At 43.8% G+C, this 57108-nt stretch carries 61 protein-coding genes, 1 riboswitch and 1 other annotated feature (1 of these 63 only partly in view); of the genes, 14 read left to right on the forward strand and 47 right to left on the reverse strand.

Annotated elements, in window-relative coordinates; all coding sequences use genetic code 11:
* Positions 1-537 precede the first annotated feature (537 nt).
* The 11 genes from ACGTNI_RS14680 to ACGTNI_RS14730 form a co-directional block, all read right to left on the reverse strand.
* Positions 538-1611: an NAD(P)/FAD-dependent oxidoreductase gene (locus tag ACGTNI_RS14680; protein ID WP_394463554.1), complete on the reverse strand. Its 1074-nt coding sequence runs from the start codon at positions 1609-1611 to the stop codon at positions 538-540.
* A gap of 93 nt (positions 1612-1704) precedes the next feature.
* Complete coding sequence (locus ACGTNI_RS14685) at positions 1705-2022, reverse strand: thioredoxin family protein (RefSeq protein WP_394463555.1); 318 nt, start codon at positions 2020-2022, stop codon at positions 1705-1707.
* 25 nt (positions 2023-2047) lie between these two features.
* A complete protein-coding gene (locus tag ACGTNI_RS14690) occupies positions 2048-2872 on the reverse strand; it encodes a DUF368 domain-containing protein (protein WP_394463556.1) in 825 nt (274 codons plus the stop codon).
* Positions 2873-3021: 149 nt separating this feature from the next.
* Positions 3022-4353 carry a DUF2254 domain-containing protein gene (locus ACGTNI_RS14695; protein ID WP_394463557.1) on the reverse strand — a complete coding sequence of 444 codons (1332 nt, stop codon included), beginning with the start codon at positions 4351-4353 and terminating at the stop codon, positions 3022-3024.
* An 87-nt stretch (positions 4354-4440) separates the two neighbouring features.
* Positions 4441-5007: a nucleotidyltransferase domain-containing protein gene (locus ACGTNI_RS14700; RefSeq protein ID WP_394463558.1), complete on the reverse strand. Its 567-nt coding sequence runs from the start codon at positions 5005-5007 to the stop codon at positions 4441-4443.
* A gap of 149 nt (positions 5008-5156) precedes the next feature.
* Positions 5157-5843, reverse strand: coding sequence for a TraR/DksA C4-type zinc finger protein (locus ACGTNI_RS14705; protein ID WP_394463559.1), 687 nt, complete (start codon positions 5841-5843; stop codon positions 5157-5159).
* Between the two features lie 2 nt (positions 5844-5845).
* Entirely contained in the window at positions 5846-6919 is a 1074-nt protein-coding gene (locus ACGTNI_RS14710) for a tryptophan--tRNA ligase (protein ID WP_394463560.1), read from the reverse strand.
* Between the two features lie 98 nt (positions 6920-7017).
* Positions 7018-7251, reverse strand: a binding site (T-box leader).
* A gap of 63 nt (positions 7252-7314) precedes the next feature.
* Positions 7315-7926 (reverse strand): metal-dependent hydrolase, encoded by a 612-nt coding sequence (locus ACGTNI_RS14715; RefSeq protein ID WP_394463561.1) that lies wholly within the window; start codon positions 7924-7926, stop codon positions 7315-7317.
* Between the two features lie 59 nt (positions 7927-7985).
* Positions 7986-8516 (reverse strand): chromate transporter, encoded by a 531-nt coding sequence (locus tag ACGTNI_RS14720; protein ID WP_394463562.1) that lies wholly within the window; start codon positions 8514-8516, stop codon positions 7986-7988.
* A complete protein-coding gene (locus ACGTNI_RS14725) occupies positions 8513-9085 on the reverse strand; it encodes a chromate transporter (RefSeq protein WP_394463563.1) in 573 nt (190 codons plus the stop codon). The genes ACGTNI_RS14720 and ACGTNI_RS14725 overlap by 4 nt, the downstream gene beginning before the upstream one ends.
* Before the next feature lie 22 nt (positions 9086-9107).
* Complete coding sequence (locus tag ACGTNI_RS14730; RefSeq protein WP_394463564.1) at positions 9108-10718, reverse strand: gamma-glutamyltransferase family protein; 1611 nt, start codon at positions 10716-10718, stop codon at positions 9108-9110.
* A gap of 210 nt (positions 10719-10928) precedes the next feature.
* On the opposite strand from ACGTNI_RS14730, the gene ACGTNI_RS14735 reads away from it, so the two are divergent.
* From ACGTNI_RS14735 to ACGTNI_RS14745, 3 genes are all read left to right on the forward strand, one after another.
* A complete protein-coding gene (locus ACGTNI_RS14735) occupies positions 10929-12191 on the forward strand; it encodes a tetratricopeptide repeat protein (RefSeq protein ID WP_394463565.1) in 1263 nt (420 codons plus the stop codon).
* Positions 12188-12310, forward strand: coding sequence for a hypothetical protein (locus tag ACGTNI_RS14740; protein WP_254901662.1), 123 nt, complete (start codon positions 12188-12190; stop codon positions 12308-12310). The genes ACGTNI_RS14735 and ACGTNI_RS14740 overlap by 4 nt, the downstream gene beginning before the upstream one ends.
* Before the next feature lie 204 nt (positions 12311-12514).
* Positions 12515-13165: a hypothetical protein gene (locus ACGTNI_RS14745; protein WP_394463567.1), complete on the forward strand. Its 651-nt coding sequence runs from the start codon at positions 12515-12517 to the stop codon at positions 13163-13165.
* Between the two features lie 46 nt (positions 13166-13211).
* On the opposite strand, the gene ACGTNI_RS14750 is transcribed toward ACGTNI_RS14745, so the two are convergent.
* The 4 genes from ACGTNI_RS14750 to ACGTNI_RS14765 all read right to left on the reverse strand — a co-directional run bounded on the left by ACGTNI_RS14750 (position 13212) and on the right by ACGTNI_RS14765 (position 15133).
* On the reverse strand, positions 13212-13367 hold the full coding sequence (locus ACGTNI_RS14750) for a hypothetical protein (protein WP_394463568.1): 156 nt from the start codon (positions 13365-13367) through the stop codon (positions 13212-13214).
* 15 nt (positions 13368-13382) lie between these two features.
* On the reverse strand, positions 13383-14027 hold the full coding sequence (locus tag ACGTNI_RS14755; RefSeq protein WP_394463569.1) for a Type 1 glutamine amidotransferase-like domain-containing protein: 645 nt from the start codon (positions 14025-14027) through the stop codon (positions 13383-13385).
* A gap of 72 nt (positions 14028-14099) precedes the next feature.
* Positions 14100-14519: an organic hydroperoxide resistance protein gene (locus ACGTNI_RS14760; RefSeq protein ID WP_394463570.1), complete on the reverse strand. Its 420-nt coding sequence runs from the start codon at positions 14517-14519 to the stop codon at positions 14100-14102.
* Positions 14520-14860: 341 nt separating this feature from the next.
* The gene (locus ACGTNI_RS14765; RefSeq protein ID WP_394463603.1) at positions 14861-15133 is read right to left on the reverse strand and encodes a YkvA family protein; all 273 of its coding nucleotides are present in this window, start codon (positions 15131-15133) and stop codon (positions 14861-14863) included.
* A 179-nt stretch (positions 15134-15312) separates the two neighbouring features.
* Between ACGTNI_RS14765 and ACGTNI_RS14770 the strand changes: the two genes are divergently transcribed.
* Positions 15313-15864, forward strand: a complete 552-nt coding sequence (locus ACGTNI_RS14770; RefSeq protein WP_062438937.1) for an NADPH-dependent FMN reductase — start codon at positions 15313-15315, stop codon at positions 15862-15864.
* Positions 15865-15917: 53 nt separating this feature from the next.
* On the opposite strand, the gene ACGTNI_RS14775 is transcribed toward ACGTNI_RS14770, so the two are convergent.
* Both ACGTNI_RS14775 and ACGTNI_RS14780 read right to left on the reverse strand, forming a co-directional pair.
* Positions 15918-16538, reverse strand: a complete 621-nt coding sequence (locus tag ACGTNI_RS14775) for a lytic transglycosylase domain-containing protein (RefSeq protein ID WP_394463571.1) — start codon at positions 16536-16538, stop codon at positions 15918-15920.
* 151 nt (positions 16539-16689) lie between these two features.
* Entirely contained in the window at positions 16690-18099 is a 1410-nt protein-coding gene (locus ACGTNI_RS14780) for a sodium/glutamate symporter (RefSeq protein WP_394463572.1), read from the reverse strand.
* 224 nt (positions 18100-18323) lie between these two features.
* Here ACGTNI_RS14780 and ACGTNI_RS14785 point away from each other — a divergent pair, with 224 nt between their 5' ends.
* Positions 18324-18860 carry a DUF2179 domain-containing protein gene (locus ACGTNI_RS14785; protein WP_062438926.1) on the forward strand — a complete coding sequence of 179 codons (537 nt, stop codon included), beginning with the start codon at positions 18324-18326 and terminating at the stop codon, positions 18858-18860.
* Positions 18861-18906: 46 nt separating this feature from the next.
* On the opposite strand, the gene ACGTNI_RS14790 is transcribed toward ACGTNI_RS14785, so the two are convergent.
* Positions 18907-19350 carry a YueI family protein gene (locus ACGTNI_RS14790; RefSeq protein ID WP_394463573.1) on the reverse strand — a complete coding sequence of 148 codons (444 nt, stop codon included), beginning with the start codon at positions 19348-19350 and terminating at the stop codon, positions 18907-18909.
* A 60-nt stretch (positions 19351-19410) separates the two neighbouring features.
* Positions 19411-20286: a diacylglycerol/lipid kinase family protein gene (locus ACGTNI_RS14795; protein WP_394463604.1), complete on the reverse strand. Its 876-nt coding sequence runs from the start codon at positions 20284-20286 to the stop codon at positions 19411-19413.
* A 244-nt stretch (positions 20287-20530) separates the two neighbouring features.
* On the opposite strand from ACGTNI_RS14795, the gene ACGTNI_RS14800 reads away from it, so the two are divergent.
* Complete coding sequence (locus ACGTNI_RS14800) at positions 20531-21742, forward strand: NAD(P)/FAD-dependent oxidoreductase (RefSeq protein ID WP_394463574.1); 1212 nt, start codon at positions 20531-20533, stop codon at positions 21740-21742.
* A gap of 189 nt (positions 21743-21931) precedes the next feature.
* On the opposite strand, the gene ACGTNI_RS14805 is transcribed toward ACGTNI_RS14800, so the two are convergent.
* The 9 genes from ACGTNI_RS14805 to ACGTNI_RS14845 form a co-directional block, all read right to left on the reverse strand.
* Positions 21932-22432, reverse strand: coding sequence for a hypothetical protein (locus ACGTNI_RS14805; protein ID WP_085505037.1), 501 nt, complete (start codon positions 22430-22432; stop codon positions 21932-21934).
* Between the two features lie 135 nt (positions 22433-22567).
* On the reverse strand, positions 22568-22846 hold the full coding sequence (locus tag ACGTNI_RS14810) for a GNAT family N-acetyltransferase (protein WP_394463575.1): 279 nt from the start codon (positions 22844-22846) through the stop codon (positions 22568-22570).
* A gap of 84 nt (positions 22847-22930) precedes the next feature.
* Entirely contained in the window at positions 22931-23080 is a 150-nt protein-coding gene (locus ACGTNI_RS14815; RefSeq protein WP_394463576.1) for a hypothetical protein, read from the reverse strand.
* Entirely contained in the window at positions 23080-24519 is a 1440-nt protein-coding gene (locus ACGTNI_RS14820) for a carbon starvation CstA family protein (protein ID WP_085505035.1), read from the reverse strand. The genes ACGTNI_RS14815 and ACGTNI_RS14820 overlap by 1 nt, the downstream gene beginning before the upstream one ends.
* Positions 24520-24658: 139 nt before the next feature.
* Positions 24659-25393, reverse strand: coding sequence for a LytR/AlgR family response regulator transcription factor (locus tag ACGTNI_RS14825; RefSeq protein WP_394463577.1), 735 nt, complete (start codon positions 25391-25393; stop codon positions 24659-24661).
* Positions 25390-27135 (reverse strand): sensor histidine kinase, encoded by a 1746-nt coding sequence (locus ACGTNI_RS14830; RefSeq protein WP_085505033.1) that lies wholly within the window; start codon positions 27133-27135, stop codon positions 25390-25392. The genes ACGTNI_RS14825 and ACGTNI_RS14830 overlap by 4 nt, the downstream gene beginning before the upstream one ends.
* Positions 27136-27254: 119 nt before the next feature.
* A complete protein-coding gene (locus ACGTNI_RS14835; protein ID WP_085505032.1) occupies positions 27255-27464 on the reverse strand; it encodes a zinc ribbon domain-containing protein in 210 nt (69 codons plus the stop codon).
* A gap of 380 nt (positions 27465-27844) precedes the next feature.
* Positions 27845-29299, reverse strand: coding sequence for an aldehyde dehydrogenase family protein (locus ACGTNI_RS14840; protein WP_394463578.1), 1455 nt, complete (start codon positions 29297-29299; stop codon positions 27845-27847).
* Between the two features lie 95 nt (positions 29300-29394).
* Positions 29395-29841, reverse strand: coding sequence for a GNAT family N-acetyltransferase (locus ACGTNI_RS14845; RefSeq protein WP_394463579.1), 447 nt, complete (start codon positions 29839-29841; stop codon positions 29395-29397).
* A 145-nt stretch (positions 29842-29986) separates the two neighbouring features.
* On the opposite strand from ACGTNI_RS14845, the gene ACGTNI_RS14850 reads away from it, so the two are divergent.
* Positions 29987-31372, forward strand: a complete 1386-nt coding sequence (locus tag ACGTNI_RS14850; RefSeq protein ID WP_394463580.1) for a DUF2254 domain-containing protein — start codon at positions 29987-29989, stop codon at positions 31370-31372.
* Here ACGTNI_RS14850 and ACGTNI_RS14855 read toward each other — a convergent pair.
* Entirely contained in the window at positions 31369-31638 is a 270-nt protein-coding gene (locus tag ACGTNI_RS14855; RefSeq protein WP_254901669.1) for a hypothetical protein, read from the reverse strand. The two genes, ACGTNI_RS14850 and ACGTNI_RS14855, sit on opposite strands and share 4 nt — an antisense overlap.
* Before the next feature lie 196 nt (positions 31639-31834).
* Here ACGTNI_RS14855 and ACGTNI_RS14860 point away from each other — a divergent pair, with 196 nt between their 5' ends.
* Both ACGTNI_RS14860 and ACGTNI_RS14865 read left to right on the forward strand, forming a co-directional pair.
* Positions 31835-32749, forward strand: coding sequence for a cation diffusion facilitator family transporter (locus tag ACGTNI_RS14860; RefSeq protein WP_394463581.1), 915 nt, complete (start codon positions 31835-31837; stop codon positions 32747-32749).
* Entirely contained in the window at positions 32742-33050 is a 309-nt protein-coding gene (locus ACGTNI_RS14865; protein ID WP_139823694.1) for an ArsR/SmtB family transcription factor, read from the forward strand. Before ACGTNI_RS14860 ends, ACGTNI_RS14865 begins: the two co-directional genes overlap by 8 nt.
* A 57-nt stretch (positions 33051-33107) precedes the next feature.
* On the opposite strand, the gene ACGTNI_RS14870 is transcribed toward ACGTNI_RS14865, so the two are convergent.
* Together ACGTNI_RS14870 and ACGTNI_RS14875 are read right to left on the reverse strand one after the other, a co-directional pair.
* The gene (locus tag ACGTNI_RS14870; RefSeq protein WP_394463582.1) at positions 33108-33530 is read right to left on the reverse strand and encodes a pyridoxamine 5'-phosphate oxidase family protein; all 423 of its coding nucleotides are present in this window, start codon (positions 33528-33530) and stop codon (positions 33108-33110) included.
* A gap of 53 nt (positions 33531-33583) precedes the next feature.
* Complete coding sequence (locus ACGTNI_RS14875; protein ID WP_394463583.1) at positions 33584-34279, reverse strand: class I SAM-dependent methyltransferase; 696 nt, start codon at positions 34277-34279, stop codon at positions 33584-33586.
* A gap of 149 nt (positions 34280-34428) precedes the next feature.
* A riboswitch (cobalamin riboswitch) is annotated at positions 34429-34607 on the forward strand.
* A 133-nt stretch (positions 34608-34740) separates the two neighbouring features.
* On the opposite strand from ACGTNI_RS14875, the gene ACGTNI_RS14880 reads away from it, so the two are divergent.
* The 3 genes from ACGTNI_RS14880 (at position 34741) to ACGTNI_RS14890 (ending at position 38529) form a co-directional block, all read left to right on the forward strand.
* Positions 34741-36960, forward strand: coding sequence for a ribonucleoside-diphosphate reductase subunit alpha (locus ACGTNI_RS14880; protein ID WP_394463584.1), 2220 nt, complete (start codon positions 34741-34743; stop codon positions 36958-36960).
* Between the two features lie 12 nt (positions 36961-36972).
* The gene (locus ACGTNI_RS14885; protein WP_394463585.1) at positions 36973-38007 is read left to right on the forward strand and encodes a ribonucleotide-diphosphate reductase subunit beta; all 1035 of its coding nucleotides are present in this window, start codon (positions 36973-36975) and stop codon (positions 38005-38007) included.
* Positions 38008-38430: 423 nt separating this feature from the next.
* A complete protein-coding gene (locus ACGTNI_RS14890) occupies positions 38431-38529 on the forward strand; it encodes a putative holin-like toxin (RefSeq protein WP_143030722.1) in 99 nt (32 codons plus the stop codon).
* A gap of 330 nt (positions 38530-38859) precedes the next feature.
* Here the strand turns inward: ACGTNI_RS14890 and ACGTNI_RS14895 are convergent, their stop codons facing one another.
* The 13 genes from ACGTNI_RS14895 to ACGTNI_RS14955 form a co-directional block, all read right to left on the reverse strand.
* Complete coding sequence (locus ACGTNI_RS14895; protein ID WP_176223888.1) at positions 38860-39963, reverse strand: homogentisate 1,2-dioxygenase; 1104 nt, start codon at positions 39961-39963, stop codon at positions 38860-38862.
* A 66-nt stretch (positions 39964-40029) separates the two neighbouring features.
* Positions 40030-40947 (reverse strand): fumarylacetoacetate hydrolase family protein, encoded by a 918-nt coding sequence (locus tag ACGTNI_RS14900; protein WP_394463586.1) that lies wholly within the window; start codon positions 40945-40947, stop codon positions 40030-40032.
* Positions 40944-41573, reverse strand: a complete 630-nt coding sequence (locus ACGTNI_RS14905) for a flavin reductase family protein (protein ID WP_394463587.1) — start codon at positions 41571-41573, stop codon at positions 40944-40946. The genes ACGTNI_RS14900 and ACGTNI_RS14905 overlap by 4 nt, the downstream gene beginning before the upstream one ends.
* Positions 41574-41653: 80 nt before the next feature.
* Positions 41654-42775, reverse strand: coding sequence for a 4-hydroxyphenylpyruvate dioxygenase (hppD, locus tag ACGTNI_RS14910; protein ID WP_394463588.1), 1122 nt, complete (start codon positions 42773-42775; stop codon positions 41654-41656).
* 30 nt (positions 42776-42805) lie between these two features.
* Complete coding sequence (locus ACGTNI_RS14915; RefSeq protein WP_394463589.1) at positions 42806-44020, reverse strand: dihydrolipoamide acetyltransferase family protein; 1215 nt, start codon at positions 44018-44020, stop codon at positions 42806-42808.
* Positions 44021-44035: 15 nt separating this feature from the next.
* On the reverse strand, positions 44036-45037 hold the full coding sequence (locus ACGTNI_RS14920; protein WP_394463590.1) for an alpha-ketoacid dehydrogenase subunit beta: 1002 nt from the start codon (positions 45035-45037) through the stop codon (positions 44036-44038).
* Positions 45016-46104 carry a pyruvate dehydrogenase (acetyl-transferring) E1 component subunit alpha gene (gene pdhA, locus ACGTNI_RS14925; protein ID WP_394463591.1) on the reverse strand — a complete coding sequence of 363 codons (1089 nt, stop codon included), beginning with the start codon at positions 46102-46104 and terminating at the stop codon, positions 45016-45018. The genes ACGTNI_RS14920 and pdhA overlap by 22 nt, the downstream gene beginning before the upstream one ends.
* 30 nt (positions 46105-46134) lie before the next feature.
* Complete coding sequence (locus ACGTNI_RS14930; RefSeq protein ID WP_394463605.1) at positions 46135-47241, reverse strand: Leu/Phe/Val dehydrogenase; 1107 nt, start codon at positions 47239-47241, stop codon at positions 46135-46137.
* Between the two features lie 70 nt (positions 47242-47311).
* The gene (locus ACGTNI_RS14935; RefSeq protein WP_394463592.1) at positions 47312-47710 is read right to left on the reverse strand and encodes a thioesterase family protein; all 399 of its coding nucleotides are present in this window, start codon (positions 47708-47710) and stop codon (positions 47312-47314) included.
* Between the two features lie 98 nt (positions 47711-47808).
* On the reverse strand, positions 47809-48603 hold the full coding sequence (locus ACGTNI_RS14940) for an ABC transporter ATP-binding protein (RefSeq protein ID WP_085505015.1): 795 nt from the start codon (positions 48601-48603) through the stop codon (positions 47809-47811).
* The gene (locus ACGTNI_RS14945) at positions 48587-49603 is read right to left on the reverse strand and encodes an ABC transporter permease (protein ID WP_085505014.1); all 1017 of its coding nucleotides are present in this window, start codon (positions 49601-49603) and stop codon (positions 48587-48589) included. The genes ACGTNI_RS14940 and ACGTNI_RS14945 overlap by 17 nt, the downstream gene beginning before the upstream one ends.
* A 19-nt stretch (positions 49604-49622) precedes the next feature.
* Positions 49623-50612, reverse strand: coding sequence for an ABC transporter substrate-binding protein (locus ACGTNI_RS14950; RefSeq protein WP_394463593.1), 990 nt, complete (start codon positions 50610-50612; stop codon positions 49623-49625).
* Positions 50613-51477: 865 nt separating this feature from the next.
* A complete protein-coding gene (locus ACGTNI_RS14955) occupies positions 51478-52443 on the reverse strand; it encodes an NAD(P)H-dependent flavin oxidoreductase (protein ID WP_394463594.1) in 966 nt (321 codons plus the stop codon).
* Between the two features lie 69 nt (positions 52444-52512).
* Here ACGTNI_RS14955 and ACGTNI_RS14960 point away from each other — a divergent pair, with 69 nt between their 5' ends.
* Positions 52513-53025, forward strand: coding sequence for a gamma carbonic anhydrase family protein (locus ACGTNI_RS14960; protein ID WP_394463595.1), 513 nt, complete (start codon positions 52513-52515; stop codon positions 53023-53025).
* 10 nt (positions 53026-53035) lie between these two features.
* Here ACGTNI_RS14960 and ACGTNI_RS14965 read toward each other — a convergent pair whose 3' ends face one another.
* The 3 genes from ACGTNI_RS14965 to ACGTNI_RS14975 all read right to left on the reverse strand — a co-directional run bounded on the left by ACGTNI_RS14965 (position 53036) and on the right by ACGTNI_RS14975 (position 56640).
* The gene (locus ACGTNI_RS14965) at positions 53036-54793 is read right to left on the reverse strand and encodes an IS1182 family transposase (protein WP_444875588.1); all 1758 of its coding nucleotides are present in this window, start codon (positions 54791-54793) and stop codon (positions 53036-53038) included.
* Between the two features lie 302 nt (positions 54794-55095).
* Positions 55096-55974, reverse strand: a complete 879-nt coding sequence (gene paaX, locus ACGTNI_RS14970; protein ID WP_394463606.1) for a phenylacetic acid degradation operon negative regulatory protein PaaX — start codon at positions 55972-55974, stop codon at positions 55096-55098.
* Between the two features lie 150 nt (positions 55975-56124).
* Entirely contained in the window at positions 56125-56640 is a 516-nt protein-coding gene (locus tag ACGTNI_RS14975) for a M15 family metallopeptidase (protein ID WP_394463607.1), read from the reverse strand.
* 235 nt (positions 56641-56875) lie between these two features.
* Between ACGTNI_RS14975 and ACGTNI_RS14980 the strand changes: the two genes are divergently transcribed.
* Positions 56876-57108: the start of a hypothetical protein gene (locus ACGTNI_RS14980; RefSeq protein WP_394463596.1), read on the forward strand. The gene runs 1225 nt beyond the window's last position; the window shows 233 of its 1458 coding nt (coding positions 1-233); it begins with the start codon at positions 56876-56878; its stop codon lies beyond the right edge, outside the window.

The raw sequence follows: 57108 nt of genomic DNA on the forward strand, positions 1-57108 counted from the left end.
CCCTTTGTTTTCCTTAATATTGAAGAAAAGGAATAACTTGTTTAACAAATGGAGTATAAAAAATTTTTAAAAGTGTTAAAACGATCTTTAACCCTTGGTGTATCAACATTTCCGGAGGGAGTCTCGCAGTTTCCCAACCACCCCATCCAAAAGATGGAAAAGAACCCCTGTTATAGATGAAGATGTCTTCCACTAAACTGTATATTGCAAGCTACAATCATGCTTTTAAAAGTAGCTCTCCCTTTGGTTGAAGGACTGTATATCGATGTTTCCGTTTCTCTTATACACGTAAGGAGATCCGGGAAATTGCGAGACTCCGATGGGAGGATAGTACATGGTGAGATCCCGCAGGGCTTTAGCCCGAGGAAGCTCACTGTACGCCCATGGAAAGCGAGTAATTTCCCGGACCTCCCTACCGTTACTACCGTAACGGAAACAACATATCTTGAAACTGAGTCTTCAGCAATTGGGAGCTTTAACAGAGCCTAAATGAAAAATGAGGCTGCTCACGATTAAATACGGAACAGCCTCATCTTATTAAGATAGCAAGTGATCCATATAACTTTGGTCTTGCTTGTCCCTTACTTTCCAGGCTTTTTTATTATGAACACTAACGGCACCATAAATGAGCAGGCCCTCGCCATTTCCTGTCGACAAAACAGAATACGAGCGTTTTTGAGGATGAAAGCTCTGGAGCTCTGTACCATGAAGGTAATGGCAAATGTTTTCCCATAATAACTCACCTTGCCGGGCAGCATTCGCTTCACTTTCCGAACGTTTGACCTCTTTCCCCATTACCGTGCTGTCTCCCACGGCAAATAAGTATGGGTGTTCTTTCACTTGAAGCGTAGCAATTGTTTCTGCAAAACCATTGTCATCAATGGGAAGATTAGATGCCTGGAAAAGTTTACTTGGAACAGTGTGGCCCTGCCAAAATAAATCAGTGAATCTTACCTTATTTTTCTTGTTGGTCCTGATATAATCCTCCTGGATCTCCTGGATCCTTTCGTTCTCCCATACCTGCACGCCCCGGCTGTTCAAAATACGAACCACCTTCTGATAGGTCCAGTTGGATTCAGCTGGGAGTAAACGCGATTCCCCCAATAAGCGTACGTGCCCTTTTTTAGAGTTATGCTGTTTATACGATTGAATTGCCAGCGCTAATTCTACTTCTATAGGGCCATCCCCAACAATCAATGGATAATAGCTGTCTCTTAAGCTTTCAATTGTGTCCAGCATACCTGCTTTTTCATTTCGTTTCTCTTTTGTGCCGGAGGAGCTGTTATCAACGCCCATATCCAGACTGAGTATATCAAAGGGATACACAGCTCCATCTTTACATACCAGCTTTCGCTGGCTGGTATTAATGTAGGCAGCCTCCCGCTGTATGAAAGGAACTCCTGCTTTAGCACACAGTGTTCTCAAGTTAATCAGAACCTGGTCTCTTGTATAAATACCCTCAGCAAAACCAGGGAGCATCGGCGAATAAACCTGCTGGGAGGAGCGAGAAATCAAGAGAACTTCAACGTGATCGTCATGTTCATCCACAAGTGATCGGATGAGGTGCAAATGAGCATGACCGCCCCCGACTAAAATAACTTTGGTTGCCACTAGAAATCTCCCTCCTCTTTTATAAACATTTTATTCTATGTAGAAAAAGGACCGTCTCAACACACCGGAGTGAGACCGCCCTTGCATTATCTTTTACAAATTAGCATGTAGAAATTCCTGTACTTCTTCAGGTGTTTTTGCATCAGCACTATGTAAATGTGCCTGTTTTTCCCCATTTTGAAATAAAAGAATGCTGGGAATTCCCATAACTTCATAGCGGTTTCCAATCTCAGGTAGTTCATCACGATTGATCACATACCACTGGTATTGATCATATTCCTCTACAATGTCTCCGATAAACATATCCATCCGCTTACAATCCGGACACCAGTCTGCTTCAAATTTAATAATCACAGGTTCCTCGCTATCAATGATTTGATGGAAGACTTCTGTTGTTTGAATGGTTTCCATGCTGTCGCCTCCTCTATGAATCTTCTTATTGTGTATATTCTATCCGGCCTAAGAGATATGCAGCCAGCAAGCCTCCAATAAATGCTATGATGCTCGTTGCTATCAATCCCCCACTCTCCGGTATTCCTGGAAAAATAACTACGACCGATCCCACTACCAGTCCTATTATGACGGCAAACGTTCCTGCCGTATAGTTTTCCAGAAAAAACTTAACTATTTTACTCATGGCTACTACTCCAATCACAATCCCCAGTCCAACTACAGCTATGATATCCAGGCGAAAATCTGAGATCCCACTAATAACAGTCGTATAAACGCCGATGATCAATAGCAGGAAAGAACCGCTGATTCCGGGAAGCACCATAGCACTGCTGGCAATCCAGCCTGAGAAAAACAATAAGATGTAGTTTTCCATCGTTAAATTCTGCATTGCTTCTGTTTCTCCTGCCTGGAAAAAAACCATAGAGGCGACAATTACTGCTCCTATTAATAACAATAGGTAGTGTTTTAATTGGAATGTATGTTTCATGTCAGCCTTATGGTATAAATAAGGCAATACACCAATGATTAATCCAAGAAAGAAAAATTGTGTCGGCTCCGGGTAATGTTCAAACAACCATTCTATCACTCGACTTAGCAGTAGGAATGCTGTGCCGACCCCTAGCAGCAAAGGAATCAAGAAACCGAGATGTTCTTTCCATCGTTTGCTGAAAATCCCATTAATCGCTTCTATCCAACGATCATATATACCTAAGACTACCGCAATTGTTCCGCCACTTACCCCAGGAACCACATCACTTGCTCCCATAAGCATGCCACGGTAGATATTCTTCCATTCAAAGTTCTTCATGGCTTTCCCCTCTTCTCTGCCCAAAAACTACAATCATGCTTTCTATTCTACCAAAAAATTGCAATCGCAGCGTACATTTTTCTTTCTACGATAATATTCGGATAGAATCGTAAATATCTGTACGCTTCCCTTTGAAGAAACGCCCTTGTTCAAGGGCGTTCCGACTCCATATATTGATTGCAGGCTGCCGCCAGTTTGTCCATTAACTGGTTATAGTATTTATAATCAAGCTCCGCCATTCCTTCTTCATCAATGGCAGATCTCATATATTCACTGAAGTGCCAGACATCTCTCTTTACAGGCTCTTTATTGACGACAGCTATTCTATATAATGCATCAAGAACAGCATTCATGACGGAAATATCATGCTTGCCATAAATCCTTATCTGGTAAAAGCTTGCATAGAGATAATCCCGGAAATGGTTCGGCTCCATAATCAGCCTCAGGTGCTCATCATCATCCGCATAATAGCGGATATCATCATATTTATCTCCTAATTCAGCTAAAATCGACCCTATCCGGTTGATACAATTGACGGCTGTATGAGGATCATTGATCCCAGGTGATATTGCTTTGACTGCTATTTCGACTAACTTTTGTATTGAAAATTCAATATCCTGTAAATCTGTCCGTTCATTTCCGATCAGCAAAAATTCCTGACACTCATTTTCATCACATTCTATATCATCTTCCTGAGTCCAGTAAGTGAACATCGGCATCCCTTTTTGTACATAATCCCCGATATAAAAATGTGCTTCTAACAATAGGTTATTTCGCTTGGCCCAGTTTACCAGTTCTTTCACTTGTATGTGCTGAATATAACCTGACTTCGTCGCGAACATATAGCTGGGTTTAGCTTTTTTCATATGTTCCATTTCTGCCTCATCCCAGTTACCGGCGTCCAGATGGCTTTTCTTAGTGAAAGTTTTATCAATAATCGTTGAGGTGCTTTTTCTGATCTCCCCTATCAAGTTATTTACTTGCACAAACCTGGCAGAGTGATGGATAAACAGAATGAAAAAAGCTAAAACAACGATAGAAACTACGACTGTAAAAAACGGGCTTGCCAATGCCTGTTTTTTATCTTCTGTCAGTAAGATCAAGTTGAGCAGTGTAAAGAAAAATCCGAATGAATAGACACCTAACACATGCTGGGTCACTCTGCTCTTCATGAAATTTTGTAACGTCCGTGGAGAAAATTGCGTCGTGTAAGTAGTCAATACAACCATAATTGTCGAAAAACTGATGGTGGTCATCGTAAGGATGGCAGTTATTAAGGCACTATACAACGACTTGGCAATATCCTGGTTGGTAAGAAATATATTCGGTATCGTTTTAGAAATTAAAGGCAGTAGCGCATTGTCCGCCCATGTAACTAACGCGACAGCCACTAATGAAACCAGGCCATATATTGTTGGAAGAAACCAGAAGCTGTCCCGGAGATTCACCTGTGCTCTTTTGGAATGGGTAGTTGTATTCACATGTTTTCAGCTCGATTCTTTGAGTTAGATTACAAGCTTACCATAACCTTTACGAACTCAAAGTAAACTGGAGAAAAATAACAGCCATCAACGAAGCAGCTTTTCCAGCCAATGATGGTCCGGCTGGCATTGGATCAGTCCCTGTTTCAACCATTCCTTCTGTCTCTCATTCAACCTTGGGAACACAGCTTCGAAATCTTGCTCATCCTTCTCCTTCGTGTGCTTCGCTTTATATAGCAGCACGATTTCCGGATTCAAATAAGGAAATCCCTGCTCGGAATGCAGGTGCATATGAGAAATTGGGAAGGTGATGTCAGGGTCCCGACGATAGGTCCACTGGTCATCATTTCTTTCATTCAATAATATTTCCAACTCTTGGACATCTCTTTTCGCATGTATCTCATGGATAGGAAGCTCCAGCCGCTCCATTTGGTTCCACTCTCTCATTTGCTCATTCTCAACAATTTGCACTTCCCATCCTGTCATTGCTTCTTGCAGCAGGGATTGATCGTCACGAAAAACAGCTACTTCGATATCCTCGTGCTGCCGTGTTTCTTCTCCGATATGTAAATCAATCGCCCACCCTCCAGCAATAAACCACTTCCCTTCGAAGGCTGCCATCCATTTCGTTACTTCCTGACATTTCTCAAACATGCTTATCCCTCCCCTTTATTTTTTACCCTTTATCAAAATAAAAAACCTTGGATTTTTTAATAGCGAACCTAAAAATAAAACAAAGAAAGAAGCCGCTGTGCTTCTTCCCTTGCTGTAGTGAGCGAAAAATCATTCATTGCAACAAAAAGTCATTCCTGCGAATTTTCTTCTTCCGCGATATTTTCCTGTTCGTGCACATATTGATCATATTGGATGTTACGCTGGAAGTCCACTTTTTCGTCCCCCGTATATCCCTCTATTCCTGTGGAGGCAAAGTTCTCATAAGTCTCGACGTAACCAGATCCATCTTCATTGTCTATTAATGAGGAGCCTTCATAGGTCATACTCGTCTCATTAAATGAAGCTACCTGCTCATAAGCATTCTGCTCGTTGTATTCCGTCTCCTCACTCCCTGTATAATATTCTTCCTCCATGTTCTCCAGGACATCTTCTTCTGCAGGACGGTCGTCTGATGCGCTTTGATTCGGTGAAGCTTCCACTACCGTACGTGCTGTCGGAAGTGCTTTCAGCCTCTCCATCGGGATTTCTTTCCCCGTCTCTTCACATATACCATACGTACCCTCGTTCATCTGCTTTAAGGAATACTCAATATCAGCGAGTTCTTCTTTCATATGCGCACTTAGTGCAATATCTTTTTCCCGTTCATAAAGCTCAGTCCCAGAATCCGCCGGATGGTTATCATATTGGGAAAGCTCGCCTGAAGATGTGTCGCTTGCAAAACCGCGATTGAAACCGAAATGATCATTCTGCTCCAGTTCCTGTTCAATTTCCCGTTTGCGCTCTTCCAATTGTTTTCTTAAATGATCATATTTCATCATCATGCTTCCTTCCATGTTTGTGTTGTGCTTAGTTTTACCATTGGCTTTACTTTTACCACAAGAATGGAAGGAAAATTTAAAATCAAACCTATCCTTTGATTAACTTCGCTTAACTTTTCCTTGGCAATCGGGCGTACCTTTTCCGCTCCTTGCGCAAGTAGACGATCTATTATGTTTTTATTGTAGAGCAGTTCCTGATACTTCAACCTCGGCTCTGTCAGTTCCCGGTTCATCACTGCAAACAGTTCACGCTTTACCTCTCCATAGCTGATTCCTTTTGCAAAAGCATCTTTCATCTGCCGGGTCTCCATAGTTGTCGCGAACGCCCTGTAGAGAGAAAATAACGTAGAACCCTCCACCTCCTTTGGAGCATCCGGTGGTAAGGAATCAGTTGTTATTCGATTGACCAGCTTCTTTAATTTAGCTTCCTCTACAAATAAAGGAATCGTGTTATCATAACTCTTACTCATTTTTCGGCCATCTAATCCAGGAATGATAGCTGTTTCTTCTGTTATGAAAAAGTCAGGAAGCTTAAACGTTGTGCCATAATAGTTATTGTAAGACCCTGCTATATCCCTGGCCATTTCAATATGCTGAATATTGTCTTTCCCCACTGGTACATCATCTGCCTGGAAAAGGAGGATATCGGCTGCCATCAAAACAGGATAATTGAAAAGCCCCATATTGACACGATCGTCATCCGTCTTCCCTTCTGAACGATTAGCATCCACTCTTGCTTTATAAGCATGGGCACGGTTCATCAAACCTTTACTGGTGACAGAGCTTAAAACCCATTGCAATTGCACCACTTCCGTTATATCGGACTGCCTGTAAAACATGGATGTCTCTGGATCAAGCCCTAAAGCAAGCCATGTCGCTGCCACCTCATAGGTCAACTGTTTCAATTGAGTTCCGTTCTGGATAGAATTCAACGCATGAAGATCAGCAATAAAGTAAAATGCTTCCCGGTTTTCATCTTTAGCCAAATCTAACGCTGGTTTGATGGCACCAATATAGTTCCCGACATGGGGAGTTCCTGTTGGTTTTACACCCGTGATCGTTCGTTCTTTCATCCTGCACCCCTCCGTTTCTGTCATTCAACAATTCCTTACAGCAAAAGCATTGCTCCACTTCCATTACATTAAAAAAGAGCTCTCATCCTTGAATTTAATCAAAGGACGAGAACTCTCTCGCGGTGCCACCTTCATTCGCAATTGATATGCGCACTTATTCCTTAGCTGACACTAAGGACTTCTTTTTAACGGCAGAAGCTCCGTCATACCTACTATTATTTCGGTACGAACGCTCAGAAGCCCATTCACTATTCTCCCCTTACTGATTCCCACCAGCCATCAGCTCTCTTAAAAGGAACAGAATACCTACTCTTCTTCCTCACAGCGTATTGATATAATTGTTAAAATCTTACTTAATTCCGTCAGTAAAGTCAATAGGCTACTGCTGATTTTATTCAGGTGGCGTTCATGATCAAAACCCATACATTATAAATAACCAACGCAGTAACCAGTGTCTTTTCTGTTACGGATCCTGTACGGAATGTGAAAATGAACCGGAAGTACCTGCGCGATAAAGGATAAAAAAGAGGGATCCCTTTTTTCGTCACATAATCTCCAAGCAGATGAGATAAAACTCCCGCAAGCAAGCCATATAAATAAAACCACGGAACATGCATCCATTCAACAATCACCTGGCAATAGACCCACAACACGAACAAAAACAAAAGCGAGTGGGTCATTTTTCGATGCCCGCGCAACATAACTAACACCGGGATCATCATCATGACGAATATTTTCAAATCTTCCCGGTAAGTATTAAGCGTTTGAGGGAAAAATAAATAGACCAATAATGTCACAAGGAAAAGCAGCATCAACAGCCGCCAGAACTTACTGCCGAGCCGGGATGCTGGTGTGTCGATATCAGGCAGCAGTGCCCCGAAAAGGACAAATACAAAAAACAGTACGACATCCATCGTATGGACTGGTGCGATACCGAACTGCTGCAAAATGGTAATGGCCATCACTCCGAAAGTGAAGCCAAGTACTTGGTGTCCAGTTGCTAACATGATGTCTAACCTCTTTATTATGTAATGAGAAAAGCCCCAAAAAAGGGGCTTTTTCAATATTATCCTAAAAATACAGCGCCGTAAACAAGCGATATCAAGATGACAAAAGCCGGATGGACTTTCTTGCGCTCAATTAAAAGAAAGCTGGAGACCGAAATCAATATCAGCTGCAGCCATCCAATTTGAATCTGCGCCTCAGCAAAAAATTTCCAGGCCATGATACCGAGTAAAATGGCTATCACTGGCCGCACGTATAATGTCATCCGCTTCACATTTGGAGAATCTTTATATTTATAAAGTAAGCCGAGCAGGAAAATCATAACGATTAAAGAAGGAGCAACTGCTCCGAAGACACCGATAAAGGCCCCAAGCAGACCGCCCTGCTCATACCCAATATATCCCGCCATCTTGGTGGCAATCGGTCCAGGAAGCGCATTGCCGAGAGCAAGCACTTCACTGAATTCCTGGACGGTCATCCAGTCATAACGTTTAACGACTTCATTTTCAACAAGGGGTATGGAAGCAGGACCCCCGCCATAACCAAGTATGCCAGGGATGAAGAAAGCTAAAAATATCTGCCAGTAAATCATGCTTCATCCCCCTTTTTTACCGCTTCTCCTGCCCTGGAATTCTCTTTTCCCAGGAGTGCAGCTGCCAGTAAGAATGCGATAATTATGCCGGGATGAACATTGATGTAGGAGAGCAAAACAAAAATGACAGCAGACATTCCAACTACCATCCCCCATCCCATTCCTTGTTTCGCCTTGTGGAAGAATTGCCATGTCAGTACCGCCAGCATCACAGCTACTACCGGCATGACTGCACTTGTCATCCCCTGGACCCAGTCGGCATCCTGCACGGAGGATAACGAAGTCAATAACACGATCATCAAAAATATCGTAGGGATGATGGTCGCAAGGACAGCATTGACCAGTCCAACCCATCCGCTCACTCGGTAGCCGATATACCCGGCCATTTTGGTAGCAATCGGACCAGGAAGTGTATTGGCCAGTGCCAGCAAGTCCCCGAATTCATCGTCGTTCATCCACTTGTATTTCTCTACTACTTCTTTATGTACTAAGGGAATGGAGGCTGGACCTCCTCCATACCCCAGCATGCCTACCCTGAAAAATGCCAAGAATAAATGCCATTGCGTCATGTCGTATCACCCTTCTCCTGCACTACCAGACGGCGATTGCTCCATCTGTCCGTGACTCCGTTCCACCAGCCAGTGTGCCATTCTCCTGATCCCTAATGATGACCTGGCCTCTGCCAAAGCTGCCAGAGTCAAGAGCTACTTTGATGTGATGTCCTTTTCTCGCTAATGCTTGTGCCACGTCTTTTGGAAAAGTCGGCTCGACGATTACTTGTTTTTCTCTTACCCACTGCCAACGAGGTGCATCCAGTGCTGCCTGGGGGTTCAACTGGTAATCCACTAAATTATGGACCACCTGCATATGCCCCTGTGGCTGCATGAACCCTCCCATAACCCCGAAGGGACCGACTGCTTTACCGCCTTTTGTCAGAAATCCCGGAATAATGGTGTGGTATGTTCTCTTCCCGCCTTCCAGCGCGTTGACATGATTCGGATCAAAGGAAAAGTTATGCCCCCTATTCTGCAGGGCAATTCCTGTTCCCGGTACAACCAGCCCGGAGCCGAACCCCATATAGTTGCTCTGAATGAATGATACCATGTTCCCTTCTTTATCAGCGGCAGCTAAGTAAACCGTTCCGCCTTTCGGTGGTTCACCAGGAGCAGGGGAAACCGCTTCCTCTCCGATCCGTGCGCTTCTTGCTTTTCCATACGATTCGGAAAGCAGGCTGTCCACTGAATGCTTCATACTGCCGTACTCTGTAATATGCTCCAACCCATCAACAAACGCCAGTTTCAAGGCTTCCATTTGTTTATGGTAGTCGGCAACTGAATGCTGTTCCGAGAATTTAAACTCTTTCGCAATGTTCAAGGCCATTAGTGCTACCAGCCCCTGACCATTTGGAGGTATTTCCCATACGTCATAACCACGATAATTAATCGAAACAGGGTCTACCCACTCCGGCTGGAATTTTTCCAGATCTTCTTTACGCAAAAAGCCCCCATAGTTACTGGAAAATTCATCAATCTTCTCTGCTATGTCTCCATGATAGAATGTTTCTCCATTGGTTTCTGCAAGCGCACGCAATGTGTTTGCATGATCCGGAGAAGACCATACTTCGCCGATTTCTGGGGCTCTCCCTTTTGGAGCAAAGGTTTGGAACCAATTCTCAAACATTTCATCTGTCAGTTTTTGTTTGAAAGCCTTATATCCCTCCTGCCAAAACTTCCCGAGAATCGGAGTTAAAGCATAGCCTTCTTCTGCATGGGCAATGGCGGGTGCAAGTGTTTCTTTCAAGGTCAGGTTACCAAACCGTTTAGAAAGTTCCACCCAGGCAGCAGGCGCACCTGGAACAGTGACCGGCATCCATCCGTAGGTGGGAATTTCCTTATACCCCAACTCTTTCAACTTATCGATCGAAATATCCTTTGGTGATGGACCGCTCGCATTCAACCCAAATAATTCATCTTTCATCCACACAAGTGCAAAAGCATCTCCACCGATTCCGTTAGAGGTGGGCTCGACCACTGTCAGACATGCTGCGGTAGCAATCGCAGCATCCACTGCATTCCCTCCTTTTTTCATAATATCTAGTCCTGCTTGAGCTGCTAATGGCTGGGAAGTCGCCACCATTCCATTTTTCCCATATGTAGTCATCCGTTGTGAGGGATGCGGGTTATATAATGTATCAAACTCCATCCTGTTCTCCTCCTATCCTAACTAATCTGCGCCATGTCCTTATTATTCCAGAAATAATTAATTTTTCAAAATTTTTTATCAGAATAAAGCATATTTTATATGTTACTTTCTATTTTTGTCGAAAAAAACACTGGGTGCAGAACATTTGGTATAATATTGAAAATCATAAAAACCTGGCCTGTAGCCAATATAAGAAAAGAGGGGGTTATCATGAAGGGGCTGTTAATCAAGCAGCAAAGAATGAAACAACAGATGACTCAGGAAGAACTAGCCTTGGGGATATGTTCTGTCTCGTATTTAAGCAAAATTGAACATGAATTAATCAAGCCCAGCGAAGAAATTTATGAGCTGTTGGGTGACCGTCTCGGCCTTGATCTTCGTTCGCTTAACGACTCGTTTGACAGCGTTATCTATGACAGGCTTCATAGCTGGCATGAAGCGATCAAACATAATGATTATACGACGATGATTGATATACACCAATCATTGCGCGAATCACTCCAGCATAACTACCACATTGAGCTCAACAACCTGTTTATGATTTTTGAATTCAGATACGCCTTCACCCTCAACCAACTAGACGACCCCTCCGAAAAAATCGCCCTTCTAAAAAGTATTGCAGAAACATCGAACCTGGAATTCCAATACTATTTCCATAAAATACTTGGTTATTATTATCTGATGGAGAATGAGTGGCATTGTTCCTTAAAGGAGTTGAAGCAAGCCAAAGCTACTATTGCCGAACTTCCGATAGATGACAGCGAACTGTATTATCATATGGGTTATTTATATAGCAGATTGGGGAACTTCGCAGAATCCATATTGTATGCGGAGAAAGCTTTGGAGATGTACCAGAAGACACTCCATTATACGAAAGTGATCGAATGCTGCATGCTGATAGCGATCAACTATAACTTATTGAGTGTCTATGATGTTGCGGAAGAATACTTTCAAAAAATCCTCCGGTCAGCCAATAGCTACTTAACTCATGAAGTAAGAGCGAAAGTGTATCATAACCTTGGCTATATTTGCATAAATAATAACCAATACGATGAAGCCCTGGACTATTTAGAGGCGGCACTTGCGTTAAAAGAAAGTGAACAGATGAACCCCGCCAACACACTCTATTTGCTTGCTTTGACACACTATTCGATAAAGGATTTTCCAAAAGCTAAATTATATGTGGAGAAAGGCCATAAGATTGCTGCTGAATTTGAAGATCTGAAGTATCTCTACAAACATTTCATTTTGCTTCACCGAATAGAAGGTACCATGCTGCAGAACATATTTGTTGATACATTGAAAGAGGAAATCATCCCTTACTTTAAGAAAGCCAATGAATTAGAAGAGTATAAAGATGCTTTGAAGTTATTGGGGGAGATCTATTATGAAGGTAAGAGATATAAACTTTCCGCCCAATACTTTAAAATAGCAACACAATCTGATTTTCAGGGGAAGGAGGTTTTAGTATGAAGAAACTATTGCTTGTGGTCGGTATTTTGTTTATCGCCACCGGAGCTGGATATGCCTCCCAGGATATCGCAGGAAACGATTCAGACTACCCTCGTTTAGGATCAGTGGAGAAAGTTTAAACGGATTTATTATCACCGTCTTTCATAAGACGGTTTTCTCTTGTCTATTCTTCCTCTCTTTCTTCCTCTCTTTCTCTAGTTATTTTCCCAACCCTGTCCAGAATTCACCTATTTTTCAACACTATCAGCTACTCTCTTTCCCAATAATATTGTCAGAATTTTGTGATATATTTATAGTATAACAACTTTAAGGGAGGTCTAGAAATGACAATGAAAACATTTCTTGTTGTTGTCGCTTTAGGTACAGGCCTTTTTGTCAGCGGTATGGTCAGCCATGCAGACCAGACGTCGCAATACGTGAACGCCGATGTCCAAGCGTCCGACCAGTCTCCCGTCCCCCTTTCCAATGGCGAAGACCCGCCAGCAAATCCAGAGGATGAAACAGCTCACAGTTTGGCAGCAAAGACAACCAGCACACCATATAAAAAAGATTCAGAGAGAGAAAACGAAAGCACAACAGATAGGGTCAATTATCCCACCTACACTTCACCTAACCAATCTGCTTATTCCGTGCAAGCTCCCTCCTCTCCCCCTTACTTCCAAAATGTCCCTGCTGCCAATCCAGGTACTTATTATCCAGTGGTGAAAGATCCCATCTACCTGTTATACGATAAGGCGCTTAATCAATTATTTAAAGATGGACAACTCAATTCCTTGACGATTGTCTTAGTGATCATCATCGGCTATATGATACGGTATAACCACCAGCCACAAATGACTGAGTCAGGGGAACAGACGGATCATACGGCCAGATTTCTTAAAAAATATATCCACCACTTCCTGATGATTCTTACCATCATCTGTTTACTCATCGCCCTTTTTATCGCAAAGCAGATACTGGTTTTGCTGATCTGAAGGCAGCGAAAGAGACCGGCGCTCCAGCTGGTCTCTTTCCGTGTGGCTAAGGCATTGGCGGACGTTGGTGATTGCGATCCTTCTCCATATTTTTTTCTGCCTCAGCTTCGTGTGCCATGTTTTTTCTTTTTGTCTTAACCATCCAACTGATACTCGCTACCAGTAATACCGCTACAACAATCACAATGATGATACTACCCATCTGTCATTCCCTCCTCTAATATTCAATGAGATGGTCAAAATACTCTCGCTTAACGCCATCAATGACGATAGCTCCTCCGTCCGGACAGGCAAATATGGTTGTATTATTATCGCTTCTTTTCAACTCTTTGATCGCTCTTTGTTGGGAAGGTTCCCCCGTCCAGTGTGGGTAAAAATAAAAGTCTACCAGCCCCAAGGCTCCATATTGAGAAGAAGATAACTGCGAACTTGCTAGATATTTGGCATCGACATATTCAGCAACATTGATATTATCGGTCATTATCATGGCGCCTGCACTGACGCCGATGACTAACCCTCCTCTATTCACATAGCCTCGCAGCCAGTCTAACATTCCTCGCTCTCTTAATCTGGCTAAAAAGTGAAAGGTATTTCCTCCCGATAAAAATATAGCATCACAATTACCTAAATCCTCCAAGACCCTAGCTTCAAACTCCTCATCGATATCACAATAGACATAACCAGAAAAACCAAGCCGGTCCAGTCGATTTTTCATCGGATAATAATAGGTACCATCAGGGTCTGTCTGAGAAGGGATATAACCTAGTTTCGATCGCTCCTTCCCTATCAAACTCACAATCCTTTTCTCAAATTCACTCGATATGTCATCTTTCCACTCGCTTAATAATACGAGCCTTTTCATAGTGATCACCTCGAATTAAGTATAACGAAAGGCCTTGAACCTGTAAGGGCCCAAGACCTTCCTGTACATTTATTATACCGCTTTCGGGTTTAGCTGCACATCGACATTTCCACGGGTCGCTTTAGAATAAGGGCATACCTGATGAGCAGACTGAGCTAATGATTCAGCCTCTTCTTGAGTTACTCCTTTAATATCGATGTTTAAAACGACACCAATTTTAAAGCCGCCATCTTCCGGGTCTTTCATGAGACTAACATCAGCTTTTAACGTCGATTCGATATCCTTTTTCTCTTTACTTGCTACAAGATTCAATGCTCCATCATAACAAGCGGCATAAGCAGCAGCAAAAAGCTGTTCAGGATTTGTACCTGTTTCATCTTTCTTTTCGTTAGGCATTACGACATTTAAGTCAATAACCCCATCATCTGATTTAACATGTCCATCACGACCGCCTTCAGCTGTTGCGTGTGCGGTGAAAAGTACTTCACTCATTCAGAACACTCCTTCCAATATCTGCATTCATTACCTTCTATTCCTTTAACGGCAATATCTTAAACTTTATAAGGTTCTGTAAAAGTTGTTGATTTAACAAAAGAGGCTTTTTCCATAAAAGAGCCGAAAAGTCGAAGACTTGATTTCGAGATGATTGTGAGAGTTTAGGGGCGTTGGGGAAGGGACTAGGCAAGACCCCACAGGGAGTGTAATGACCGAGGAGGCTTGCCAGTTCCCCCGCAGGAAAGCGAGTCGTTTCCCAGACCATCCTATTCCTTTCATGGCAACGGACCCTCTATCTTGAAGCTGAACTTGAGTAAAAGGGAAATTAACTGAGTTTTTTAAAGACCATGCTTTTCTTTCAAGGAATCTGGCGCCATTTTTACTATCTTCTGCAGAATGAATGCAAGGACAGCCAGGTCATCAACAAGCCCGATTACCGCCAGCCAATCAGGAATTACATCAAATGGAAAGATCAGATATGCCAGAAATAAAATCACCGACAACCCTTTATGTGAACCTTTTACTTCCTTCGACGTAAAAAAGTCTTTTAAAAATGGAATCGATCGACGCACCTGAAATATAAATTTGATTCTTCGCCAAATTCGAATCATCACATCTCAACCTCCCAACCATATGATTAGGTATACTCCTATTTTCTCACACAATTTATTCATATAATGTAACCTTAAAAGCCGATAATTGCTAATTTATAGCGAATGATTTAACATTATCAATGGACTAAGAAACACAAAACCACGTATTCACTTTCTGATAAAGGAGATGAAAAGGGATGAAAATCGCCTTAATCAACGGCACCATTGTTGGGAATAAAACCAAAACCCTACTGCAAGAAACAGAAAAATTCATCAATGATGTATCTGATAAATATGATACGGAAATCATCAACTTGGAAGACTATGACATGCAATTTATTGATGGTCGGCCGAATGACCAATATAATGACGATATGCAAAAGCTGATTAAACAAGTCGAAGAAGCTGATGCCTATATCATTGCCACACCGATCTTCCAGGGTTCGATCCCAGGCACGCTTAAAAACCTTTTTGATGGTCTATCTCCGCGTGCCATGCGATATAAACCTGTATCCATCGTGGCAAATGGAGGTACACAACAGCATCACCTTGTCATTGAGAACCAGCTGAAGCCAATACTGAACTATTTCCGCTGCCTTGTTACACCAAACTATGTCTACAGCCATACGAACCATTTCTCCACGCAAGGAGAATTAATTGATGAAGATGTCATCAATCGCTTGAAAGTGCTTGCCAACGTATTTGTCGAATATATAGAAATGAGCAAAAACCTGCCGACAGAAGATTAATCTAACGAACAAGACCGCATGAGGGAGAATAACTCCTGCCATGCGGTCTTGTTTTATACTTTAGCCATTACATTTCGTACATAATTCTCTGTTTCTTTGAATGGAGGTATCCCGCCAAACTTATCTACATTTCCAGGACCCGCATTATAGGCGGCCAATGCTAAAGCATCATTTCCATCATAGCGATCCAGCATTTGCTTTAAATATTTTGTCCCTGCCATGACATTTTGTTCAGGGTCAAAAGCATTAGTGACGCCAAGTCCTTTTGCGGTAGCGGGCATCAGTTGCATCAGTCCCTGCGCCCCAGCCTGGCTGACTGCTTCCGAATTAAAGTTCGATTCATGTTGGATAACAGAGCGAATCAAGCTTTTTTTCACGCCAAATGTTTTGGATGCTTTATCAATCAGCTGTTGGATTGGATCGTTTCCTTTTTGCACAGGATCGCTGGATGAACGCAAAGAAAATGTGGCTGGGTTAGGTTGGGGCTGAAAAGCAGGCAGCGTATTCACAGGTTGGGAAGCGGGTGATCGCTGTTGCGTTTCTGTACCGATAGCAGCCTTTAACAGGCTTTGGAAAGCCATATCCATCAAGCTGTCCGCCATTGTGTTTTTTCCTCCATGGATGGCTGACATCGCCTGCACCTGTATCATTTGCTGCATATTTTTTATATCCATTTCTCCATCCACTCTTTTCCGCTGTTAGATACTACCATTTTACATTTATTTTCACCATTCAACAATATTCCCCAGGAAATAATTATTACTGACTTAAACTGAAAAAGAGCAGGAAACAATTTTTGTTTCCTGCTCTTTTCGATGTCAGGCTCTATTTTTTCCCGAAATAGAATAATCCGGTGAGAATTCCGATAACAGACATAATCGCGGAAACTATGAGCATAGGTATTGCTCCAAATTGGGCAACGATTGGAACGGACAATGCTGTAACGAGACCCCCGCCTAATAAAGGTTCATAGACAAGCTGCTTATACCCGAACGCTTCAAACGCAGGGGATTCATTATCCGGATCTGTAATCCTCATAAGCAAGAGGCCGGTTGCTGTAACACCCATCGATTGCCCAAAGTCACCGATCCCTCGTTCAAACCAGTAGTTCGGGATAATTCGTGGTGCTAAAATCAGGAAACCGACAATATTCCATGTCACCCCAGCCACCGCCAATACAAGGAAAGGAACAAAGTATTCACCAATAACGTCAATTGAGACAGAGGCTATGGCAGTTAGAATAAGTACATCCAGTGCAAAGCCTTGAATACGCGCGATCATTCTTCGGTCGAGCACTTCATGGTGATCCGTTTTATCAAAAATCAATTGCAACAGAATTCCGCCAATCATAGCGATTGGGAACAATGGTACATAAGTGAGTACTTCACTGCCTGTCCAAGCTCCCCAAGTTACACTTTCAAGCCAAATTAATCCTTGTAATAAAACATAACCGATTAAAACAGCCAAAGAAACAATGCCGAAATGGAACGATAATGGTTCGATTGATTCCGGTCGAAGCGTCATGCTCGCTGCCGGCTCACGGTTTTGGAATTCCATAATACCCTGCTTTTTCAAGCGCGAAAAATCTTTTACATCTTTAACCAGTTTGGTTTTCCCACTGCGAATTCCCCAGTTGATTAAGATGATACCAAAAATGACACCGGATAATATACCAACCGTCGCTAGTCCGATAGCGAGATCAAAGGCTTCCGGGAATCCAAGTTCTTCGAAAGTACCGGCCATACCAGCTGCTGTACCATGGCCGCCCTCGAAAGCTACTTCAATAAGAGCACCGGCCATTGGAGGTATATCGTAAAATGGCACCAGTATCAATAATACGACCAGCAGACCAATAACATACTGCCCCCAGCCGATAGCCCACCCAAAGGCCAGCTGCGGCCCGCCATAATTCCAGATTTTCTTTAATGTTGGTGTAGTAGCACCGAGGAATAACGCTGCGAATACAATATTGATCATTAATCCTGGCAGTGCTTCCCATACCTGGGTGATCCCTTCTGTCATTACCCCATTAGTCAAAAAATGGTTTTCAGAAACAAAGGAAGAGGCAATCTTTCCAAGGACCTGCGGGCCCAAAATCAATGCTAAAAACCCACCGATAATGGAAGAAGGTAAAAATAAATTCTGAAAAAGTGGGACCTTAATACGAATCAGCTTGCCCAATAATAGAAAGATGGATATATATATTAACGCAAAACCAATCTGGTCGGGGGACATAATAATTTCTCCTTTACTTTAAAAATCTTCTAGAAATATACCCATTCAACCAGACTGCCAAAACATCAAACACACAGAAAAAACTACCATTATTTATCAACAACAAAGGTTTTCTCATAATTTCACTTTCTTAAAGTATAAATTTAAAGTTTCCTTAATAGTTTTAGAGGTAATGAAGTATTATAATTGGAATTAAAACGACTTAGCTTGGAGTGTTGTATGGAATGGAAGCATTAATTATCTTTGTGGCCCAATTAGTCTTGGTGCCGATCGTTACAATCAGGACAATTCTTGTTGTAAAAGGGATTCGTAATGTAGCTGCCTTCATTGGCATTTTTGAAGGTTTTATTTATGTCATTTCCTTAGGACTGGTTTTCAGTGACCTCTCAAATATATGGAATATGGTCGCCTATGCATTCGGTTTCGGGCTCGGGCTCTTTTTAGGAAGCCTGCTGGAAGCAAAACTCCAAATCGGATATGTCACCTTCCAGGTCAACTTAATGCAGCGGAACGAGGACTTAGTAAAAACCCTCCGTTCCTCTGGCTTCGGCGTGACCACTTATGTAGGGGAAGGAATTGAAGATCACCGTTACAGACTGGATGTATTAGCAAAAAGGAACCGGGAAAGAGAGTTTATGGAGATCATTGACCATATGGATCCCAAAGCTTTCGTCGTCTCCTACGAACCACGCACATTCAAAGGCGGCTTCTTGACTAAACGTATGAAAAAAAGACAAGAACAAGCAGAATCAAACGCTTGATTACAGAACAATCCCCAAGTCGCGTTATCATGACTTGGGGATTTCTTTATTTGCCAGTAAAGATTTTTTTCAAAAAATGAGTGATGCTAGCTGCTTCCGATTTATTCCCTTCCTTTGTTTCTTCTTTTTCTGCTAAAAATATCTGTTCTTTGTCGATGGCATGATCATACGTTAACACCGCACCAATATCCGTTTCCGCCTCACGGTTGGAAATCGAGGTGGAATGAACGCCGTATTTATCAGCTAACAATCGATATTCCTTTAAAAATCGGTAGCTGATGTTTCCGTTTAAAAGCAGCTTTGCATCCGGATGTTTTTTTAACTCTGCCTCTAATTCAGCCAAGCCCTTTTTTCTCATTACTTGCCCCTTCGTAAGAGCAAATACAATTCTTTCCCGGAGCGAACCTAAAAAACGTTTTCTCTCTGCCGGCTTTGTCTCTTTCGCTCCATAGATTCCTTCTTGTAAATAATCGTCTACATCTTTTTTCATCGCTGACTCTCCTAATGAAAACTTTTCACAACATTATTTTCTCAGCAATCGGCCACTGTTTCAATTCTCCGGTACAATCACTTGGATATGGCTCGGTTTTACTTCCATTTCCACCGGCAGCTGATCACCCTGTTCTCCATCCACATTTGTAACAAGCGGATCCTGTGAAGAGACTTTTAATCGCTTAGCTGTGAAGTACTCTACGTCTTCCTCTTCTTTTAACTCTCCACGTAATATGGCCGTTGCAATCGAAGCAAGCCGGATCATGTTAACCTGTTTGATAACGTAGCAATGAAGCATGCCATCATCCACCTTAGCTTCCGGGGTCAACTTTTCAAAACCGCCAGTCGAACGGGTCAATGCCGCTAAAAACAGCAAGGAATCTCCTTCCCACTTTTTTTCATCGTACTCAATAGTAAGCGGATACGTACGGTTAGAGGTTAATTCCTTTAACCCTTCTAACACGTAGGCCAGAGGCCCCAGCTTCGTCTTTTGTTCCGGTGTTACGTCATAAGTGGCTTCCGCGATCGCTCCAACCGCTACAATATTAACAAAATAACGATCATTGAATTTCCCGATGTCTACGTCTTTCGTGTTGTCAGATGCCAAAAGGCTGATCGCTTCGTCGGGGTCAAGCGGAATGTTCAAGGCCCGAGCAAAGTCATTTACCGTTCCTAATGGAATAATACCGAGCTTCGGCCGATGGACTTGATCCACTAGCCCATTGATTGTTTCATGCAACGTTCCATCTCCACCTAAAGAAACTACCAGCTCATAGTCACTTGTACAGGCATCCTGACAAAAATTTGTCGCATCCAATTCTTTTTCTGTCTTTTTGACAGTAGAATCGTATCCTTTTCCTTTTAATATTGCTTCAATCTGTTCAATATATTCCAAGGCGTTTTCCTTCCCGGAAGAAGGATTAGCGATAATCATTGCTTTCACGGGTGTGTCTCACTCCTGCCCTTAAGCTTTTCAGCTTGGTATTTGTTGTTCTCCTATCCATAACCTGATACCACAAGACTTTGATCATCAAACAACAATAGGCGTTGGGTATGTACTTGCAGTGAATCGGTTATTGCTACAATTTATATTAAAACTTTGCTACGATGAAAAAGTGGGTAACATAGAACTAATGGAAACTGACTTTGAAATTCCCAATATGGAAGGGGTATGTTAAATGAGTACGAACAAACCAAGAATTGTTGTTCTTGGTGCTGGCTATGCTGGTATGATGACAACAAAGCAACTGACGAAAAAACTCAGCCCAGATGAAGCAGAAATCGTTCTCGTCAACAAGCATAACTATCACTACCAGACAACCTGGCTTCATGAAGTAGCCGCTGGTACCATCAACACCAATCAGGCACGTGTCATGATCAGCGATGTCATCGACCCAAATCGGGTACGTTTAGTCTATGATTCCGTCGTCAAAGTAAACAAGGATGAACAGAAAGTTAAATTAGAAAATAGTGAACTTACGTACGACTACCTTGTTATTGCACTTGGATTTGAAACCAACACATTCGGTATCAAAGGGATGAAAGAAAATGCCTTTTTCATCCAGGATATTGATAGTTCACGGCAAATATTTGAACATATCGAGTATCAATTCGCTAAATATAATAATGAAGAGAGCCCAAACGAGGACAGCCTCTCCATTCTTGTGGGTGGAGGCGGGTTTACCGGAATCGAATTTGCCGGCGAACTTGCTGAAAAGGTTCCGAAACTTTGCAGAAAATATGACATCGACCCGAACCTTCCAAAGATCATCAATGTAGAAGCCGCTCCTTCTATCCTGCCTGGCTTCGATGAAGAATTGGTCGCTTATGCGAAAAAATCGCTGGAAGACCGTGGTGTTGAATTCCGGGAAGGTGCTAAAATTGCAGAATGTAAAGAAGGCGCCTTTGTGGTTAATGAAGGGGAAGAGATCAAGGCTGGTACAATCGTCTGGACAGGCGGCGTCACCGGAAACTCCATTTTGAAAAAATCAGGGTTCGAACTGACGAAAGGGAAAGTAACCGTGGAAGATACCCTTCTCGCTCCAGGCGAAGACAACATTTTCATTCTCGGAGATTGTGCTTGGGTGATGGATAAAGAAGCAGGCCGTCCTTATCCTCCTACCGCCCAATCTGCCATGCAGCATGCCGGCACTTGTTCCAGCAATATTAAAGCCCTGCTCCGAAATGAGCCATTAGAGGAATTCGTCTTTGATAATAAAGGTACAGTCGCTTCCCTCGGTAAGTCAGATGCGATGGGAACTGTTTTTGAAGATAAAAAATTGTATGGAAAAACGGCCGCTTCCATGAAAAAAGTGATCGACAATCGCTGGCTTTTATTGCTTGGCGGTCCAAAGCTGATTCTTAAAAAAGGTAAATTCCGTCCTTTCTAAATGGAAACGATGAATAGGAGGTAGTTTCATGAATAAAGCATTCTATTTTTTCCTGGTTTTCTTAGTCACACTCATTGGGTATGCTGTTACCAGCCGTACATTGGAGGAAACGAGAGAATTCCGTTAATTATTGTCAATTACTCAAAAAGCCTCACGCAATTTGCGTGAGGCTTTTATTCATCCATGGTATTAGCTTTGTGTTGAATTATTAGCAGTTGAAGTCTGCGTGTTATCGGAGGTGGAGGAAGCCGTATCATCAGTGAATTCGCCTTTTGCTTCTTTTACCTTTTCCCCTGCTTCTTGCAGTTCTTCACCAGCTTCTTTAGTAGCTGCGACTGCCTCTTTGGCATCTTGCTGAACATCGGTTACTTTTGGCAGGATGTCCTCATTTGCTTTTTCATAGATGCTACGAAGGCTTGCAACCGCTTCTCTTAATACTGCGGAAGTATCCTGAATACGTTCCATCAGGTCATTTTTTTTGCCAGAAGGGTCTTCTTTTACATCACTTGCAAATTGTGAGATCGTATCTTTAGCCTGATTAGTATTATCCATTACTTTCTTGCGGGTAGTTGAGTCGATCATAGCAATAGCTCCTCCAGCTAATGCACCGATCGTGATTGCCATTAGTAACTTACTATTCTTCTGGTCTTCTTTGTTCGGTTGTACCTGAGATTGCGTTTGCTGTTCCATCTAATCACTCCTTAAATGTATAAATATAAAGCCCGGCTTCGCCATAACTATATGGAAAACCTTTGATTTTTTCAAGCTCCTATCTATCCATACACTACCTCTCTTGAAGACAAGTTAAACCGCAAATTTATTCCATTATTTCACTTTCCAAACATCGTGGTAGGAAGGGTTTTCTTCAAACTTTCTTCGTGCGAAACTGCAGACCGGGTCTATTTGCTTATCATTCTGCCGGGCATGATCGACCACCCGCTTTACTAACTGGGACCCTACTCCCTGGTTTTTGAGCTTATCCGATACGCCTGTATGTGTGATGGTATATGTATCGTTCCCCGACTCTTCATAAATGATTTCTGCATCTGGATTTGCTTCTTCCCCGATAAAAAATAGACCTTTCCCCTGTTTAATCTCTTCCATGACTTATCACACTCCTTTATCTATACATTCGACAGAAAACCAAAAAAACCTGTCCCGGCAACGGAGCCAGGACAGATTTTTCTATCATACTAGAACATAAATCAGAATAGCTGCGACTAAGATCGTTACGCTTGCCAGTTTCACCCACAAAGGTACCGGCTTGGTGTTATTTTCATTGATTCTCTTCTCTTCTTCCTCCACCATTTTCTGATAATCAGGACTACAGCAGCCCATCAGGCACTCTTCAGTTCTTCTTCTAATGGGATATTCTGCGTCAAACGCTTACGGGCAGAAAGGAAGAAGGCAGTAACTATAGCGACCGTAATGATACCAGCTATTACATAGGAAATTTCAAGCGGCAAACCGAACCCGATCGGTGCATTGACGATATAGGTGAAGGTAGCCATCGTAATGAATGTTGCCGGCACGGCAGCAATCCAGTAATTCCGTTTGGATAAGAACAAATACATGGCAGCGACCCATAAGGCAATCATAGCTGTCGATTGGTTTGCCCAGGAGAAGTATCTCCATAACAGGGTGAAGTCAATACGAGTCAGCACGAAGGAAATCGCAAACATTGGGACAGCAATCCACAAACGACTGACGACCTTTTTCTGAGATACATTCAAGTAATCAGCGATGATCATCCGGGCACTACGAAATGCTGTGTCGCCAGATGTAATCGGCAATACGATGACACCTAATACAGCCAATGTTCCACCGACGGCACCAAGCATAGCGATCGATACTTCACTGACAACCGCAGCAGGCCCGCCGGCAGCCAAAACTTCACTTAAACCAGTCGAACCGTTGAATAGGCTCATGGCAGCAGCCGCCCAAATCATAGCGATAACACCTTCCGCAATCATCATACCGTAAAAAATGCGGCGTCCCTGTTTCTCTTTCTGAGTTGTCCGGGAGATGATTGGCGTTTGTGTCGCATGGAATCCTGAAAGCGCCCCACAGGAAATCGTCAAGAATAACAGCGGGAAAATCGGCGCGCTTTCCGGATGCATGTTTTTCAATGTCAGCTCAGGAATAGGGGCTCCTGTGACAATTAGAGAAATCCCTACCCCAACAGCACTGATTACCAGTAATGCTCCGAAATATGGATAAAAGCGTCCAATGATTTTATCGATCGGCAGCAATGTTGCTAAGAGATAGTAAGCAAAGATAGCTGCGATAATAACCGGCAGTGCCAGCCAGCTGCTTGTCATATTATGCAGCAGGTCCGCAGGCGCAGAAACGAATACGGTTCCAACCAAAACTAAAAGCAGGATGGCAAAAGCATTGACGACATGCTTCATCGCTTTGCCAAGGAACTTGCCTGCCAGTTCCGGAAGGTGAGCCCCGCGGTTACGAATAGAAATCATACCTGTTAAGTAATCATGTACGGCACCTGCAAAAATAGCACCGAATACGATCCAAAGAAATGCTACAGGACCATATAATGCCCCCATAATCGGACCGAAAATCGGTCCTACACCAGCAATGTTCAAGAGCTGGATCAAAGAATTACGTTTTTCGCCCATCGGCAAATAGTCGACACCATCGCCGTGAGAATAAGCAGGTGTCATACGTTTTTCATTGACCCCGAATACTTTCTCGACATACTTGCCATATGTGAAATAACCAATGATTAGAAGTGCGATACTAGCTATGAAAGTAATCACGTCTATTTCCTCCCTCAGTCATGTTTGTAATCGTTTACATATAGAATACCAAGGGAATGTCGAAATGTGACGATTTTGTGTCTAAGATGTCGTATCTATCGGTTAACATGCATGTAAGCGGTGTCAACATGCACCAGTTTTACAGCTCCAGCAGCTCCCGCAACCCTTTTACATAGTTGCGGCTGACAGATAATTGCTCCTCCCTGCCCTGAAGCACTAATTGATAAGCCCCGTTGAACCATGGCACGAGACGCTCCACAAACTGTAGATTGACTAAGTAGCTCTTATGAATCCGGTAAAAAGAATACAGCTTCAACCGCTGTTCGATTTCTTTTAATGGAAGTTTTGTTTCATACACTTTTTCTTTTTCAACGATTTTGGTGGTACGATCATCCCGGTAAACATAGCATATCCTGGCAGGATCTAAATAAAAGATCTCATCCTCTCCTTCTACTGCCAGCTTTGATGGAGACTTAGAAGGAGCAGCCAAAGAAGGTTCCCTGCCTAAGGATTTCACCAGGCGTTTGACCGATTCAGCCACTTGCTCTTCCTCAAACGGTTTTAACAGGTAATCTAATGCTTCATAACGAAATGCCTCGACCGCAAAATCCGGATAAGCGGTAGCAAAAACGATGCGAGGCGGATGCTTCAATTCTTTTAGGGATGCAGCCACCTCCATCCCGTTCGTACGGGGCATCTCTACATCTAAAAATACGACATCCGGCTGGAGCTGGACAGCTTTCATTACAGCACTTTCCCCCGATTCCGCTTCTCCGGCCACTTCTACATTTTCCTGCTTTTTCAATAAATATTTCAGCTCTTCACGGCTGAAACGTTCATCATCTACCACTAATGCTGTGATTTTTTTGCTCATGATGTTTCTTCCTTTCCTGTCTCTGGAAGCCAAAATGAAATCCTGGTCCCACTTCCCGGTTCGCTCGAAATGTTCAATCGTGATGAATCTCCATACATTTGAATCAAGCGACGGTTCACATTATAAAGTCCGATTCCTGTACCTTTATCGGAATCAATTTTTTGCACTCCTAAAGTTCCAATCAGTGCAGGAGCGATTCCTTTGCCATTATCCTGGATGGTAATTTGTGTTCCTTTCCCTGACTTCGAGATGGTCATCATAATTTCACAATCATTATCCTTATCACTTAGTCCATGCTTCACACAATTTTCCACTAAAGGCTGTAGCGTCAATGGTGCAATTGAAACGGTTAAAGCATTTGGATCCACATTATAAGTTACATGGAGTTTATCGACGAACCTGGTTTCTTCTATTAATAAATAAGCTTTTACATGTTTTAATTCCTCTTCGAGGGTCGTCCAGCTTTTTGTCGTAGCTCCAAGGTTTTGGCGAAAAAATTTAGACAACGCAATCAATAAGGATCTGGCCCGATCAGGTTCTGAACGAATTAAGGATACGATCACGTTTAATGAGTTGAACAGAAAGTGAGGATTGATTTGTGCTTGGAGCGCCTTTACTTCAGCTTCCTTAGCCAGTTGACGTGCTTTTTCAGCATCGGCAATTTCCAGCTGTTGACTAAGTAAAGCGCTTAATCCCTGAACGAGTTCAAGCATAACGTTGGTCACTTGTTTTTCGGATTGCACATAAAATTTCAGCGTACCAACCACTTCCTTGCGTTTTTTCAACGGGGCAATCACTGCCGTTCGAAGCGGACAACCTTTAACATTACAATGGATCGCCTCCTGTTCAGCCACAATCATTTCTCCTCGTTCAATCACTTTCCTTGTCGCTTCTGTCTGGATACTGTGATAAGCCTGATGATGGTCATCCGCCAGACCAACATGAGCTAAAATCTTTTCCTTATTCGTGATGGCGATCGCGCTGACATCGACTTCCCTGTATATAATACGGCACACTTGCTCTGCGGAATGCTGATTCAATCCTTTTCTTAAATAGGAGATCGTGGATTCCGCCAACTGCAAAGCTTTTTGTGCCTGGACAGCTCCGGCGCGCTGCTCTTCATTCAAAACATTTCGGATGATCAGTAAAAATAGAGCAGACCCTACACCATTGGCCACAATCATTGGAACTCCGATTTCTTCTACAAGCGCAAAAGCTCTGGGTGCCGGTTTGGAAATAGCCAGGATGACACCCATCTGTACCGTCTCTGCAAGCGACCCTACGATCAAAGCAGTTTTTAATTTTAGCGGCTTTTTCTTTTTATGAAAAAAGCCACTTAATATTCCCGCTATGATAGCGGAAATGCCACAGGCAAGGGCAGTAAACCCACCGAGAGAATAGCGGTGGAGCCCGGCAATCAGCCCGGCACCTATTCCGATTTTATACCCGCCCAGCAACCCGGCTGTAATAATTCCGATCACGCGGGAGTTGGCAATCGCTTCTGTCTCCGCTAAATCCGTTGCCCACCTGCCGAATTCAGTAGATTCTGCATCAAAGGTGATGCCTGTATAGGTGCCGATTATACCGAATAATCCAAAAAACAAAATAGCGGCAGCTTGCTGACGAAGGGTGATCGCCTTTTTATCCATTAATTCACGGAAAAAACGGAAACGCGTTATGATGAAAGCGACGGTAACAATAATCCCTAACCGCTCCAGCATCGGTAATAAAAGTTCAAACATGCTGTCTGTTCCTCTCTGTTTTCAACTATCTGTTAGTGTAGCATGCCCAGGGGTTTCTCATGCAAAAGGAAAACTCCGAGCATAAAAAAACCGGCATATGAGCCGGCCTGAACGATTACCTATCCACCAAAAAAGAAATCTATAATATTTCCCGCAGCAGATGCTTTCTTATTATAAAACTCAGAGTAGCCACAGTTTTTGCAGTAAACAACTGTGAATTTATTGTGCTGAAGATCCATCATTTTCGATAACCCTGACCCTGTCATTGCTACATCTTTCGTAGCCGCGTCCGTACTTCCGCATTTGATACAGCCTTCACCTGTTTTCATTATGAATTCCTCCTCGAAAATCATACTGTTATGTCATACGATTCAGAGAAAGAAAAGTTTCATTCAATTAAAGGCCCGAAAAGTCGAAGACTTGATTTCGAGATGATTGTGAGAGTTTAGGGGCGTTGGGGAAGGATTCGCTTTCCGCGGGGAAGACGGTGAGACTCCAGTGGGATGAACATGAGCGGTGAGATCCCGCAAGGCGAAGCCTGAGGAAGCTCACCACATGCCCACGGAAAGCGATCCGTTTTCCCAGCCACCATAATTACTACCTAACGTCTCGAAACTGAGCCTTCAAGTAAAGAGAACTTTTCTGTAAAATCAACATGGTGATTTTACATAGCCATTAAAAAAGGAGGGGTTGCCCCCTCCTTTGCTAATTAAAATGGAAATTGCCGGTATTCATTTTGAACACTGATCCATTTTTCCGTGGTGAACTTATCGATTGCCCACTGACCATTGAAGCGGCCGACACCAGAGTCTTTCTCCCCGCCGAATGCCACATGAGCCTCGTCATTTACGGATTGATCATTGACGTGGATCATGCCTGTTTCAATCTGGTCAGCGATTTGCACGCCGCGATGGCGGTCCTCTGTAAATACCGATCCACTAAGACCATAAGGCGTACCATTGGCCATCCGGACTGCCTGTTCTTCATCCTTCACCTGAATGATTGGCATGACTGGCCCGAAAATTTCATTGCTTGCAATCGGCATATCATTCGTAACATCTGTTAAGACAATCGGATCCATCAGGTTACCTTCCACATCTCCATCGACCAATTTCCTGGCTCCTTGCTGGATACTTTCTTCCATATCCTTTTGGATGCGTTCTACCTGGTCCCTGTTGATTAATGGGCCGATAACAGTATCCTCCTCAAAAGGATCACCAGCCTTCAAGCTTTCTACTTTCTCCTTGAATGCTTTGACGAATTTATCATGGACTTGTTCATGGACGATGACGCGGTTGATCGCCATACAGATTTGTCCTTGATGCAAGTACTTGCCGAATGCCGCTGCTTCTACAGCTTTATCGATATCCGCATCTTCCAGTACAATCATGACGTTGTTACCGCCAAGTTCGAGCGTCGTTTCTTTTATATGCTTTCCTGCCAGTTCGCCGATATGGCTTCCTACCTCGGTAGACCCGGTAAACGAGAACACTTTTGGAATCGGATGCGTCAAGAAATCATCGCCGATTTCAGATCCTCGGCCTACAACCACATTTAGTACGCCAGCCGGAAATCCTGCTTCTTCAAATAAATCAGCGATCAGAAGACCAGCTGTCACAGGTGCATCCGATGCCGGCTTGACCACCACAGAATTACCGGTAGCTATCGCAGGAGCTATCGAGCGCAGGGCCAAATGGAATGGGAAGTTCCATGGTCCGATGACTCCGACCACTCCTTTCGGTTTACGGTAGACACGGTTTTCCTTGCCAGGTGTATTGGAAGGTAAGATGGTCCCTGTCATCCGTGTCGGGAAGGACACAGACTCCTTCACGATTCCTCTGGCTGCCTGAAATTCAATTTCAGACTTGATTCTCGTACTGCCTGATTCCTTGATCAGCCAGTCGATAATTTCTTCTTTTCGGTTGTCCATCACCTGGACGAGTTTTTCAAAATAAGCTTGCTTTTCTGCGGGGAGCAGTTTCTCCCATTCTTTTTGTGCCTGCTTTGCACCTTTATAGGCTTTATCTAAATCCGCTGCATTGGCAGAAGGAATGACACCGATCACTTCTTCTGTATAAGGGTTTATATTTTCTACCTTTTTCTCACTTGAGCCTTCAATCCATTCTCCGTTGATATATTGCTTTGTAAAGTTTTCTTGGCTCATGATTGGATACCTCCAGTATTTTATAATACATTCCTATTTTCCACCTTGAAACAGTTTTCAAACAAATGGAATGCTCAAAGAAGATATCTGCAGGGTCAATCAAGCTTCAAAAGCATGTCAACATGAGGAATACCATCATCCATATAGACCTCGGATATTTCTTCAAAACCAAAGGAGCCGTAGAAATGACGAAGATGCTCTTGTCCCTGCAGAAATATTTCTGTTGCGTTTCCTTGTGTCTGGATTACCTCAATTGCTTTATCCATCAGCTGGCGAGCATATCCTTGACTGCGGTATGACGGGTTAACAACCACCCGGCCAATGGAGATATACGGATATTTATCACCAGCGGGAACAAGACGGCAATAAGCAACGATATCGTTATTACTTTCCAGCCATAGATGTGTGGAAGATTCATCATGGCCATCTAATTCCGGATAAGCACATTCCTGCTCTACTACAAAAACCTCTACTCGCAATTGAAGGATCTGGTATAACTTCTGATTAGATAATTGTTGAAACGATTGCTGATTCCACTCCATAGTGCTCACTCCTAACGTATTACTGAATAATAAGAATGCGATTATCAGAAACTAGAAAACAATGCCATTTATTAGTTTCAGCGTTTTATTGGAAGGGAATTTCTTTATTGTTAAATTTTTATAATGCCAAAGGGAGGGTAAACCTTTGTTTAGTAAGCTATTACCATTAGATTTACAGAAGTACTTACAAATGTCCCCGCAGCAGCGGCGGCATGAATTGCAGAAAACATTATGGTTCATGCCAATTATTTACGTTGTTTCTTCACTCCTGCTCGTAGCAGTGACGCTCATATTGGATCATCAATTAAATCTGGCACACTACGTCCACCCCGTTTTCCATGCCAGAGCACAGGCAACCCAAACCCTGTTGGGAGCTCTTATCGGGGGTATTCTTACTTTAAGTGCCTTCACGTTGAACTCTGTGCTGGTTGTGCTAACCACTTTCAGCGGCCAGTTTTCTCCCCGTATGCTGTTGAACTTTGTCGCTGATAAAAAGACACAGCATGTACTGGGTATATTCCACGGCAGCTTTGTCTACGTGCTCGTTGTATTCCTGTTCGTCACCGGCCAGCAAAATGAATTTTATGTAGCTATTCCAAGCACCACTGTAGTGCTTGCATTTATCACTGTCATGGTCTTCATATTCTTTATCAACCATGCCACCACCTGGATGCAGGTGCATAATATTACCTGGACAATGAATAATGAATCAAAAGAAATCATTAAAGACTCTCTCCGTAATGAACTAGAGGAATACCGGACAAATGAACCCGGGAATATATATGAAGATTATAGAAGTCAGGAAGTCATTGTGACGTCTCCTAAACCGGGGTATATCCAGCTGATTCATTTCAAAGAAATTATCGAACAGGCGAAAAGAGATAACATTATTGTGAAATTACATGTGAAAGTCGGTGATTTTACTATCCGGCATAATCGCCTTTTTTCTTATTGGGGACCAGGCAAAGACAAAATCGATGAAGAAGTGTACAGAAGTTTAATCGAAATCGGTCATAAAGAAACAGAAATTCAGGATATCAAGATGGGTATGACCAAACTTGCTGAAGTTGGTGTGAAAGGCCTCGGGAATAATGACCCCAAAACAGCCATCAACACGATTCATCAAATGGCAGACCTGCTAGTATCGGTAGAAGGCTACATCACTTTTTCTCCTTATTTGGCGGATGAAGTTAAACAAGTAAGGATCATCATGGATTCGGAAGATTTCAATTATTATCTTTACCGCGGGTTTGGTTATATTCGGCATTATGCCGATAAAAACTATCCGATCATAACTGAAATCATTGTAGCGTTGACTTTGGTTTCGCAATCGATAGACGCCTCTAAGCATGACCAGTTATGGCATTTCGCCAGTAACACGGTTGACCATATCAGTTCCCAATTCATTTATGATATGGACCGGAAATATTTATTGGATAAATTATATGATCTTGCTTTGATGACTAACCACGAGATGGATTATTATGGCGTGGAGCGCCGGCTGCTAAATATAAATCCAACAGACTCTTAACACCCAATAACTTTTTTACAGGCAACGATAAACTGATCAGGGGGAGTGGCTATTCTATAAGTAAACACTCCCTGATTGGTGTGTAAATATAACAACCCCACCTCTTCCCTTACAGGACGGTAAGAGATATCAAATACATTTTCCAAAGCAAATCGGTAATCCCGGGATTTGATTTCTGTATCGGTCAAAATCAGCTGGTGATGTGTATCTACATAACGCTGTCCATCGAGATCAACTTTCCGCACGGTATCAATATAGGGCTGCACAGCTATCAATGGTCCACCTCCAAAAATATTCACAGTTTTGTATATTGTAGCGCATTTTTCGATTATTATCAGGCTTACTGTTTTTCAACTTAAAAAACAGTGATAACCTGGTTGACATTCTTCATCATGTTACATAGCATAATATATATGAACATATAATCATATAAACACATAAGGAAAGAAATGAGGGAGAAAAATGTCCCATCACCATCATCATCACGACCACACAACAGGAAATATTAAAATTGCTTTCTTTTTAAATTTCACTTTTACTATCATTGAAATCATTGGCGGAATTTTGACAAATAGTATGGCTATTTTATCTGATGCTTTACATGATTTAGGAGATTCATTATCCCTGGGTCTTGCCTGGTTTTTGCAGAAATACTCCAAGAAAGGAAAAACAAAAGACTTTTCTTTCGGGTATAAACGCTTTTCCCTGCTGGCTGCATTGATCAATAGTATCGTGTTGATCGTCGGGTCGGTCTTCATTTTAACGGAAGCGGTGCCTCGGTTGTTGAATCCGGAACAGCCCGATGCCGGCGGGATGATCATCCTGGCTATATTAGGGATCATCGTCAATGGCGCTGCAGTTTTTCGTCTTCGGGGCGGAGAATCGATGAATTCCAAAGTAATGACCTGGCACTTGCTTGAAGATGTATTAGGCTGGGCAGCTGTTTTAGCCGTCAGTATCGTCATGTACTTTTTTGATGCGCCGATTCTTGATCCTATTGCCTCCATTGGTATCACTGTGTTCATACTTTATAACGTAGTCAAAAACTTGTTCAAAACCATGAAACTATTTTTAGAAGGGGTCCCAGAAAATATTGATTATGAGGATATCATAAATAGAATGAACCGGTTGCCGAACGTCCAGTCGACTCACCACACCCATTTGTGGTCTCTGGATGGGGAACATCACGCGTTCTCGACCCATATTGTAGTATCTGAACATGCTACCAAGGATCAAGTTTGCACCATAAAAGAACAAGTAAAGGAAATACTAGAACCTATCCACCTTGATCATATTACGGTAGAAATTGAATATGAAGATGAGCATTGCTCCGTAATGGGGCATGACGAAGAGGAAGGGGGACTGCAGCATGGATGATTCCCGTTATACGGACCTTGATGAAGAAACATTATTTCTTGTTTCGCAAACATTCAAGGCGCTTGCCGATCCTACCAGAATCAGAATTTTAAACTTATTATTCAACCGGGAATACAGTGTCAATGAAATAGCGGAACAGCTTCACTTGCGTCAATCGACAGTTTCCCATCAGCTGCGTTTCTTGAAAAACCTGCGGCTTGTGAAATTCAGACGTGAAGGAACTTCCATTTATTATTCCCATGATGATGAGCATGTATTGAATGTGCTCCACGAAACCATCCAGCACGCCTTGCACCATTAGAAAAACTTGGCCAAGTGAAAACCGCGCCCGGGCAATATGCCTCGGCGCGGTTTTGTTTTACAGCTCTAACGTTTGAGGAGTAGTATCTCCTTTATTCATCAGTCTGATCTGCTCTGGAGTGATTTTAAGAATGATATAATTCGGGTCATCCGGCCCTTGGAACCATTTTTCCATATATTCGTTCCAATGCTGTTTTTTCAGACTTTCATCCTCTTTGATTTCTGCCTTCCCTTCTATTTCAAGGTAGGCATCACCAAAGCCTTCTCCTTCATAACCAATCAGTATATGGACGTAAGGATTCTCGTCGATTTCTTCTGCCTTGTGCGTATCCTTACTTGTTGGTGTATACAATATCAGCTCTTCATTAAAAAAAGTCATATAGCGGGAGTGCGGCCGATTATTTTTGACCGAGGCAAGGGTACCGACTTTATTATTCTCAAGTACCTGCAATACTTTATCTTTCAGTTCTTGGTTATTCATCTGTGAAATAACACCTTCCTTTTTTTACATAGCTTTCCTTAAGGAAAAGAAAGTTAAACACAGAAATATTTTTCCAGCATGAATACCCACATGAAAGTAAGCGCCTGCTGTAGATCTTCCGAGAGATTTTTCAGCTGTATATCTGTGACTCCACGCTTATAGACGCCGTGGCCGTCCAGTACCTTTAACCCCATTTCCTGGGCCATCGCCTCGAATTCCCACGGCATCATCGTGTTACATATGACATCTTCCCCGTATAAACGGCGATAACTATTTTTACGAGGGGCAGCGGTAGGTCCTAGTACCCCGATACACATTTTCCCACCAGGCCGCAAGATACGCTTCATTTCTTTCAGGGCATCTGCCGGGACCTCTGTCCATTCCAGACAATTGATGGCCATGATGGCATCATAGCTTTCATCTTCCACATCCAGTCCAGCCAGATCCCCCCGTCTGAACGTTAATTCCTCGCCCTCCAGCTGGCGTTTCGCACGCTCAATCATTTCCGCCGAGATATCAATGCCAGTCACCTTGTAGCCTGCTTCATGCAATTTGCAGGACCCATAGCCATCCCCACAGCCGATGTCCGCAATGGAGGATTCGGGTTTGATATGCTTCTGTAGAAAAGGAATGATTGTCTTACGGCTTCCTTCATCCCACATCGTTTTACTGTTTTCATTCCAAAAGTCTGCCCGGCCATCCCACTGCCGCTCGACTTCTTTATGCCATTCAAAATTATTATTTTTCATCACAATTATCCTCCTGTCTGCACGCCTCTTCCTAGTCTTCGACTGTCTATCGAAAATTCCTTTTTTAGAAAAGTTGTTGCAACATTCTTTTTCCTTCGTTATCATTGAAACACAAGATAAGCCAACAAAACTACAACAAAACACAATATATTGTATTAGCGAATAGCGGATGCCACAAGGCTTAATAGGGAATCTGGTGCAAATCCAGAACTGCCCCCGCAACTGTAAGTGCTGACGAAACGGATTTCCACTGTGCATGATGAGCATGGGAAGGACCGGAATAGAACGAAGCACAAGTCAGGAGACCTGTCACTATTCGCAGGAAGTTTCTACTTCTTCGGGGATTGAGAAGATGAAACGATGGAATAAGACAGCCTTCTTCTCTGTACGGCCTCATTATTCCATGGTTTCATCCGCTCAAATCGAGCGGGTTTTTTTATTCTTTTTAAAGGAGTGGAACCATGGAAGCAACTTTTACCCATAAAGAAACCAACTGGACGGACTGGCTGAATAAAGTCAGTCACCGCTTTCCCCATTTAGACCTGAATCAACTGAAAGACACCCAACCCAATACATCAAATGGTCAGGAACAAACCCAACAGCTGATTTTAGCATGCCTGGCTTTGATTGACGAAGAAGCACCGGATTGGACTTATGTTGCTGCAGAATTACAGCTGGAACAAATGTACGAAGAAAGTTGTACCAATCGCACTCATTCTCGCCCTTACCAGGGATTTCGTCACATGATCAGTCATCTGATAGACGAAGGAATCTATCATGCTGACTTATTAACCGTTTATACTGTAGCAGAAATGGAAGAACTGGAGGCTGCCATATGCCCTGATCGGGATAAGCTGTTTACCTATATCGGATTAAAAACCCTCCATGACCGCTACCTGGCTAAAGACAAACAAGGCAGATTATACGAACTGCCTCAGGAACGATTCATGATCATTGCCATGACCTTGATGGAAAAGGAACCAAAAACGAAACGCATCAGCCTGATCAAAGAAGCCTATTGGGCCCTCAGCAACTTGTATATGACCGTCGCGACTCCAACCCTGGCTAATGCGGGAAAAAGTTATGGTCAGCTGAGCTCGTGCTTTATCGATACGATTGATGACAGCTTACAATCTATCTTTGATAGTAACACAGATATTGCCAACTTAAGTAAACATGGTGGCGGCATCGGCGTCTACCTTGGGAAAATCAGAAGCCGTGGAAGTGATATTAAAGGCTTTAAAGGAGTCTCATCCGGCGTCCTTCCCTGGATGAAACAATTGAATAATACGGCAGTGAGCGTCGATCAGCTCGGTCAGCGCCAGGGAGCAATAGCTGTCTATCTCGACGTATGGCACAAAGACATCCTTTCCTTTTTAGACGCACGCCTGAATAACGGTGACGAACGGCAGCGCACCCACGATTTATTTTCCGGCGTTTGTATACCGGATGTTTTTATGGAAGCGGTTGAAGCAAGGGATGACTGGTATTTATTCGACCCACACGAGGTCAGACGGGTCATGGGCTTTTCCCTGGAGGATCTTTATGATGAAGAAAAGGGAGCCGGCTCCTTCAGGGAAAAATACCAGGCATGCATCGACCACCCAGACTTATCCAAGCAGTCCATCCCGGCAATCGAAATCATGAAAAAAATTATGGTCAGCCAATTAGAGACTGGTACACCCTATATGTTTTACCGTGATGAAGTCAACCGGATGAACCCGAATCGTCATGAAGGCATGGTCTACTGCAGCAACCTCTGTACGGAAATAACCCAAAATCAGTCTCCTACGATAGAAGAAGAGCACTATGTGAAGGATGGGAAGCTGCATATCGTTCGGGATCCTGGGGATTTTGTTGTTTGTAATCTATCAAGCATCAACCTTGGAAAAGCAGTGCCAGCCAATGTATTGGAGCGGTTAATATCTATCCAGGTCCGGATGCTTGATAATGTGATCGATCAAAATACAATCCCAGTCATGCAGGCGCAATTGACGAACCAAAAGTATCGCGGTATCGGGTTAGGCACCTTTGGCTGGGCTCACCTGCTTGCTCGTAAGCATATCAAATGGGAATCAGAAGAAGCTGTCCAGTATACGCATAAAGTTTATGAAGAAATCGCCTACCATACGATTCAGGCCAGTATGGAATTGGCTAAGGAAAAAGGCGCCTACCCCTCATTCCAGGGATCGGATTGGGAAACCGGCGAATTTTTCGCGAAACGTAATTTAAACCGAAACGAAAGTTGGGACAAGCTTATAAATCAAGTCTCAGAAAACGGAGTCCGAAACGGGTATATGATGGCGGTAGCACCGAATTCCAGCACATCCTTGATTGCCGGGAGTACAGCCAGTATCGACCCGATATTCAAAAAGTTTTATTCGGAAGAGAAAAAGGACTTCAGAATCCCTGTCACAGCTCCTGATTTATCATCAGAAACCTATTGGTATTACAAGGCTGCACATGAAATCGACCAGCACACCAGCATCGAGCAGAACAGCGCCAGACAAAGGTATATCGACCAATCTATCTCGTTCAATTTTTATGTCAAAAATACCATCAAAGCGAAAGAACTACTCGATTTACATGTACATGCGTGGAAAAGCGGCTTGAAAACCACTTATTACACCCGTTCCACTTCGAGCCAGGATAATTTTGAATGTGACAGCTGTTCATCTTAAGGAGGAATATTCATGAAGTTACAGGAAAGAAAATTGGTGGACCACGAAGCGCCTAATGCATCTACCGGGATTATTAACGGGAATAGCTCCAATGTGCTGAACTGGGATGATGTACGTTTTCCCTGGGCGTACCCGATGTATAAGAATATGCTGGCGAACTTCTGGATACCTAATGAAATCAACATGAGCAATGACATCAAGCAATGGTACACACTGTCAGACCAGGAACAAGACACGTTCAAGAAAATTATTGGTCTGCTCGCTTTTCTTGATTCCATACAAACGGACTACTCCAGTAAAATAGCTGATTATTTAACTGATTCGAGCCTTGCTGCCTTGATGCAGGTGCTTTCATTCCAGGAAGTGGTCCACAATCAGTCTTACTCTTATGTCCTGTCTTCCCTCGTCGATCAGCGCGAACAGGAAGCCATATTCGAGTACTGGAAGCATGATGAAGTATTGAAAGAACGGAATGAATTTATTACAAGAGGATACGAGTCATTCGCAGAAAATCCGTCACCAGAAACTTTCTTAGAGTCCATCGTTTATGATGTCGTCCTGGAAGGCCTGTTCTTTTACGCAGGGTTCTCTTTCTTTTATAACCTGGCCCGAAACGGCAAAATGGTTTCTACCAGTACGATGATTAACTATATCAACCGGGACGAACAGCTTCATGTCACGCTGTTCGCAAATATTTTTAAGGAAACATTGAAAGAAAACCCAGAGCTTGATGCTTCTCATTATCGTGGATTTGTGGAGAAGACTTTCCGTGAAGCGGCAGAGCTTGAAATTAAATGGGGACGTTATATTATTGGCGACAACTTCCCTGGCATCACGATGCCGGAGTTAGAAGACTATATTAAATTCATGGCTAATAAACGCAGCCGTCAACTAGGTGCCGGCAAACCCTTTGAAGGCTATGATAAGAATCCGTTGAAATGGATCCGTGCCTACCAGGAAGTTGATGAAGGTAAATCTGATTTTTTCGAACAGAAATCCAGGCAGTATACGAAAGTGTCCGAGGATAATGGATTTGATGAACTCTAGACATATTAGGGCATGAAGAGGCCTCCGCTAATATTGCAGTAGCGGAGGCTTTTTTTCACAAACATGCAGATGTCTCATATACGCAATTTATTTCTCATAAAGCGTTGGGGTGTCTCATTTATTTTGAAATTTGTCTATTATAATTCCGATAGTGTCTCTCTTATTTTCTTTTTTGTCTCATATACTTTGGATACTATCTCATTTACAGCTCTATTGTCTCATTTAATAAGCTGATCTAAGCTGATTTCGCTTCATACCGGCATTAAAAAAAGCATACTTTTATCCTATCTCTCACAACGTTCTCCCTAATTACAGAACGTTTGTTCCCCTTTTGTGAAAAATATGGTATCCTTGTAAATAGATATCGATCTTGTAGGGAGAGGTCGGCTAGCCCCATGTCCGAGGAAGAAGGGGGTGATGCCTATGATGGGTACGTATGAAGTCCTGATGGTGATGCTTGCGTTCGGCACCTTTATTCTTACGTTGCTCGCCCTGGTCATCAAACTGACCAATAAAAAATAGACCTCCCTATTAACCCTGGACAAGTTGATTGGGAGAGGTCTATTCCTGACGGCCGATCCCCTGGGGGAATCGATATCCTAGAGACCGCAGCGCCAACTGCGGTCTTCTTACCTTATGTCTGTACCACTTTAATGATACCACAAAATCTCAAAAATAGTATAATGAATCCCATTTTATTAGTGAAAATTTTAACAAACCTCAATTACTCAAATTTGAAAGCGAATGATTGATCATAACCACAATGGAAACAACTTTTCTCAAAAATGAGTCTTCAAGTAAAGAAAGTTTAAAAAACGAAGCAGCCTGTAAGCAGCTTCGTTCATAAGCCTTTTATTCCACCCAAGTATACATATAGTTCGAATCCTCATAATCCTTCGCCTGCTTTACCACTTTGAGCGGCCGGAACGTATCGACCATGACCGCCAGTTCCAGTGTTTCCTTTTTGCCAATACTGGCTTCGGTCGTTCCAGGATGCGGCCCATGAGGAATACCGCTCGGGTGCAGCGTTATCGAACGCTCATTAATCCCTTTCCTGCTCATGAAATTCCCTTCGACATAATAAAGCACTTCGTCACTATTCACGTTGCTGTGATAGTACGGAGCTGGAATCGACTCTGGGTGGTAGTCGAACAGACGTGGCACAAACGAACAAACGACAAAATTATGCCCCTCAAAGGTTTGATGGACCGGAGGCGGCTGATGGATTCGTCCCGTAATCGGTTCGAAGTCTTCGACGTTGAACACCCATGGATAAAGATAGCCATCCCACCCGACGACATCCAGAGGATGGTGGTTAAAGATATGCTTATGAACATGGCCCCGGGATTTAGTCAGTACTTCAAATTCACCTTTGTCATCGTAGGTTTCCAACTTTTCCGGCCCGCGGATGTCCCGTTCACAAAATGGGCTGTGTTCCAGCAACTGGCCATACTCATTGCGATACCTCCTGGGCGTCGTAATCTGACTGAACGACTCTACAAAAAAGATCAGACTTTCACTCTCCGGTACCAGACGATAAATGGTTCCAATCGGGATAACAATATAATCCCCTTTCCGGTAAGTAATCGTACCGAACATACTTTCAATCTTCCCTGCACCAGTATGAATGAATAACATTTCATCTCCGTCGCCATTGCGATAAAAAGCTTCCATCGGTTCAGTCACTTTCATGGTTCCCATCAATAAGTCTTCATTCCCGAGCGTATAATTCCGGGCATCTAACGCATTTCCACCCCTATCGGCTTCCGGCGTCTGGAAATGACGGTGCCTCAGTGCATCCTGCTCTTCAAATTCAGGCAGGTAGCTATACAACTGCTCCGCTTTTGTCACCTCGGTCGGCATGTGGTGATGATAAAGGATCGACTGTGTTCCTGAAAAGCCTTTCGTTCCCATCACTTGTTCACGAAATAATGTTCCGTCTTCTTTCTTAAACATGGTATGTCGCTTATGGGGAATCTCCCCTAAACTTCGATAAAACACCCGTCTCCCTCCTTCAACTGCTTATATAATTTTATTGGTCAGTTTTCCTAACCCTGAAATTTCAAGAGACACTTCATCCCCCGGCTCCAGCCACCGGTGTACATCTGTTCCTAACTCCAGAATGCAACCCGTACCAACTGTACCTGAACCGATCACTTCGCCAGGGTAAAGTGTGACATCTGCGGAAGCACGCTCGATCATTTCAGCAAACGAATAATGTATCGTCTCAAAATTTCCTGCCGAGAGAACCTTTCCATTTACTGCCGCTTTCATTTCCAGGTCATAACGCCCGTCTTTTTGAAAAGGAACCAGCTCATCTTTCGTGACCAGCCACGGACCAATCGAAGTAGCGAAATCTTTCCCCTTCGCAGGTCCAAGGCCGACCTTCATTTCCTGCTGTTGCAGATCGCGGGCACTCCAATCGTTCATGATGCAGTAGCCGAATATATAATCACCTGCCTCTGCAGCAGGTATATTCCGGCCTTGTTTCCCGATGACACAGGCGATTTCCAATTCATAATCCAGCCATCTACAGTTTTCCGGCCTGGCCACTTCTTCCTCCGGACCTTTGATCGCCAGGTGATTCGAAAAATAAAAAACAGGAATCTCATACCATTCGGGCACCACGTCGAGGCCGCGCTTGCCCCGCGCTGTCTTTACGTGTTCTTCAAAAGCATAGAAATCACGGACACTGACAGGCCGGGGCAAAGGTGCTAACAAATCCACCTCTTCTTTTCGATAGACTCCTGCATCATCTATATTCAAAGAATCTGCGAGTTTTTCAACCAGACCGCGATACGCTTCTTCTTTTTCAAGGAACGTCACTAAGTCTGCCGGCAATTCACCGTTTGAAGCCTCATGCATATCTACGACTACATCTTTGTCTATCCAGCCTGCAGCTATCTTTCTTTGTTTATTAATAAACGTGATATATTTCATTTTAATCCCTCAGGGCTTTTCTTCCGTTCTAACGTGAACGTTTCGGCAATCGCTTTTGTATAATTCTGGCCTGCCATCCGCCCGATTGGGTTCAATTTTTCTGTATCGATACGGCCACTTTCATATAAATCGTCATTTACCTGAACCACCTTCACCTTTCCAATCACCAGGCTTCCTGCTCCTGGCTCATTGCCAAAATGAAGCAATTCATGGAGCTCGCACTCCAGGTGCACCCTGCTCTCTTTTACACGCGGGGGCTTAACCGAAGTACTAGCTGCTTTCGTTAATCCGGCAGCTTCGAATTCATCGACACCATACTGATACTCGATGGCGGTATTATTCATTTGTTCGGCAAAATCTTCGCTGACAACGTTGATGACAAATTCCTTCGTCGCTTCAATATTCCGCAATGTATCCTTCTTCTCACCATCTGTCCCACGAAGCATAGGAGCAAAGCATATCAACATCGGATCGGCACAGATGCCGGTAAAAAAACTGAATGGGGCGAGATTCGCATTTCCTTCTGCATCCACAGTAGAAACGAAAGCAATCGGTCTGGGCAGCACGGAACCGATCAATAGTTTATATGCGTCTTTCCAGGCCAGGCTATCGGGTTTAATTTCCATGATTTATCCACCACGCTTTCTTAGTAGAAAAAGGGAGAACCGTAGTCTCCCTTGATTTTATTCTGCAGTTATAGCTTCTTTTAAAGATTTCCTCTTCGTTCCTGTTCCCGTTCGATAGATTCGAAGAGTGCCTTGAAGTTTCCTTCCCCGAACCCGCGGGCCCCTTTACGCTGGATGATTTCAATGAACATTGTAGGACGGTCAACGATCGGCTTTGTGAAAATCTGTAATAGATAGCCTTCATCATCCCGGTCTACGAGAATCTTCAACTCTCTTAATTTGTCGATTTCTTCATCTATTTCCCCGACTCGGTCGGACAGTTCATCGTAATAGGCATCTGGTGTATTAAGGAATTCCACACCGTTTGCACGAAGCTTGGTTACCGTATCGACGATATCTCCGGTAATTAAGGCAATGTGCTGCACCCCAGGGCCATTATAGAAATCAAGATATTCTTCGATTTGAGATTTTCTCTTTCCTTCTGCTGGTTCGTTGATCGGGAATTTGATCCGCCCGCCGTTGTGCATCACTTTTGACATCAACGCGGAATATTCGGTTGTAATATCTTCATCCGAGAAGTGGCGCATTTCCTTGAAGCCCATGACTTTTTCATAATAGGAAACCCATTCTTCCATCCGCTCTACATTTCCGACCACATGATCGATGGCGGCAATGCCGGCCGATTCATGAGGAACTTCGAAATCGGCTGGAAGGAACCCAGGCATGAACACGCCTTTATAATCTTTACGCTCCACCAAAGTATGGATCGTATCGCCATACGTTCCAATTACCGCTTTTTTCACTGGCCCATACTCATCATCGATCGTGAATGGCGGCGTAATTTCAATCGCACCACGAGATACCGCTTCTTTGTATGCTTTATCGACATCATCTACCGTAAGGGCGACGTCTTTCACTCCGTCTCCGTGCTTTTTCGTGAATTCAGCAACTCTGCTGCTTTCTGTCAATGTGCCCGTCACGACAATCCTGACCTTGCGTTGCTGCAGCACATAAGATACTGTTTCACGATTTCCTGTTTCCAATCCGGAATACGCCACCGGTTCAAACCCGAATGCCGTACAGAAAAAGTGGGCTGCCTGCTTAGCATTTCCAGTATAATATTCCAGGTAATCCACTTCTTTGACCGGGAAAAAATCCTCAACCGCTTCCGGCGCCTGTTTTTGTGTAACTTGTTCTTTCATACGTAATCCCTCCAACATTAATAATTCTTATTATTTCAAGTCAACGAATAGTAAATATGGTCGTTCTATCAAGGTCTGCACCCGGTTGGTGAATGAAACTGCCGTACCGCCATCTGCCACACGATGATCGAACACCATCGAGATATTCATCATCGAACGAATTGCTATTTCGTCCTCATTGACCACCATCGGTCTTCTTTTTGTTTTATGAAAAGCCATCAACCCAACTTCCGGATAGTTGATGATCGGGGTAGCCCCAATGCTGCCACCAAGCGGGCCGACATTACTGATGGTAAATGTACTTCCTGTCATCTCTTCACGCTTTAAGCGATTCTCAACAGCTTTTTGTGTCAATGCTTTCAGTTCTTCATGGATTGTCTGTAACGACTTTTTCTCTACATTTTTAAGTACAGGAACAATCAGACCTTCTGCTGTATCCGTAGCAATTCCGATGTGATGTTCCTTTATGATCCGGATGGCTTCGTTTTCTTCATCGAGTCTGGCGTTGAAAACCGGAAATTCCTGAAGTGCCACGGATACGGCTTTGACAAAAAAAGCAGTCGCCGAAATAGAAAGTTCCTCCTGCTTCAGTTCCTGTCTGATACTAAGCAATTCCGTGACATCTATTTCCTCAAAGTGCGTACAATGAGGAATGGTAAATAGGGATTGCGTCATCTTATTAGCAATCTGCTTTCTTCTGCCACGAAAAGGAATCGTCTCCGAATTTTCTGATGTGACTTCCGTTTGTTCTTCCACTTTAGCAGGGGCTTCAGGAACTGGCTCAGCAGCATAGCGTTTAACATCGTCCACTGTAATCCTGCCTCTGATACCGCTCCCTTCTACCTGTTCTATATCAACGTCAAGCTCGCGGGCTACCTTCCTTGTGTAAGGCGCAGCCTTGACACGCCGGTCCGGAGCCGTAACTTCGAACCTTTGAACCAGAGGGGCTTCCGCTTTCACTGGTTCTTTCTCTAATTCCACTGTAGCGGCGGTTTCCCGTTCCGCTTCGCCGGAGGTTTCAAGTACGACCACCGTTGTCCCAATGGAAATAGTCTTTCCCTCTTCCACCAACAGTTCCTTGACTACCCCGTGCTGTGGAGCTGGGATTTCTGCTGTCATTTTATCTGTAGAAACCTCTACCACCGGTTGATCGACAGTCACCTTATCACCAGGCTTCACAAGAAAATGTGTCACCTCTGCTTCGGTCATTCCCTCCCCGATATCATGAAGCTTTATTTCAACCATAGTCACCCTCCCCCGTCAAAACTTGATCACCTTTTCGATCGCATGCTTCACCCTCGCCGGAGTCGGCAGGTATTCATCTTCAAATCCGAAAAAAGGTACCGGTGAGTCAAAACCGGTCACACGCTCAACCGGGGCTTTCTGATAAAGAAAAGAGGTGTCGTTGACGATTGCCAGTACATCATTTCCCACTCCCCCGGTTCCATGTGCTTCATGAACTATGACTGTCCGTCCTGTTTTTTGAACAGATGCGGCTATCGTATCCCGATCGATTGGATAAAGGGTACGGAGATCAATCAGTTCACAGGAAACCCCTTTTGCTTCCATTTCTTTCACAGCCTGCGATGCGACAGGAACCATCGCTCCCCAGGTAATGACAGAAACATCATTTCCTCCCTGCAGCTTGTTCGCTTTCCCGATTTCGACGGTATATTTTCCTTCCGGCACTTCTTCCCGGGACGAGCGATAGCACCGCATCGGCTCTAAATATAAAACAGGATCCGGGTCCTCGATTGCCGCTATAAGCAGCCCTTTCGCATCCACAGGTGACGATGGACAGACGACTTTCAACCCGGGCATGTGGGTAAAAATCGCTTCCGTACTGTCGGAATGGATTTCAGGAGCCCGTACTCCTGCCCCATAAGGAGCGCGGATTACAATCGGCACCGTAAAATGTCCCATCGTACGGGAACGCAGGCGGGAAGCGTGCGTCATGATCTGTTCATACGCCGGATAGATGAAACCAAGGAATTGGATTTCAGCTACAGGACGCAGCCCATTGACCGCCATCCCGATCGCCGCTCCGATAAACCCGGCTTCGCTAAGCGGCGTATCCATCACCCTGTCTTCACCGAATTCCTCCTGCAGATGATCGGTGGCACGAAAGACCCCACCATTCTTTCCAACATCCTCCCCAAGAACGAGGACGTTTTCATCTTCGGCAAGCATCGTCCGCATCCCGTCGGTTATAGCCTGGACAAGCGTCATCGTCTTCTTTTTTACTGCTGTTGTTGATTCCATACGGGAACCCCCTTCTTCGCTTGGAAGTATTCCTGCTTTTGCTGCTGCAGCTGCCAGGTAGGTTCCGCGAATACATGATCAAAAATATCAGCGGGGTCTGCCGGCGGAAAGCTTTCCATTTCTGCCACCGCAGCATCCACCTCCTCAGCCGCCTGCTTCTGCATACGCTCTGCCCACGCTTCATCGAACCAGCCATTATTTTTTAATAGCCGTTCTACACGCAGGACCGGGTCCGTCTCTTCCCTTTTTCGTTCACTCTCCATCTGATCACGATATTTCGTCGGATCATCAGCAGTCGTATGGGCCCCATAGCGCCAGGTCACCGCTTCGATCAGTGTCGGTCCTTCACCGGCTCTTGCCCTGTCCATCGCTTTCAACGTTTCAAAATAAACAGCGAAAACATCATTGCCATCAATGCGAATGCCGGGAATATCATAAGCCAGCGCTTTCTGGGCAATCGTTTTTGTTTTCATTTGTTTTTCCATTGGTACAGAAATGGCATAACGATTATTTTGATTGAAAAACACTACCGGAGCTTCAAACACACTGGCCATATTCAACCCTTCATGAAAATCGCCTTCAGAAGTGGCTCCATCTCCAAAATAGACGATGGCAGCATTTTTCGTTCCTTTCCGCTTTTCCGCAAAAGCTGCCCCTACCGCGTGGGGAAGCTGAGTCGCGATGGGAATGCCAGGAGGGGAGATATTTTTCCCCTCCGGTGGGATACAGCCTTCATTTCTGCCATTCCAGAATAAAAGGATATTTCTCAAGGAGTGTCCGAACGTCATGGCTGCTCCATGATCCCGGTAAGAAGGAAACATCCAATCCTCCGTTTCCAATGCCAGTGCACTGCCCACCTGGCTTGCTTCCTGCCCTTCGTATGGCGCATAGGTGCCGATTCTTCCCTGACGCTGCAAGCTGATCCCCTTCTTGTCAAAAGTACGGATGCGGATCATGTGCTGGTAAAACGTCCTAGCCAGCTCTTCTGTCACCATTTCTTTGTAATCTTCGCCAGTAATATTGCCGTTTTCATCTACCCACTTCGTTATAGGAAACTGATTTTCCATCAAACCACCCTTTTTTTCATGGATGTTTACTTAATTTCTTACCGCCCATTTCGGTCGTTTCATATGGCTGAAGAAGCTGTTGCGCTGGGCACGGGATTCAATTCTTCTTTCACATAACAGATTGGATGCTTCCACTGTGCAGATACCACTGTTCATCGATTCCTGGAAAACATCCAGTAACGATGTATAAATCGCTTTTGTCTTTCTTAACACCCTTGCTTTATTCGGTTCGTACAATTCATCCGCTACCTGTATCAGGCCGCCTGCGTTGACGATATAATCCGGCGCATAAAGAATTCCTTTTTCCTGCAGTATTTTCCCGTGACGTATATCGAGCAATTGGTTATTTGCTGAACCTGCAACCGCTCTTACCTTCAACTGCTCGATCGTCTCGTCGTTGATGACTCCTCCGAAGGCACATGGTACAAAGACATCAGCGTCAACACTATAAATCTCTTTATCATGGACGACTTTCACAAACCCGTTATACTGTTTCGCTTTAGATAACACATCATCAATGGCCGATTGGTTAATGTCAGTGACATACAGGTTGGCTCCTTCCTGGAGCAGGTGCTCTGCTACTTTGGCCCCTACTTTTCCTAAGCCTTGAATGGCATAGGTCTTGTCACCAAAATCCGGACTTCCCCATACCGCCTGGTTGGTTGCCTTCACTCCATAAATGACACCTAATGCAGTCGGTACGGAGGAATCCCCGCTGCCGCCGTATTCTTCTTCTACTCCTACGATACAGTTGGTTTCTTTCAGCGCATGGACAAAATCCCCCGGCGTTGTTCCCATATCTGTGCCGGTATAAAAGCGTCCATTCAATGATTCAACGAACTGCCCAAAAGCCCGGAATAACTCAGGATTTTTGTCTTTTGCCGGGTCGCCGATGATGACCGCTTTACCTCCCCCGAAATCGACATCGGCGGCCGCGCATTTGTAAGTCATTCCTTTCGAAAGACGCAGGACATCTTCCAAGGCTGCATCCACACTCTCATAAGGCTGCATCCGGCATCCCCCAAGAGCCGGACCAAGGGTCGTATTATGAATGGCGATGATCGCCTTCAACCCTGTCGCCTGATCGTTACAAAATAGCACCTGCTGATGTTCACTGATGCGTTCGAACATATCCATGTTCATGATGACTCCCCCTTTTGTCATACTTTTCTAGTAAGCGCTTTCACATTTCCCAAAAAAAATAGATTTATACTTTATTCTCTATTTGCAGCATTTCTTTTATCTTTACTTTTGGCAGAATAACCTGCTTCACTTCACCAGTTCCTATGATTTTTCCATCACTTTCCGCCTTCACCTCTGTAACGACTATATTACGTTTTAATGCTGTCACTGTCGCTGTTATTTGTACTTGCGTACCTTCAGGAGCAGGGTTAACATGTTTGACTGTGACAGCCCCGCCCATCCCTTCCTCCTCATCTTCTAAATAAGGAAGAATGATTTGCCTTGACGCCCATTCCATATAATAAACAAGGGATACAGTGGAAAAAGTCTCGTGGACAACTTCCCCTTCGAACTGGGCGAACATATCACTTGTCACCTTCGTCCTCACTGTTGCTGATTGTCCTTCATGCATACCAGGCTTCATTAGATTCCCCCTTATCCTATTGTTCTAGCAGCTATTCCTATGTATCCTGCCAACACAGAAGCGGTATCACCCCACTTTTGACAGGAAAGTTTGTGAAATCAGCTTAGCAAGGCTCGGTCACTGGCCATTTGTTCACCCCGTATCCGCTGGAACTCAGCCATCAGTTTATCTACAGTCAAATGTTTCTTCTCTTGTTCATCCACCTTCAGAATAATTTGACCTTTATCCATCATGATTAACCGATTACCTAAATCCAGTGCCTGCTGCATATTATGGGTGACCATCAGAGTGGTCAGATTATATTTCGCTACAATCTCTTTCGTCAGGTTTGTAATCAACTCCGCACGCGAAGGATCGAGCGCGGCTGTGTGTTCATCCAGTAAAAGGATGGCAGGTTCCGTGAAAGTGGCCATCAATAACGATAACGCCTGCCTCTCCCCACCTGAAAGGAGCCCCACTTTTACATTCAGTCTGTCTTCCAGTCCTAGATGGAGCGTTTCCAATACTTCTTTAAAATAGGCCCGGCGGCTTCTCGTTACCCCTTTTCGAAAGGTACGGTTTTTATTACGCGAATAGGCCATGGCCAAATTTTCTTCTATCGTCATTGTCGGAGCCGTCCCCGCCATTGGATCCTGGAACACTCTTCCGATCAGCTTAGACCGTTTATATTCCGGAACCAGGCTGACATCTTTTTCATTTATCCGGACCATCCCTGTATCCGGGAGAAGTACCCCGGAAATGATATTCATCAACGTAGATTTCCCGGCACCATTACTTCCAATGACTGTTACGAAATCTCCACCTTTCATGGAAAGGTCGACATCGTCCAGCGCTATTTTTTCGTCCGGTGTATTTTCATTGAATACTTTATGGATTCTATTTAGCTGCAGCACGTTGCTCTCCCCCACTTTCCATTGGCAGGTCTACCATGATTTCCTTATGCTTTTGTTTCTTCCGTCTCTTTTCACGATGGCTGTCAATCATTTTTGGAACCGTCAATGCCAGAATGACGATCGTAGCTGTAATCAGTTTCATATCTCCGGTTTCCAAAAATTCCACCCGAAGTGCCAGACTGACGACAATCCGGTAAATGATGGCGCCGCCAACTACCGCAAGCGTTGTTCTCGCAATTGTCTTCGTACCGAATAGCGCTTCACCAATAATGACGGATGCAAGACCGATAATGATCATCCCGATTCCCATACCGACATCTGCGAAAGATCCGTACTGTGCAATCAGAGCTCCGGAAAAAGCGACCATCGCATTCGATAAGCCAAGCCCAAGGATGACTAGCAGATTGGTATTGGCAGAAAAGCTTCGGATCATTCGTTTATTGTCCCCGGTAGCCCGTACAGCAAGGCCGATCTCGGTTTTCAAGAACATATCGGTTGCGAACTTGATCATTAAGGTAACCAGGATCATGAAAAATAGAATTGCCCAGGTGGAAGGCAGGCTGCCTCCCAGCCCGATCAACTCCAACCCTTTGTTCAGAATCGGATCGATTCCAAGCTTTTCCCAGAACGAAGAGACAGTTGTAAAGGCTGTCTCTTCATTGAGCAAAGGAATATTCGACCTGCCCATTATTCTTAAATTGATCGAATAGAGTGCGATCATCATCAGTATCCCGGATAATAAGGCATTGATTTTTCCAATGGTGTGAAGCATCCCGGTAATACAGCCCGCCAGAAAGCCAATGACCAGCGCAATGAGGGTAGCAACAAAAGGATTGCCGCCATTGACAATCATTATTGCCGCAACAGCAGCCCCTGTGACAAAGCTTCCATCAACGGTCAAATCGGGAAAATCCAGGATGCGGAAGGATAAGTAGACCCCTAAGGCCATGATGGCGTAGATGATACCTGATTCTAGTGAACCAAAGATTGCTGTAAACAAGTTGAATCATCCTTTCTGCTTATTCACCTTCGAAAAATTCTGCGATGTCGCTCCACTCATCCTTGATTTCAAGACCTTGTGCTTCTGCTGCATCTTTATTGATAACAAGTTTCAAGTTTTTAGGGTAGGAAACTGGAATGTCAGAAGGTTCTTTATCGCCATTCAATACCTGGGCAGCCATTTCACCAGTTTCATAGCCGAGGTCTTTATAGCTGAATCCACTGCCAGCTACCGCGCCAGCTTCCACGGAATCCAATTCACCTGCGAACATTGGAATATCTTCTTTCTGAGCAACATCAATAACAGATTCCAAAGCAGAAACCACCGTGTTATCCGTTGGGATATACATGGCATCGACACGCCCTACTAATGATTCAGCAGCTTGTTTCACTTCTGCAGAAGTAGAAACGGAAACAGGTACCAGCTCAACATTTGTGTCTCCTAATACTTCTTTAATGACATCTACTTGTACCGTGGAATTTTGTTCTCCTGAATTATAAATGACACCGATTTTTTCAGGCTGTAATTCATCTACGATAAAATTGATAGTTTGAGGGATAGCATCTGGATGTGTATCAGAGGTTCCCGTAATGTTATCACCTGGTTCCTCAAAAGACGAAACTAAATTTGCTCCGACTGGATCTGTAACCGAAGTGAAAATGATCGGGATATCTTTGGTTGCATTCAGCGCACTTTGGGCGCTTGGAGTAGCATTAGCAAAAATCAAGTCTACTTTGTCACCGACAAAGTTGTTGGCAATCGATTGGGCATTATTCATATCACCCTGTGCAATTTGTACGTCGTATGTAACATTCTCCCCTTCGACATACCCATTCTCTGCAAGGGCTTCTTTGAATCCTTCAAAAGCTGCGTCTAAGGACGGGTGTTCCACAATCTGTGTGACACCGATTGTTACTTTTTCATCACCGGAAGCATCACTGGCACATCCGGCAAGTAAAGCCATGCTCGCAAACAACAGCATCATAACTCCCATTAATCCTTTTTTCATCTTGGTCCCCCTTAAAAATTTTTATCATAATAGAAATGCCTCCCCGGCAACCGCCTCATAAGCACTTCCATCATCACCAATTTAAGTTAATATGATAAACAACATACATAACGTGTTATTACCGTTATATTATCACTGACATCAGATTACGTCAATTTGTTTTCAGAATATTTACCATTGTTTTATTATTATTAATTCGACTGAAAACCTCAATCTCCTGCATGATTAGGAGATATCTGCCACCCCCTTTCGCCCTTTTATGTTTTTAAGGATCTTCAATAATAGAACCGAAAAGTCGAAGACTTGATTTCGAGATGATTGTGAGAGTTTAGGTGCGTTGGGGAAGGATTCGCTTTCCGCGGGGAAGACGGCAAGCCTCCTCGAGCTAAAGCTCTGCGGGGTCTTGCCAGTCTATCCTTTCCCGCAGGAGTCTCAACCTTCCCCCACGCCCCTTGCCATATATGAGACTCGAAATCGCCCAGCCCTACTTAGTGAAGAAAACCCTCTCACAATGCTAAATTGATCGGTATTTTCTGTTCCAAAAGTACGCTATTTTTGATAGCAGTTTCAAGATGCTAACAAACGTATGGTGGCTGGGAAAACGGTGAGACTCCTCGAAAATGCTACGCATTTTCTTCGTGCGGTGTTTATTCAAGAAGCTTATTCAAAGTCCTGTGGGAATAACATGAGCGGTGAGATCCCGCAAGGCGGAGCCTGAGGAAGCTCACCACATGCCCATGGAAAGCGATCCGTTTTCCCGGCCACCATAATCGCAACCTAAAGTCTCGAATTTGAGTCTTCAGCAATTGGGAACTTATCTGTGAAATTAGAGACAAAAAAATACTGCAGCTATTTCAGCTGCAGGTTATTTTACATAGTTAGAATTGAAGTTCTCGTGTAACTGCTGGATTCGGGACGCCGCATCATTCATCATCATATCGATAAGTTCAGCAACAGAAGGAATATCAGAAACGAGCCCCGACACTTGTCCTCCGTTAATGAAGCCTTCATCCAGCCGCCCTTCGATTGCGCCAATTTTATGATAATCTTCAGAAGTCATTTCATTGAACTTTTCTAATGGCACTCCTGTTTTTTCATAATCAAGTAACTTCTTGCTATAAGGTGTATTCATCACTCTTCTCACTCGGCCAACCGACCTGCCGACAATCATCGTATCGTTTTCTTTCGCTTCCAGCAGCGTCCGTTTGTAGGCTTCATGGAACGGCGCTTCTTGTGTAGCGATCAACCTTGTTCCCATTTGTACACCGCTTGCTCCAAGCGCGAGTACAGAAGCCAGTCCTCTTCCATCTCCAATGCCCCCTGCTGCCAGTACCGGAACTTGGACAGCATCGACGATTTGAGGAATCAACGTCATGGTTGTCAACTCAAGGTTAGAGTTGATCCCGGCTGCTTCATAACCTTCCGCCACAATGACATCTGCTCCTGCCTGTTCAGCTTTGACCGCCTGTTTGACGGAAGCAGTGACGGTAATGATTTTCCTTCCATGTTCTTTCAACACAGGGATCAGCGGAGCAGGATTTCCCGCTGATAAGGATACTACTGGTACCTCATGCTTAAGGATAAGATCGATGGTCTCCTCTAAATATGGGGTCACTTTTATCGCGACATTGACGGCAAATGGGCGGTCCGTCCTTTCTTTTGTTTCCACGATGATGGACTCCAGTTCGTGAGGAGCCATCGTCCCTGCCCCGATGGTCCCCAAACCGCCTGCTTCAGAAACAGCGGCAGCAAGTGGAGCATTACTGATATTACCCATACCACCTTGAATAATCGGATTGCGAATATTTAATAAATCACAAACATGCTTCATAATTTTCCCCCTTCGTATAAATAATGTTATAATATTTTTAATCTTTACACAACGACAAGGAGGAAGACAATGTTACATACTTACGGAGGAAAGCAGCCTGAAGTAGATGATACGGTATTCATGGCCCCAGGTACCCATATAATCGGAGATGTCTCTATAGGAAAAGAATCAAGCATCTGGTTCAACGCAGTCTTGCGAGGAGATGAAGCTCCAATTAAAATCGGGGAACGCTGCAGCATCCAGGATAATGCGACCTGTCACCTTTATGAAGAATCTCCGCTGATCGTCAAGGATGAAGTGACGGTCGGCCATAATGTCATCCTTCACGGGTGCACGGTGGAAAATCGCTGCATCATCGGGATGGGCTCGACGATTCTGGATGGAGCAGTAATTGGAGAAGAATCAATCATTGGAGCCAACACATTGATTCCCCCAGGGAAGAAAATCCCGCCGCGTTCGCTTGTAGTCGGATCTCCCGGAAAAGTAGTCCGGGAACTGAACGAAAAAGACTTCGAACTCATCCAGCTATCGATTGATACATATGTCCAGAAAGGAAAAGAATACAAAAACCAAATTAAATAAACTGATGCAGTTATTTTCCCGCCCTGTTGTTCCTGCCATGGCAATAGACACCTCGGAGATACAGAAGAAATGATAAAGGGGCTGTCCCAAAAGTCCTCTTTAAAATGAAAAAAACCACGAAGAAATTGATTTTTCTTCGTGGTTTTTTCATTGTGAGCTTATTTCCTCCCCGAAACAGCCGGATCAACTCCGCCTGTTTCAGGAAGTTGTGGGCAATGGCGACCAGCCCAAACTCTATATTCACTTTATCGATGCCCCGGAGAGAAAATCTCCGGAACGACCGATTGCCTTTGATATGACCGAACACACTTTCCACCTCAACTTTTCGTTTGGCGTAGATTTGTGCTCCTTCGTCACACCAAAGGCTTTCCCTTGCTTCCTTCTTCAGTTGTTCATATGCCGGGTTATAGTAAACACGCCGGTTTCCTTTTGCTTTCGTGCATTTTTCTTTTATAGGGCACCCGGTACACGCTTCACATTCATAGACCTTGAAGGCTCGCGTGTATCCGTACCGATCGGTACGGTGAGAACGGAATTGAAAAGGGACCTTTCGTCCATTCGGACAAATATAATAATCCCCTTCTTCCTTGTACTCCCAGTTCATAACCTGGCTTGGGTCTTTCTTGAACGAACGAGACTGCTCTTTTCGCATCGTGTTATAGGGAATGAGTGTATCAAACCCTTCCTTCTTTGCGTATTTGTAATTGGTTTCTCCACCATAACCTCCATCAGCGACAATTGTATTGGGGAACGGAAGGTCTGTAGCCTGCAGTTTTTGTATATGCGGTTCAAAACAACGGGTGTCCGTAGGACGCTGATGGATCGAGTAGCCGATGATGAATTGGTTTTCTGTTCCTGCCTGCACATTATAACCAGGTTTCAGTTGCCCGTTCTTCATATGATCTTCTTTCATTCGCATAAAGGTGGCATCGGTATCTGTCTTGGAAAAACTATTTCGATCACCGAAGGTGGCCAACTGGGTTTCATACTTTTTCAAACGAGGAAGGTAGTCCTGACTCAACGTTTTATAGATACGTCGTTTGGCACGGAATACTTCCTTTTTTTCTTTCTTCTTTTCCTTATCATTTTCTTCTTCGACGGCTTTTTCCGCCTGTTCTACCTGAGCTTCTACCTGCTCGACAACTTTTTCGAGTTGCTCCGAAGTTACTCGCTTGGCAGGAGACCCCTCATCAGTGAGTATTTTTTCATCCATCTCAATGGCATCTTCAATATCCGCGAACGTTTGATTTAATTTTTCCTGTAGTTTTTCTTCGTAACGTTGGACGGATTTTCTCCACACAAACGTGTATTTATTGGCATTCGCCTCGATTTTGGTTCCATCAAGGAAGTAGTTGTCCATGGATATGTATTCTTGGTCGATCAGAAGTTTAATCAACTCCGTGAATAAAGGTTCAATGATGGCTTTCATCCGTTCTGAGCGGAATCGGTTGATGGTTCGGAAATCTGGTGTCTGTTGGCCGGCCAGCCACATCATCGGCAGATGTTCCCGAAGTGCTTTGGCGATTTCGCGGCAGGAATAGATTTTTTGCGTGTAGGCGTATAAGATAACTTTTGTCATCATTTTGGGATGATAGGAGCTCCGGCCGCCGCCTTGATATTGGGAAAAGAAGATGTCATCGTTCACCTGTTCCACCATGGCGTGAATGACCCGGACCACATGGTCCTCAGGAATTAAATCACTGAAGTCCATTGGTAGAACCAATTGCCCCATGTTATAATCAATGAAAGTAGCTGAAGAGTTACTCATAAAAAAATCGCCTCGCTTTTCGTTTTTTGTTGGTTTGGTCGCTTACATTATAACGAATGAGGCGATTTTTTTGTATGTAAAAAAGAAGATTTTTGCATTGTTGATGGGCAATTTGGGCAGGGAAACGATGAGACTCCTGCGGGAGAAGCAAGGCTGACGAGGCCCCGCAGGGCGTAGCCCGAGGAGACTTGTCGTCTTCCCCGCGGAAAGGGAATCGTTTCCCAGCCCCACTTTTCCGATATCAACAATAAACGAAAAAAGCTGCCCCAATTAGTCTGTTACAGACTTATGGGACAGCCCCTTTAAGGTTCGATCATCAGTGGATGGTCCATAGCATTATATGATTCATCTTTATGCTTGATTTCATTTCCTTCTTTGAAGACTTGCTCAAAGAAACGGGAAGCTGGCTCTGCTAATGTCCGGTAATAGTCACTGAACAAAGCAGCCGCGTGATTTCCAAGCCATTTCGTCGGCAGCAATTCTTCCGGAAGACCTGGGTCGACGAATAAGAATTTCCGATATTCATGAACAAGACTGGTTCTTTCAACGAAACATTCCGCATCGGACATTTCCCCTTTTTGAATCTTGTTACGATCGATAATGTATTTCTGGCTATAATATGAGATAAACTCATTGTATTTCTCATTGATTTCATCGAGGTTCCAGCATTTTTCCACGAGGGTGGCATCATTGTTCGGGCCTTTATATTCCGATTCAAAGAAATCGACGTAAGGTTCAATCTCATATTTTTCAATAAGGTTCTTCACCTGTTTCTCTAAATCATTCGGGGATATCCATGTACTTGTCGACATGGCACCGAAGCCGCTCCACACTAATTCTTTTCTAAACTCATCACGGGCATTTCTTTTCGTTTCAGGAATCGTGTACATCAACATGCGCCACTTTCCATCCCATTCCGCAGGTTTGAATTTAAAAATACGGTCTGCCGCTTCTTCCATACGGTCTATGCCACGCTCGGTCAAATAATAATAGCTTTTATTCCCTTTCTTTGTCGACTCCACCCAGCCTTGCTTATACATACGGGAAATCGCTGCACGTACTGCCTGCTCATTATGGCCGAATTCTTTTAAGAGCGTAATCAAACTGCCAATCCAAATTTCATTGCCATAATGTCTAATATAATCACCGTATAATGTGAATATCATCGAACGTGTATTCATGCCCATGCCTTTTAACCTCTTTCTTTATCATCTATGATGAAGTTCTATAATTGTCAGAAAATAATGATACCACATACGTGACGGTTCTGCAACGAACCGGGACTTGAACGTTACTAAAAAATGCGCCCAGCTGATGGCCAGGCGCATGGATTATTCGTTTTCTTGCGAGTCTTTTTCTTCTGGCCATTCAGGACGGAAACCATTTTTCAATTCCCGGATACTATACCCCAAGTCCATCTGCAAGTGCGGATAATCTTTAAAACGCCGCCAGTCCCCACCCCAGTCAAAACCAAGGTCTTTGGCTATATCTACGACTTCCATCCAATCAGAGTCACCGTTGTCATTGCCATCGTATTCTGTATCCCAAATAATATCCCCATTTTCATTCCTCAACGCAAAGTCGATGGCCAAACCATAATTATGATAGGATTCACCGCCTTCAGCGTAGGTAACGATGTCACCATCTTCGGACCTGCCGCGTTCATAAATTTCTTCTTGTTCTTCAATGGTCCGGAAGCCCTCCGTAATGACTACATCAATCCCCTTATCTGCCGCTCTGTCAATGAGCTTATCCCGTTTTTCAGCTACAGTTGGATGTAGTTCTGTCGGCATCGGGTCGTTCCCTTTTCTTTGAGGAAATTCAAACTCCATCTTTTCATTCTTCATATAAAAGACAAAGAATAGCACAATGGCTGTAAATATAATCAATCCCCCGATGAAACTAAGGATTTTATCAATCAATCGATCCCCTCATTTTCTGTGAATTTCCATGTGTTAGTTATATCTAACATGACTGAAGTTATGATTTCAAACTCTAAGCTTAATGGGATGTAAACAAATGCAGGAATCTACAATTTTTTACAGAAATAGATTGGTAGGATATCTAAATGGGGGCAATGTTATGACAAAAACAAAAAACTACCAGAAGAAGGTCCAGTTAACTATTGGTGTTCTCGTTATCCTGTGCCTGTTCATCGGTACGCAATTTTTTATGGGAGATCCCGTCATGGATGCTACCCTTTCGGAAACAGAAGCGGAGGATAAAGAAAAAGAAGAGATGGACATTCCAGTACAATGGAAAGAAGTTGAAACGAAAGAGGAGATTTATGAACACTTCGAGTCATTTATCCCCTA

This window comes from Thalassobacillus sp. B23F22_16 (assembly GCF_043496955.1).
GTDB lineage: Bacteria > Bacillota > Bacilli > Bacillales > Halobacillaceae > Thalassobacillus > Thalassobacillus devorans_A.

Excerpts from the sequence above, each read along its gene's own strand:
- ACGTNI_RS14775 (WP_394463571.1), bottom strand. The coding sequence starts at position 16,538 with ATGGATATAAAAAATATGCAGCAAATGATACAGGTGCAGGCGATGTCA.
- ACGTNI_RS14795 (WP_394463604.1), bottom strand. The coding sequence starts at position 20,286 with ATGATTATCGCTAATCCTTCTTCCGGGAAGGAAAACGCCTTGGAATAT.
- ACGTNI_RS14860 (WP_394463581.1), top strand. The coding sequence starts at position 31,835 with ATGTCCCATCACCATCATCATCACGACCACACAACAGGAAATATTAAA.
- ACGTNI_RS14715 (WP_394463561.1), bottom strand. The coding sequence starts at position 7,926 with ATGTTAGCAACTGGACACCAAGTACTTGGCTTCACTTTCGGAGTGATG.
- ACGTNI_RS14685 (WP_394463555.1), bottom strand. The coding sequence starts at position 2,022 with ATGGAAACCATTCAAACAACAGAAGTCTTCCATCAAATCATTGATAGC.
- ACGTNI_RS14785 (WP_062438926.1), top strand. The coding sequence starts at position 18,324 with ATGGAAGCATTAATTATCTTTGTGGCCCAATTAGTCTTGGTGCCGATC.
- ACGTNI_RS14975 (WP_394463607.1), bottom strand. The coding sequence starts at position 56,640 with ATGAAGAATGAAAAGATGGAGTTTGAATTTCCTCAAAGAAAAGGGAAC.
- ACGTNI_RS14870 (WP_394463582.1), bottom strand. The coding sequence starts at position 33,530 with ATGAATAACCAAGAACTGAAAGATAAAGTATTGCAGGTACTTGAGAAT.
- ACGTNI_RS14805 (WP_085505037.1), bottom strand. The coding sequence starts at position 22,432 with ATGGAACAGCAAACGCAATCTCAGGTACAACCGAACAAAGAAGACCAG.
- ACGTNI_RS14690 (WP_394463556.1), bottom strand. The coding sequence starts at position 2,872 with ATGAAGAACTTTGAATGGAAGAATATCTACCGTGGCATGCTTATGGGA.
- ACGTNI_RS14700 (WP_394463558.1), bottom strand. The coding sequence starts at position 5,007 with ATGTTTGAGAAATGTCAGGAAGTAACGAAATGGATGGCAGCCTTCGAA.
- ACGTNI_RS14810 (WP_394463575.1), bottom strand. The coding sequence starts at position 22,846 with ATGGAAGAGATTAAACAGGGGAAAGGTCTATTTTTTATCGGGGAAGAA.
- ACGTNI_RS14770 (WP_062438937.1), top strand. The coding sequence starts at position 15,313 with ATGAAAATCGCCTTAATCAACGGCACCATTGTTGGGAATAAAACCAAA.
- ACGTNI_RS14865 (WP_139823694.1), top strand. The coding sequence starts at position 32,742 with ATGGATGATTCCCGTTATACGGACCTTGATGAAGAAACATTATTTCTT.
- ACGTNI_RS14965 (WP_444875588.1), bottom strand. The coding sequence starts at position 54,793 with ATGAGTAACTCTTCAGCTACTTTCATTGATTATAACATGGGGCAATTG.
- ACGTNI_RS14950 (WP_394463593.1), bottom strand. The coding sequence starts at position 50,612 with ATGAAAAAAGGATTAATGGGAGTTATGATGCTGTTGTTTGCGAGCATG.
- ACGTNI_RS14800 (WP_394463574.1), top strand. The coding sequence starts at position 20,531 with ATGAGTACGAACAAACCAAGAATTGTTGTTCTTGGTGCTGGCTATGCT.
- ACGTNI_RS14750 (WP_394463568.1), bottom strand. The coding sequence starts at position 13,367 with ATGGGTAGTATCATCATTGTGATTGTTGTAGCGGTATTACTGGTAGCG.
- ACGTNI_RS14935 (WP_394463592.1), bottom strand. The coding sequence starts at position 47,710 with ATGAAGCCTGGTATGCATGAAGGACAATCAGCAACAGTGAGGACGAAG.
- ACGTNI_RS14830 (WP_085505033.1), bottom strand. The coding sequence starts at position 27,135 with ATGTTTGAACTTTTATTACCGATGCTGGAGCGGTTAGGGATTATTGTT.
- ACGTNI_RS14955 (WP_394463594.1), bottom strand. The coding sequence starts at position 52,443 with ATGAAGCATGTTTGTGATTTATTAAATATTCGCAATCCGATTATTCAA.
- ACGTNI_RS14840 (WP_394463578.1), bottom strand. The coding sequence starts at position 29,299 with ATGAGCCAAGAAAACTTTACAAAGCAATATATCAACGGAGAATGGATT.
- ACGTNI_RS14875 (WP_394463583.1), bottom strand. The coding sequence starts at position 34,279 with ATGAAAAATAATAATTTTGAATGGCATAAAGAAGTCGAGCGGCAGTGG.
- ACGTNI_RS14705 (WP_394463559.1), bottom strand. The coding sequence starts at position 5,843 with ATGAAATATGATCATTTAAGAAAACAATTGGAAGAGCGCAAACGGGAA.
- ACGTNI_RS14730 (WP_394463564.1), bottom strand. The coding sequence starts at position 10,718 with ATGGAGTTTGATACATTATATAACCCGCATCCCTCACAACGGATGACT.
- ACGTNI_RS14960 (WP_394463595.1), top strand. The coding sequence starts at position 52,513 with ATGTTACATACTTACGGAGGAAAGCAGCCTGAAGTAGATGATACGGTA.
- ACGTNI_RS14735 (WP_394463565.1), top strand. The coding sequence starts at position 10,929 with ATGAAGGGGCTGTTAATCAAGCAGCAAAGAATGAAACAACAGATGACT.
- ACGTNI_RS14725 (WP_394463563.1), bottom strand. The coding sequence starts at position 9,085 with ATGACGCAATGGCATTTATTCTTGGCATTTTTCAGGGTAGGCATGCTG.
- ACGTNI_RS14790 (WP_394463573.1), bottom strand. The coding sequence starts at position 19,350 with ATGAAAAAAGATGTAGACGATTATTTACAAGAAGGAATCTATGGAGCG.
- ACGTNI_RS14905 (WP_394463587.1), bottom strand. The coding sequence starts at position 41,573 with ATGGAAATTAAACCCGATAGCCTGGCCTGGAAAGACGCATATAAACTA.
- ACGTNI_RS14765 (WP_394463603.1), bottom strand. The coding sequence starts at position 15,133 with ATGATTCGAATTTGGCGAAGAATCAAATTTATATTTCAGGTGCGTCGA.
- ACGTNI_RS14885 (WP_394463585.1), top strand. The coding sequence starts at position 36,973 with ATGAAGTTACAGGAAAGAAAATTGGTGGACCACGAAGCGCCTAATGCA.
- ACGTNI_RS14835 (WP_085505032.1), bottom strand. The coding sequence starts at position 27,464 with ATGAAAACAGGTGAAGGCTGTATCAAATGCGGAAGTACGGACGCGGCT.
- hppD (WP_394463588.1), bottom strand. The coding sequence starts at position 42,775 with ATGAAAGAACAAGTTACACAAAAACAGGCGCCGGAAGCGGTTGAGGAT.
- ACGTNI_RS14740 (WP_254901662.1), top strand. The coding sequence starts at position 12,188 with ATGAAGAAACTATTGCTTGTGGTCGGTATTTTGTTTATCGCCACCGGA.
- ACGTNI_RS14710 (WP_394463560.1), bottom strand. The coding sequence starts at position 6,919 with ATGAAAGAACGAACGATCACGGGTGTAAAACCAACAGGAACTCCCCAT.
- ACGTNI_RS14745 (WP_394463567.1), top strand. The coding sequence starts at position 12,515 with ATGACAATGAAAACATTTCTTGTTGTTGTCGCTTTAGGTACAGGCCTT.
- ACGTNI_RS14920 (WP_394463590.1), bottom strand. The coding sequence starts at position 45,037 with ATGGAATCAACAACAGCAGTAAAAAAGAAGACGATGACGCTTGTCCAG.
- ACGTNI_RS14760 (WP_394463570.1), bottom strand. The coding sequence starts at position 14,519 with ATGAGTGAAGTACTTTTCACCGCACACGCAACAGCTGAAGGCGGTCGT.
- ACGTNI_RS14915 (WP_394463589.1), bottom strand. The coding sequence starts at position 44,020 with ATGGTTGAAATAAAGCTTCATGATATCGGGGAGGGAATGACCGAAGCA.
- ACGTNI_RS14930 (WP_394463605.1), bottom strand. The coding sequence starts at position 47,241 with ATGGATATGTTCGAACGCATCAGTGAACATCAGCAGGTGCTATTTTGT.
- ACGTNI_RS14900 (WP_394463586.1), bottom strand. The coding sequence starts at position 40,947 with ATGAAATATATCACGTTTATTAATAAACAAAGAAAGATAGCTGCAGGC.
- pdhA (WP_394463591.1), bottom strand. The coding sequence starts at position 46,104 with ATGGAAAATCAGTTTCCTATAACGAAGTGGGTAGATGAAAACGGCAAT.
- ACGTNI_RS14825 (WP_394463577.1), bottom strand. The coding sequence starts at position 25,393 with ATGAGCAAAAAAATCACAGCATTAGTGGTAGATGATGAACGTTTCAGC.
- ACGTNI_RS14815 (WP_394463576.1), bottom strand. The coding sequence starts at position 23,080 with ATGGGCTGCTGTAGTCCTGATTATCAGAAAATGGTGGAGGAAGAAGAG.
- ACGTNI_RS14890 (WP_143030722.1), top strand. The coding sequence starts at position 38,431 with ATGATGGGTACGTATGAAGTCCTGATGGTGATGCTTGCGTTCGGCACC.
- paaX (WP_394463606.1), bottom strand. The coding sequence starts at position 55,974 with ATGAATACACGTTCGATGATATTCACATTATACGGTGATTATATTAGA.
- ACGTNI_RS14895 (WP_176223888.1), bottom strand. The coding sequence starts at position 39,963 with ATGTTTAAGAAAGAAGACGGAACATTATTTCGTGAACAAGTGATGGGA.
- ACGTNI_RS14720 (WP_394463562.1), bottom strand. The coding sequence starts at position 8,516 with ATGATTTACTGGCAGATATTTTTAGCTTTCTTCATCCCTGGCATACTT.
- ACGTNI_RS14880 (WP_394463584.1), top strand. The coding sequence starts at position 34,741 with ATGGAAGCAACTTTTACCCATAAAGAAACCAACTGGACGGACTGGCTG.
- ACGTNI_RS14845 (WP_394463579.1), bottom strand. The coding sequence starts at position 29,841 with ATGGAGTGGAATCAGCAATCGTTTCAACAATTATCTAATCAGAAGTTA.
- ACGTNI_RS14780 (WP_394463572.1), bottom strand. The coding sequence starts at position 18,099 with ATGTCCCCCGACCAGATTGGTTTTGCGTTAATATATATATCCATCTTT.
- ACGTNI_RS14755 (WP_394463569.1), bottom strand. The coding sequence starts at position 14,027 with ATGAAAAGGCTCGTATTATTAAGCGAGTGGAAAGATGACATATCGAGT.